The organism is Atlantibacter sp., from assembly GCF_032062175.1.
GTDB lineage: Bacteria > Pseudomonadota > Gammaproteobacteria > Enterobacterales > Enterobacteriaceae > Atlantibacter.
Window position 1 is genome coordinate 72,117 of record NZ_DAMBQK010000013.1, and the last position, 44,260, is coordinate 116,376.

At 55.8% G+C, this 44,260-nt stretch carries 38 protein-coding genes, 1 tRNA gene and 1 riboswitch; of the genes, 21 read left to right on the plus strand and 18 right to left on the minus strand.

Going from position 1 to position 44,260, the window contains the following annotated elements:
- Positions 1–37 precede the first annotated feature (37 nt).
- The 4 genes from RT120_RS13155 to RT120_RS13170 all read right to left on the minus strand — a co-directional run bounded on the left by RT120_RS13155 (position 38) and on the right by RT120_RS13170 (position 4,253).
- Positions 38–114, minus strand: a tRNA-Pro gene (locus tag RT120_RS13155).
- 89 nt (positions 115–203) lie between these two features.
- A complete protein-coding gene (gene eptB / locus RT120_RS13160) occupies positions 204–1,880 on the minus strand; it encodes a kdo(2)-lipid A phosphoethanolamine 7''-transferase (protein WP_312983134.1) in 1,677 nt (558 codons plus the stop codon).
- Positions 1,881–2,168: 288 nt separating this feature from the next.
- On the minus strand, positions 2,169–3,368 hold the full coding sequence (locus tag RT120_RS13165; protein ID WP_312983135.1) for an MFS transporter: 1,200 nt from the start codon (positions 3,366–3,368) through the stop codon (positions 2,169–2,171).
- A gap of 174 nt (positions 3,369–3,542) precedes the next feature.
- Positions 3,543–4,253: an autotransporter domain-containing protein gene (locus RT120_RS13170; protein ID WP_312983195.1), complete on the minus strand. Its 711-nt coding sequence runs from the start codon at positions 4,251–4,253 to the stop codon at positions 3,543–3,545.
- A 181-nt stretch (positions 4,254–4,434) separates the two neighbouring features.
- Here RT120_RS13170 and tag point away from each other — a divergent pair, with 181 nt between their 5' ends.
- Both tag and RT120_RS13180 read left to right on the plus strand, forming a co-directional pair.
- A complete protein-coding gene (gene tag, locus RT120_RS13175) occupies positions 4,435–4,998 on the plus strand; it encodes a DNA-3-methyladenine glycosylase I (RefSeq protein WP_312983136.1) in 564 nt (187 codons plus the stop codon).
- Entirely contained in the window at positions 4,995–5,441 is a 447-nt protein-coding gene (locus RT120_RS13180) for an N-acetyltransferase (protein ID WP_312983137.1), read from the plus strand. Before tag ends, RT120_RS13180 begins: the two co-directional genes overlap by 4 nt.
- On the opposite strand, the gene RT120_RS13185 is transcribed toward RT120_RS13180, so the two are convergent.
- On the minus strand, positions 5,404–7,737 hold the full coding sequence (locus RT120_RS13185) for a molybdopterin guanine dinucleotide-containing S/N-oxide reductase (protein ID WP_312983138.1): 2,334 nt from the start codon (positions 7,735–7,737) through the stop codon (positions 5,404–5,406). The genes RT120_RS13180 and RT120_RS13185 overlap by 38 nt on opposite strands.
- Before the next feature lie 166 nt (positions 7,738–7,903).
- On the opposite strand from RT120_RS13185, the gene RT120_RS13190 reads away from it, so the two are divergent.
- The 6 genes from RT120_RS13190 (at position 7,904) to ghrB (ending at position 13,888) form a co-directional block, all read left to right on the plus strand.
- Positions 7,904–8,566 carry an OmpA family lipoprotein gene (locus tag RT120_RS13190; RefSeq protein ID WP_312983139.1) on the plus strand — a complete coding sequence of 221 codons (663 nt, stop codon included), beginning with the start codon at positions 7,904–7,906 and terminating at the stop codon, positions 8,564–8,566.
- 113 nt (positions 8,567–8,679) lie between these two features.
- Positions 8,680–9,699: a LacI family DNA-binding transcriptional regulator gene (locus RT120_RS13195; RefSeq protein WP_312983141.1), complete on the plus strand. Its 1,020-nt coding sequence runs from the start codon at positions 8,680–8,682 to the stop codon at positions 9,697–9,699.
- Between the two features lie 108 nt (positions 9,700–9,807).
- Positions 9,808–10,557: a sugar phosphate isomerase/epimerase gene (locus RT120_RS13200; protein WP_312983143.1), complete on the plus strand. Its 750-nt coding sequence runs from the start codon at positions 9,808–9,810 to the stop codon at positions 10,555–10,557.
- Positions 10,558–10,560: 3 nt separating this feature from the next.
- Entirely contained in the window at positions 10,561–11,520 is a 960-nt protein-coding gene (locus RT120_RS13205) for a sugar kinase (protein ID WP_312983145.1), read from the plus strand.
- A gap of 43 nt (positions 11,521–11,563) precedes the next feature.
- Positions 11,564–12,844, plus strand: coding sequence for an MFS transporter (locus RT120_RS13210; protein WP_312983147.1), 1,281 nt, complete (start codon positions 11,564–11,566; stop codon positions 12,842–12,844).
- A gap of 66 nt (positions 12,845–12,910) precedes the next feature.
- Positions 12,911–13,888 carry a glyoxylate/hydroxypyruvate reductase GhrB gene (gene ghrB / locus RT120_RS13215; protein WP_312983149.1) on the plus strand — a complete coding sequence of 326 codons (978 nt, stop codon included), beginning with the start codon at positions 12,911–12,913 and terminating at the stop codon, positions 13,886–13,888.
- 7 nt (positions 13,889–13,895) lie between these two features.
- Here the strand turns inward: ghrB and RT120_RS13220 are convergent, their stop codons facing one another.
- Positions 13,896–15,092 (minus strand): MFS transporter, encoded by a 1,197-nt coding sequence (locus RT120_RS13220; RefSeq protein ID WP_312983151.1) that lies wholly within the window; start codon positions 15,090–15,092, stop codon positions 13,896–13,898.
- A 78-nt stretch (positions 15,093–15,170) separates the two neighbouring features.
- On the opposite strand from RT120_RS13220, the gene RT120_RS13225 reads away from it, so the two are divergent.
- Positions 15,171–15,893, plus strand: coding sequence for a MurR/RpiR family transcriptional regulator (locus RT120_RS13225; RefSeq protein WP_312983153.1), 723 nt, complete (start codon positions 15,171–15,173; stop codon positions 15,891–15,893).
- 13 nt (positions 15,894–15,906) lie between these two features.
- Here RT120_RS13225 and RT120_RS13230 read toward each other — a convergent pair whose 3' ends face one another.
- The 3 genes from RT120_RS13230 to RT120_RS13240 all read right to left on the minus strand — a co-directional run bounded on the left by RT120_RS13230 (position 15,907) and on the right by RT120_RS13240 (position 19,760).
- Positions 15,907–17,277 carry a glycoside hydrolase gene (locus tag RT120_RS13230; protein WP_312983155.1) on the minus strand — a complete coding sequence of 457 codons (1,371 nt, stop codon included), beginning with the start codon at positions 17,275–17,277 and terminating at the stop codon, positions 15,907–15,909.
- Positions 17,274–18,854 (minus strand): PTS transporter subunit EIIC, encoded by a 1,581-nt coding sequence (locus tag RT120_RS13235; RefSeq protein WP_312983157.1) that lies wholly within the window; start codon positions 18,852–18,854, stop codon positions 17,274–17,276. The genes RT120_RS13230 and RT120_RS13235 overlap by 4 nt, the downstream gene beginning before the upstream one ends.
- Before the next feature lie 195 nt (positions 18,855–19,049).
- Positions 19,050–19,760 (minus strand): DUF3053 domain-containing protein, encoded by a 711-nt coding sequence (locus RT120_RS13240; protein ID WP_312983159.1) that lies wholly within the window; start codon positions 19,758–19,760, stop codon positions 19,050–19,052.
- A gap of 312 nt (positions 19,761–20,072) precedes the next feature.
- Positions 20,073–20,167: riboswitch (guanidine-I (ykkC/yxkD leader) on the plus strand.
- A 54-nt stretch (positions 20,168–20,221) separates the two neighbouring features.
- Between RT120_RS13240 and RT120_RS13245 the strand changes: the two genes are divergently transcribed.
- The 7 genes from RT120_RS13245 to RT120_RS13275 all read left to right on the plus strand — a co-directional run bounded on the left by RT120_RS13245 (position 20,222) and on the right by RT120_RS13275 (position 28,484).
- Positions 20,222–21,277: a putative urea ABC transporter substrate-binding protein gene (locus RT120_RS13245; protein WP_312983161.1), complete on the plus strand. Its 1,056-nt coding sequence runs from the start codon at positions 20,222–20,224 to the stop codon at positions 21,275–21,277.
- 15 nt (positions 21,278–21,292) lie between these two features.
- Positions 21,293–22,105, plus strand: coding sequence for an ABC transporter permease subunit (locus tag RT120_RS13250; protein WP_312983163.1), 813 nt, complete (start codon positions 21,293–21,295; stop codon positions 22,103–22,105).
- Positions 22,106–22,114: 9 nt separating this feature from the next.
- Positions 22,115–22,915 carry an ABC transporter ATP-binding protein gene (locus tag RT120_RS13255; protein ID WP_312983165.1) on the plus strand — a complete coding sequence of 267 codons (801 nt, stop codon included), beginning with the start codon at positions 22,115–22,117 and terminating at the stop codon, positions 22,913–22,915.
- A 9-nt stretch (positions 22,916–22,924) separates the two neighbouring features.
- Complete coding sequence (locus RT120_RS13260; protein WP_312983167.1) at positions 22,925–23,644, plus strand: urea amidolyase associated protein UAAP1; 720 nt, start codon at positions 22,925–22,927, stop codon at positions 23,642–23,644.
- Complete coding sequence (locus RT120_RS13265) at positions 23,638–24,273, plus strand: urea amidolyase associated protein UAAP2 (RefSeq protein WP_312983169.1); 636 nt, start codon at positions 23,638–23,640, stop codon at positions 24,271–24,273. Before RT120_RS13260 ends, RT120_RS13265 begins: the two co-directional genes overlap by 7 nt.
- A 74-nt stretch (positions 24,274–24,347) precedes the next feature.
- Positions 24,348–27,920 (plus strand): urea carboxylase, encoded by a 3,573-nt coding sequence (gene uca / locus RT120_RS13270; RefSeq protein WP_312983171.1) that lies wholly within the window; start codon positions 24,348–24,350, stop codon positions 27,918–27,920.
- Between the two features lie 273 nt (positions 27,921–28,193).
- Entirely contained in the window at positions 28,194–28,484 is a 291-nt protein-coding gene (locus tag RT120_RS13275) for an HTH-type transcriptional regulator (RefSeq protein ID WP_312983173.1), read from the plus strand.
- Between the two features lie 149 nt (positions 28,485–28,633).
- Here RT120_RS13275 and RT120_RS13280 read toward each other — a convergent pair whose 3' ends face one another.
- The 5 genes from RT120_RS13280 to RT120_RS13300 all read right to left on the minus strand — a co-directional run bounded on the left by RT120_RS13280 (position 28,634) and on the right by RT120_RS13300 (position 33,023).
- On the minus strand, positions 28,634–28,792 hold the full coding sequence (locus RT120_RS13280; protein ID WP_312983175.1) for a Hok/Gef family protein: 159 nt from the start codon (positions 28,790–28,792) through the stop codon (positions 28,634–28,636).
- 324 nt (positions 28,793–29,116) lie between these two features.
- Positions 29,117–29,275 (minus strand): Hok/Gef family protein, encoded by a 159-nt coding sequence (locus RT120_RS13285; RefSeq protein ID WP_312983176.1) that lies wholly within the window; start codon positions 29,273–29,275, stop codon positions 29,117–29,119.
- A 287-nt stretch (positions 29,276–29,562) separates the two neighbouring features.
- Positions 29,563–31,632 carry a glycine--tRNA ligase subunit beta gene (gene glyS, locus RT120_RS13290; RefSeq protein ID WP_312983178.1) on the minus strand — a complete coding sequence of 690 codons (2,070 nt, stop codon included), beginning with the start codon at positions 31,630–31,632 and terminating at the stop codon, positions 29,563–29,565.
- 9 nt (positions 31,633–31,641) lie between these two features.
- A complete protein-coding gene (gene glyQ, locus RT120_RS13295; protein WP_125292786.1) occupies positions 31,642–32,553 on the minus strand; it encodes a glycine--tRNA ligase subunit alpha in 912 nt (303 codons plus the stop codon).
- A 161-nt stretch (positions 32,554–32,714) separates the two neighbouring features.
- Positions 32,715–33,023, minus strand: a complete 309-nt coding sequence (locus RT120_RS13300) for a YsaB family lipoprotein (RefSeq protein ID WP_312983180.1) — start codon at positions 33,021–33,023, stop codon at positions 32,715–32,717.
- Between the two features lie 175 nt (positions 33,024–33,198).
- Here RT120_RS13300 and RT120_RS13305 point away from each other — a divergent pair, with 175 nt between their 5' ends.
- On the plus strand, positions 33,199–34,194 hold the full coding sequence (locus RT120_RS13305; protein WP_312983182.1) for an acyltransferase: 996 nt from the start codon (positions 33,199–33,201) through the stop codon (positions 34,192–34,194).
- Here the strand turns inward: RT120_RS13305 and RT120_RS13310 are convergent.
- The 4 genes from RT120_RS13310 to xylA all read right to left on the minus strand — a co-directional run bounded on the left by RT120_RS13310 (position 34,187) and on the right by xylA (position 38,571).
- The gene (locus RT120_RS13310) at positions 34,187–35,104 is read right to left on the minus strand and encodes a GlxA family transcriptional regulator (protein ID WP_312983184.1); all 918 of its coding nucleotides are present in this window, start codon (positions 35,102–35,104) and stop codon (positions 34,187–34,189) included. The two genes, RT120_RS13305 and RT120_RS13310, sit on opposite strands and share 8 nt — an antisense overlap.
- The gene (locus tag RT120_RS13315) at positions 35,101–35,643 is read right to left on the minus strand and encodes an isochorismatase family protein (protein WP_312983186.1); all 543 of its coding nucleotides are present in this window, start codon (positions 35,641–35,643) and stop codon (positions 35,101–35,103) included. The genes RT120_RS13310 and RT120_RS13315 overlap by 4 nt, the downstream gene beginning before the upstream one ends.
- Positions 35,644–35,750: 107 nt before the next feature.
- Positions 35,751–37,205 (minus strand): xylulokinase, encoded by a 1,455-nt coding sequence (xylB, locus tag RT120_RS13320; protein ID WP_312983187.1) that lies wholly within the window; start codon positions 37,203–37,205, stop codon positions 35,751–35,753.
- 43 nt (positions 37,206–37,248) lie between these two features.
- Positions 37,249–38,571: a xylose isomerase gene (gene xylA / locus RT120_RS13325; RefSeq protein WP_312983188.1), complete on the minus strand. Its 1,323-nt coding sequence runs from the start codon at positions 38,569–38,571 to the stop codon at positions 37,249–37,251.
- 572 nt (positions 38,572–39,143) lie between these two features.
- Here xylA and xylF point away from each other — a divergent pair.
- The 4 genes from xylF (at position 39,144) to xylR (ending at position 44,180) form a co-directional block, all read left to right on the plus strand.
- The gene (gene xylF, locus RT120_RS13330; protein ID WP_312983190.1) at positions 39,144–40,136 is read left to right on the plus strand and encodes a D-xylose ABC transporter substrate-binding protein; all 993 of its coding nucleotides are present in this window, start codon (positions 39,144–39,146) and stop codon (positions 40,134–40,136) included.
- A 68-nt stretch (positions 40,137–40,204) separates the two neighbouring features.
- Positions 40,205–41,746 (plus strand): xylose ABC transporter ATP-binding protein, encoded by a 1,542-nt coding sequence (locus RT120_RS13335; RefSeq protein ID WP_312983191.1) that lies wholly within the window; start codon positions 40,205–40,207, stop codon positions 41,744–41,746.
- Complete coding sequence (gene xylH / locus RT120_RS13340) at positions 41,724–42,905, plus strand: xylose ABC transporter permease XylH (protein ID WP_312983193.1); 1,182 nt, start codon at positions 41,724–41,726, stop codon at positions 42,903–42,905. The genes RT120_RS13335 and xylH overlap by 23 nt, the downstream gene beginning before the upstream one ends.
- 96 nt (positions 42,906–43,001) lie before the next feature.
- Positions 43,002–44,180 (plus strand): D-xylose utilization transcriptional activator XylR, encoded by a 1,179-nt coding sequence (gene xylR, locus RT120_RS13345; RefSeq protein WP_312983194.1) that lies wholly within the window; start codon positions 43,002–43,004, stop codon positions 44,178–44,180.
- Positions 44,181–44,260 lie beyond the last annotated feature (80 nt).

Genomic DNA, 44,260 nt, shown 5'->3' on the forward strand with positions numbered 1-44,260 from the left:
CAAAAAACCCAACCTTGCGGTTGGGTTTTTCTAAATTTGGTCGGTGATAGAGGATTCGAACCTCCGACCCCTTCGTCCCGAACGAAGTGCGCTACCAGGCTGCGCCAATCACCGAATTGCGGGGCGCATCTTACTGCCGCGCACCCCAACCGTCAATCCCTTAATCAAAAAAAGCCATCCGATCGGCTGAAAAGCCAGCAACCTTACTTCCCTTCCGGGACGTGGCACCAGTTGTTGTTCTCATTAATGCCGCCATCAGGCGAGGTGTAGCCCAGGCAACCCATGATGGTGTCGTACAGCTCGACGTGGCGGCGCGGCACTTTCATGTCCGCCTGCTGCTTGAGGTGCTGGAATGAACGCTGATGTGCCGGGCTCTCCAGATATTTGTCAGACATCCACACCATCATCGGCACGCGGAACTGCTCCGGCGGCGCGATGTTGCGCGGCGTGCCGTGCAAATGCTCTTTCTCGTTGATGGATTCGCCGTGATCCGCCGCGTAAAACACAATCGCTTTCTTATCGCGCAACTGGTCGATCACTTTATCGATAAAGCTGTCGACGTAGAGCACCGTGTTATCAAACGCGTTGACCAGCTGCTGCTTGCTGCAAGCTTTGTCGATGCCCATGCATTCCGGCTGGAACTTCGCGTAATCGCGGGTATAGCGCTGAACGTAGTTATAATGCGACCCTTTGGTATGCAGGATAATCATATGCTTGCCGTTCGGGTGCCCAGCCAGAGAGTTTTGCATCTCGTTGACCAGCAGCATGTCGTCCACCTGCTTGCCGCGGTTACGCGGCTCCGCGCCAATCTGTTCACGGTAGGCGATGTTGTCCGCCATGGTGTTGCTGTAGAACCACAGCTCGCTCTGCATCGCCAGCACGTCGGCGCTAAAGCCCAGCTGTTTCAGCACGGCAAACACGTTCTGCTCTTTCAGGGTCCGCTGCGGATTGTCTTCCGCGCCGCCCTCACGCACAAACATACAGCGCAGCGAGAGCTTGGTGGCGGTGTCGCAGGAGTAACCCCGGAAAGCAACCAGATTCTTCTCTTTGGCGAGTTTCGGCGTGGTGTCGCGTTGGTAACCCAACATGCCCATATGATCCCAGCGCGTGGTTTCACCGATGATAAACACCATGTAAGTGTCATCAATATCCGCAGGGGCCTGATAGCTGTACTTCTTGGCCGGGTTGATCAGCGATTTGTTGTCGTTGGATTCATCCACCTGCGCCCAGGCATACAGCCCCAGCGCCGACAGCCAGTTAGACGGCAGATAGGAGTTCGCCACAACGCCGCCATAGCTCGGCATATCCACGCCAGAGCTGCGTTCAACGTTCTTCTGCTGCATATCCAGCAGGCGAATCGGTGCCCACACCAACAGGCCCGCCATAATCACCACCGCCGCACTGCGTAAACGAACGCCGCGCGTGGTGAGCTGTTTCCACAGCGTGTCGTCACAGCGGTTAAACCAAATCAGCCACAGCGGGACCGCGCTCACCAGCGCCATCCAGACGAAGAACCCCCAGCCGACCACCTCTTTGGACAAATCAATATCCGTGGTCATCACCGAGGCGATAATCCCGTAGCCAATCACCACATTCAGGAAGGTCATGTAGTAGCTGGCGCCGGACGAGAATAAAACAATCAATGTGGTCAGGACTTTCCATGCGCGCCGCCCTGACAGCGAAAGAATGCGCAACAGAAAAAAGGTGACTAATACCGTGCCGACCAGCTCCACGACGGCTGAAATTCCTTTTATGGCGGTAAAGTTTTGGGCGTATCCGTCAAAGCGACGGACAAAAACCGCGCAGTTTAAAAACAGGCCGATGTAAACCGCGATCAGAAAACTCAGTTTCTGATGCGTCATCGAATTCAGGTATTTCATGCAAAGCCCCTGGAACAGGTACAAAATTCTCTGACCCGTAACCGGGCGTCGAGTTCTAATAGCCAACAAAGCACCAGCAAAACGGGAAGATTCCTGGTGAGAGCGCGGCTAGTAGACCATAACGTTCAGTAAAAGTTGTGCGGAGTTAGCATTCAGGGACTGAATTTACAAATTAATGCTACTGAATTCTCATCTCCTGCCAAAAGCGTCTCCTTGTGGACAAGGGCCAGGCGAGGACGTAAAAAAGCCGCGCTTAAGTTCAGCGCGGCCTTGATAACCTTATGTAAATCAGGCGTGGGCGTGTTTAAGCATCTGACGCTGCGGCTGACGAATGGTCGTGGACAACGCCAGCGAGACAATCAGCAGCGCGAAGATCACGCAGAAGGTGACGTAGAAGCCGCCGAACAGCGAGGCGATGGCGGAACCGCAGATACTGCCGATACCGAACCCCAGATAAATCACACCGTAGTTTTTCGCCAGGTTGTTCAGACCGAAGAACTCGCTAACCAGCGACGGGTACACTGTGATGGTACCGCCAAAGTTAAAGGCCACACAGGCGATAGCGGCGAAGAAGGTCATTTCATTCAACGGCGCAAACAGCAGCGCGGCCATGCCGACCAGGGAAATCACCTGGCCGATGGTGATAACGCGGATCCGCGACATTTTGTCAGACAGAATGCCCAGCACCAGGCGGCCGCTAAGGTTGGCGATGGAAATCACCGTCACGGCGTTGGCGGCAGAGGCCACATCCAGATTCACCAGGTTTTGGGCGATATCTTTCGCCACACCAATCACATACAGACCGCTCATGCAGGCGGTCAGGAACATGGTCGCCAGCATCCAGTATTGCGGTTTACGCATGGATTCCGCGAGAGTGAAGTCATTGTTGGTGACGCCGTTCACCGACTGCACCGGTTGGTTCGGGGCATCGGTCATCAGCATCGCGCCGAATACCACCATCACCAGAGCGATTGCGCCCCAAATCATAAAGGTGTGTTCCAGGCCGACGCTGGCCAGCAGGTGGCTGTCGATAAATTTAAAACCGAGGCTGCCAAGACCGTAGGCACCGATAGACAGCGCGGAGATCAGTCCCTTACGCTCCGGGAACCACTTCACGCAGTTAGAGAGCGTCAGCAAATAGCCCGCGCCATCCGCCAGGCCGACCAGCACCCCGGCGCTCAGCCACAGCATCATCAGATTGTGGGAATGGGCGGTAAGGAAAAAACCCAGACCGAGCAGTAAGCCGGAGGCGATCGTCACGCGCCGCACGCCGAAACGCTCCTGCAATTTCCCGGCGACGGAAGACGAGAGCGCCAGGCCGAGGCTCAGCAGGCCGAAGGAAAACGCCACCTGGCTGATGGGCACATCCAGCTTTTCGGAGAGCGCGCTGTTAAACAAACTCCAGGTATAGACAGAACCCAGCGCAAACTGGGTCACGATAGTGCCGAAGAGGGTAAGCCAACGGGTACGGTTTTGTAGGGCGTTCATGGCAGTTATCTCATCCAGAAAGGGAAAGTTATCTGCCTGTAAGCCTAACGAAAGCCCTTCAAACCAGGGGGTGAAACGCCATGAAGTGCCGTGAGAACGGAATGAGCTGCCGCGAAGCGGGAATGAAATGCCTTGTATTCCATTCCCGCTTCGCTTTTGGAAAGCGGTGTTTACTCAGAACCGCGCATTAACGCCGAGGTTATAGGACGTCATATCCCCCGCCATAATCCCTTCGGACTGGGAGAACGACGCATAGGCCGCGAGATTTTTATTCAACGGCATATCGGCACCCACCGTGACGTCCATCCAGTTGCCATATTGATTTGCGGCAGGCACGGCATGCATACCCGACTGGGATTTCCAGACGTTTTCGCCGTACTGCTGGTTGTAACTCACCTGCGCCCACGGTCGCACATAGCCGAATGACGAATCAACGCGCCAGCCCAGGGAACTCACGCTGGCATGCCAGAGCCGGTCTGCGCCGCCTGAACGCGTCACGCTGTCGCCATATTCATTGAACATCGATGCGGTGCTGCCGTCCCAGTGCCATGAGGCAACCGGGCCGGTGGTCACGTTTTTATAAACCGGGATCGCCAGCCCTACTCCCAGCGTCGACGGCTGGGTGGTATAGCTATTCTGTGCTGAGGTTATCAGATTAAAACCCGACGAATAGGCCATATCCAGCGGCGCATTAAGGCGTTCCGCCAGAATATCGTTGTAATCGGGTTGGTGATCGCTGTCCCAGGTATAGCGCTCAAACGTATTACTTTCAGGGTCATCAACGCTATATTCTTGCTGCCAGGCGAAAGCACCTTGTGAATAAATACAACACGCAAAAATCGCCACACTGCTTAACGAGCGGCGGCCACTACCTATAGTTGTCATCATTATGCGACTCCAGAAAGAGCCAAAATCCGGCGTTTTTTATTTTTTTGCCTGAGTGAAGGCTGGTTACCCGAATAATTTGCGCAACTGTGGCTTGAATTACGAAGGGTATAGCCCTGAATTAACTATTGTCTTTTTCACTCAGACGTCAAGTAGGGTGATAACAAAAGAGGGATATTTTATGCAGCGTTGTGGATGGGTGACTCAGGACCCCCTGTATCTTGCGTATCACGATACCGAGTGGGGCATTGCGCAAACCGACAGCCAGAAACTGTTTGAGATGATCTGCCTGGAAGGACAACAGGCCGGGCTCTCGTGGATTACGGTGCTGAAGAAGCGCGAAAACTATCGTCGCTGCTTTCACCAGTTTGACCCTGCCGCCATCGCGCAGATGCAGGCCGCAGATGTCGACAGGTTGCTTCTGGACGCGGGGATAATTCGCCATCGCGGCAAAATTGAAGCCATTATTAACAACGCCAAAGCTTTTCTGGCGATGGAGGCCAACGGCGAACCCTTTTCTGCGTTCGTCTGGTCGTTTGTTGACCATATCCCACAGGTGACTCGCGCGGCCGCCATGAGCGAGATCCCCACCACCACGCCCGCCTCGGACGCGCTCTCCAAAGCGCTCAAAAAGCGCGGCTTTAAGTTTGTCGGTTCCACCATCTGCTACTCGTTTATGCAGGCCTGCGGGCTGGTGAATGACCATGTCACCGGCTGCATCTGCCACCCGGAGAATCAGACATGATCCGTGAATGCCAGCCTGCCGATCTGCCTGCGCTGCTGGATGTCTGGCTGGCGAGCACCACGGCGGCGCACCCGTTTATCGATCCGCTCTACTGGCAGCAAAGTTTGCCGTTGGTGCGCGACAGCTACCTACCCGACGCGCATACCTGGGTTTATCTTGAAGATGGGCAGTTGCTGGGGTTTATCAGCGTCATGAACGCGTCGTTTGTCGGCGCGCTGTTTGTCGCGCAGCACGCGGCGGGGCGCGGTATCGGCAGCGCGCTATTGAATGAAGCCAAGCGGCACTATGCCGCGTTAAGCCTTGAGGTGTACCAGAAAAACACCGTGGCGGTGAATTTTTACCACCGCCACGGTTTTGGTATTGAAGACAGCGCCTGGCAGGAAGAAACCCAACATCCGACCTGGATTATGCACTGGCAGGCGGATCAAACGCCGTCACGGTAAGCGCAGGCCCCTGATATTTCTCCACCCACGCCAGGGCTGTGTTTCCCGCGCAGCCGTTAGCCAGTTGGGAGGTGGGAATATCTTTGGTCAGCACGTTAACCGCGCCGTGCTTACACAAGCCGCCCGCCTGCTTATCCAGATCCGGCCACGCCCCTTCATGCAGGCAGATCACGCCAGGCTTAATCCCGTCGTCCACTACCGCGCCCGCCAGCACCTGCCCACGACCGTTCCACACCCGCACCACATCGCCATCTGCGATGCCACGTGAGCGCGCGTCGTCCGGGTGCAGCGTCAACGGCTCGCGACCGGCCACTGCATACTGCTCACGCAACCGCGCGTAGTTAAGCTGGCTGTGCAACCGGTGCGCGGGATGCGCAGAGAGAAGCTGCAACTGGCCCGGTTCGGCGTTGCCGTGCCATTCGTCCGGTGCCAGCCAGCTCGGATGCCCCGGACAGTCGGCGTAGCCGTAATCGGCAATGCGCTGAGAGAAGATCTCAATTTTACCGCTCGGGGTTTTTAACGGATTGGCCTGCGGATCGGCGCGAAACGCTGCAAAGCGAATGAATTCGGCGTTTTGCGGGCTTTCCGGCATTTCGATCAGTTGGTTCGCTTCCCAGAATGCCTCAAACGGCGGCAGCGTCACCTGCTGGGCCGCGCCGCGCTGCTGCGCCATGGCATAAAATTCGGCCAGCCATTGCAGCTCGCTTTTGCCTTCGCTGAACCGCACGCCGCCGCCCAGTTCCCAGCGCTCGCTCAGCTCGGCGAACACGTCGAAATCATTGCGGGCCTCATACTGCGGGGCCACCACCTGCTTCATCGGCACCAGATGCTGGTTGCTGTAATCGCCGGTCATGGTGAGATCGTTGCGTTCAAACGAGGTGGTGATGGGCAGCACGATATCGGCGTGTTTCGCCGCCGCTGTCCAGAAGCATTCGGAAATCACCACCAGCTCCGGCGTCTGCCAGGCTTTAATCAGGCGGTTGGTGTCCTGATGGTGGGTGAAGTTGCCGCCGCCCGCCCACCAGATCATGCGGATATCCGGGAAGCGCCGCGCTTCGCCGTTATGCTGATAAACCTCGCCGGGGCGCTCCAGCGCTTCCACAATGCGCGCCACCGGGATTTTCTCTACCGCGTCGGTGCCATTTTTCACCGACCCCTGCATCGAGCCGAGCACCGCTGCGCGGCGCGTCGGGTTGCCGCCGTTGGCGAAGTGATAAGAGAGGCCAAACCCGCCGCCCGGCGTGCCGATTTGCCCGAGCATTGCGGCCAGCGTTACCAGCATCCAGTGCTTCTGCTCACCGTATTGCTGGCGCTGCATTCCCCACCCCGACATCAGCATGGTGCGGCTCTGGCTGAACAACTGTGCCAGCTCGCGCAGCGTCTGCGCCGGTACGCCGCAAATCGGCGCGGCCCAGTCGGCGGTTTTCGCGACGCCGTCCTGCTCGCCCGCCAGGTAGGCCGCGAAGCGGTCAAACCCTTCGGTACAGCTATTCAGGAACGGCGCGTCGTGCCAGCCGTTTTCCAGCAGCGTATGGGCAATGCCCAGCATCATCGCCACGTCGGTGCCCATATGCGGGGCAATCCACTCCATACGGTCGCCAAAGAACTGCACGGTTTCTGAGCGCATCGGGTCAATGCAAATCAGCCGTTTGCCGCTGTTTTTCAGCGCTTCAAAATAGCCGATACCCTGTTCATCGCTGGCGTTCCAGGCGATTTTCAGCGTGTTGAGCGGGTTGGCGCTCCACATCACCACCACGTCGCTGTGTTCGAGGATCAGCGGCCAACTGGTTTGCTGCTGGTACACCTCATTACCACCCACCACGTAGGGCATGATCACCTGCGCGGCACCGGTAGAGTAATCCCCGAGATGGCCGGTATAGCCCCCCGCCAGGCTCATGTAGCGCTGCAACAGGGTCGCGGCTTTGTGCAACACGCCGTTAGAGCGCCAGCCGTAGGAGCCGGCGAAAATCGCCGACGGGCCCCAGGTTTCGCGGATGCGGTGATGCTGCGCGTCAATCAGCGCCAGCGCCTGGTCCCAGCTGATGCGCACATAGTCGTCATCGCCGCGCACGCCTTCAGGGCTTTGCGGGTTCGCCAGAAAGCCTTTACGCGCCATCGGATAGCGCACGCGAGTTTTGCTGTGCACCTGATCCGGCACAGCGGTTTGCAGCGAGTTGTGATGCGGCGTGTTAAGCGCGCTGCCGGAAGAAAGCACGGTTTGCCCGTCGGTTTCTACCCGCATCGGCCCCCAGTGGGCGGCGGTTAATATGGTTGTGGTTTGCGATGTAGTGGCCAAAGCAGCTCCTGGCGGTGTTTGCAGGTCAAAATCGGGGTTCTGACGACCCCATCGTTACTTTCGCTGACAAAATCAGACGACTTCCCAAAATTTTCTAACGATACACAGGTCATAATCAACCGCTACGCCCGGTTGTGGCAACGAAATAAATCATTGGGATTTGATAATGAAAAAACGCGTAATGGTTCTTGCGGCTGTGATCAGCGGCGCACTGGCAGTTTCTGGCTGTACCACTAATCCTTATACCGGCGAGCGTGAAGCCGGTAGCTCCGGCATCGGCGCGGGGATCGGCACGTTAGTCGGCGCAGGCGTCGGCGCACTCTCTTCCTCGAAAAAAGATCGCGGCAAAGGCGCGCTGATTGGCGCAGCGGCCGGTGCGGCCCTGGGCGGCGGCGTCGGGTATTACATGGACGTGCAGGAAGCTAAACTGCGCGACAAAATGCAGGGAACTGGCGTCAGCGTGACGCGAAATGGCGATAACATCGTGCTGAACATGCCGAATAACGTCACCTTCGACAGCAACCAGGCTAACCTGAAACCGGCGGGCGCAAACACCCTGACCGGCGTGGCAATGGTGCTGAAAGAGTACCCGAAAACCACCGTTAACGTACTCGGCTACACCGACAGCACTGGCGGCAGCGACCTGAATATGCGTCTGTCACAGCAGCGTGCGGATTCAGTCGCCAGCGCGTTAATCACCCAGGGCGTGGCGGCAAACCGCATCCAGACCCGCGGTATGGGCCCGGCGAACCCGATTGCCAGCAACGATACCGCAGAAGGGAAAGCGCAAAACCGCCGCGTAGAAATCACCCTGACTCCGATTCAGTAAACCGCTGCGCTGGCTGGCCCGGCGCAAAAAGTGTGATACTGTTGCCTCCCCCTTGCCTCCCTTCACGGGAGGCAAACAGGGATTGTCTGTAGCACAACGGCACAGGGGCAGCGATGACACGATCCACGGCGCGCGCAACCATCAGCGATGTAGCCAAAGCGGCGAAAACCGGTAAAACCAGCGTCTCACGTTACTTAAACGGCGAAAAGCACCTGCTTTCCGACGACTTGCTGGCGCGTATCGAACAGGCTATCGCCACTCTCGATTATCATCCCAGCCAGATGGCGCGAGGGCTTAAGCGTGGCCGCACCCGGCTTATCGGGCTGATTATCGCCGATATCACTAACCCCTATTCAGTGAATGTGCTCAGCGGCATTGAAGCCGCCTGCCGCGAAAAAGGCTTTACGCCGCTGGTCTGTAACACCAATAACGAAGTGGATCAGGAGCTGCACTACCTGGATTTGCTGCGCAGTTATCAGGTGGAAGGCATTGTGGTGAACGCTGTAGGGATGCGCGAAGAAGGGTTAAACCGTCTGCAACAATCCTCGCTGCCGATGGTGCTGATTGACCGTAAAATCCCGGATTTCGCCTGCGACGTGGTGGGATTAGACAACACCCAGGCCGCTACCACCGCAACCGAACACCTTATCGACCAGGGTTTTGAGGCGCTGCTGTTCCTGAGCGAACCGCTCGGCACCGTGAATACCCGCCGCGAGCGTTTACAGGCGTTTGAGCATACCGCCCAGCGCTACCCCGGCATTGTGGCGCAAAACGCTGAAATTCCGCTGCACGAAGCGGAAAAGCTCGATAACACGCTGCGCCAGTTTCACCAGACCTGGCGCGGGATGCGCAAAGCGGTGATTTCTGCCAACGGCGCACTGACGCTCCAGGTGGCCCGCTCCCTTAAGCGTATCGGCCTGCACTGGGGCAGCGATATCGGGCTGCTCGGTTTCGATGAGCTGGAATGGGCCGAACTGGCGGGCGTCGGCATTACCACCCTGAAACAGCCGACCTGGCAGATCGGTTACGCCGCGCTGGAGCAGGTGGTGCGCCGCATTGAAGGCACCAGCGACACCGTGCGCGAACAGGTTTTCTCCGGCGAGCTTATCGTTCGCGGCTCCACGTCTCGTTAATTTGCTTCGTGATGGCGATCATAAATTCGTCATGCCCGCCTTTTCTTTGGAACCGGTTCCATCTAGCGTATTCCTTATCGATGAAAAAAACGTCGCTGAGGAATAACCATGAAAAACGCGATTATTGTTGTCACCGCGGCCTACGGGAATTCACGCGTGACTGCCCTGGGCGGCCAGCAGGCGCTATTGCCGATTATTGCCGCTGCGGGTGCAGACGGCGTGGAAATCCGGCGGGAATTACTGTCTGAACCGGAACTGAATGCGCTCCCGACGCTTGCCGCCGCTATCGCGTCTCACCACCTCAAAGCCTGCTATTCCGCGCCCCAGGCGCTGTTTAATGACGATGGCACGCTTAATCCTAACCTCCCCGCCCTGCTGGAAGAGGCGCAGATCCTGAATTCATGCTGGCTGAAACTGTCGCTGGGCAATTTCCAGGCGAATCAGGCTGCCGAACCGTTGCGCGAGCTGCTGGCGGATTCGCCGGTCGCGCTGGTGGTGGAAAACGATCAAACCGTGTACGGCAAGCTCGCGCCGATGCTGCGCTTCCAGGCCGCCGTGTCGGTGATGAACCTGCCGGTCACGCTGACCTTTGATATGGCCAACTGGCTGTGGGTCGGCGAATCACCGGAAGCGGCTGCCAGCAAACTGGCCCCGCTGGTCAGCTATGTCCATGTCAAAGCCGCTGAATCCCGCCATGCCCGCTTCCATGCGGTGGCGCTGGATGATGCCGAGCCGCGTTGGCTGGCGCTGCTGGGCCAGCTACCGGGCGATGCGCCGCGTGGGATTGAATTCCCGCTGGAAGGCGACGATCTCACGGCGGTCACCCGTCATTACGTTAATTTGTTACGCGAGGTTTAAGCGATGTCTGACTCTCTGGATATCATCACCGTTGGCGAAGCCATGGCGATGTTTGTCGCCACCGAAACCGGCCCGCTGGAAAACGTCGAACACTTCATTAAGCGCGTCGCAGGCGCGGAGCTTAACGTAGCGACGGGCCTGGCCCGCCTCGGTTTCAACGTTGGCTGGGTCAGCCGCGTCGGCAACGATTCTCATGGCCGCTACGTTCTTGAATGCCTGAAACGTGAGGGCATCGATACCCGCGCCGTAACGATTGACGACCGCTATCCAACGGGTTTTCAACTGAAATCTAAAGCCGAAAATGGAACCGATCCCATTGTGGAATATTTTCGCAAGGGCTCCGCTGCCAGCCATCTATCGGTAGAAGACGCTGGCTATATCGGCTTTAACTCAGCGCGCCATTTGCACCTGAGCGGCGTGGCGGCCGCCTTGTCCGAAACGTCACTGGCGTTGCTAAACCATGCGGCTTCGCTGTTCCGCAACCAGGGCAAAACGATTTCTTTCGACCCCAACCTGCGCCCGGTGCTGTGGAAAAGCGAAGCGCAAATGGTGGAACAGCTCAACAAGCTGGCGTTCCAGGCCAACTGGGTACTGCCGGGCATCAAAGAAGGCGAAATTCTTACCGGCTATCGCCAGCCCGACGCGATTGCCGACTTTTATCTCGACCACGGCGTACAGTGCGTGGCGATCAAAACCGGCGCGGATGGCGCCTGGTTCAAAACGGCTCAGGGTGAGCAAGGGAGCGTGGACGCCTGCCGCGTTGAGCAGGTGGTGGACACCGTTGGCGCGGGAGACGGCTTTGCCGTCGGCGTGATCAGCGGCTTGCTGGATGGACTCTCGATTCGCGACGCGGTACGCCGGGGTAACACCATCGGCGCAATGGCGATTCAGGTGCAGGGGGACAGCGAAGGCTTACCTGGCCGCGCCGAACTGGCCGAACGCGAACCGACGCTGTGTGCATAAATCATTTATCGGCCTTTTACCCTACGACTACAGAGAGATGCTTATGAAAAGCCCAACGAATGCGCCAAAGCGCTGGCTGTATATCATGCCCATCATATTTATCACCTACAGCCTGGCCTATCTTGATCGCGCCAACTTCAGCTTTGCGTCTGCGGCTGGCATTAACGAGGATCTCGGCATCACCAAAGGCGTGTCATCGCTGCTGGGTGCGCTGTTTTTCCTCGGCTATTTCTTCTTCCAGATCCCCGGCGCGATGTACGCCCAACGCCGCAGCGTGCGCAAACTGATTTTCATCTGCCTGATCTTATGGGGCGGCTGCGCGTCGTTGACCGGGATGGTCAGCAATATTCCGATGCTGGCGGCAATCCGCTTTATCCTCGGGGTGGTGGAAGCGGCGGTGATGCCGGCGATGCTGATTTACATCAGTAATTGGTTCACCAAATCGGAACGCTCACGTGCCAATACCTTCCTGATCCTCGGTAACCCGGTGACGGTGCTGTGGATGTCAGTGGTCTCCGGCTACCTGATTCAGGCGTTCGGCTGGCGTGAAATGTTCATCATCGAAGGGGTCCCGGCAATTATCTGGGCCTTCTGCTGGTGGGTGCTGGTGAAAGACAAACCGAACCAGGTGAACTGGTTGGCGGAGAGCGAAAAAGCCGCCTTGCAGGCGCAGCTGGAAGAAGAACAAAAAGGCATTAAACCGGTACGCAATTACAGCGAAGCCTTCCGCTCGCGCAACGTAGTGTTGCTGTGTATGCAGTATTTCGCCTGGAGCATCGGCGTTTACGGCTTCGTACTGTGGCTGCCGTCGATTATCCGCAACGGCAGTGAAAACATGGGCATGGTGGAGGTGGGCTGGCTCTCTTCCGTACCGTATTTGGCCGCCACTATCGCGATGATCCTGGTTTCCTGGGCGTCAGACAAAATGCAGAACCGTAAACTGTTCGTCTGGCCGCTGCTGCTAATTGGCGCGTTCGCCTTTATCGGCTCCTGGGCGGTTGGCGCAAACAACTTCTGGCTTTCCTACACCCTGCTGGTGATCGCCGGGGCCGCGATGTACGCACCGTATGGCCCGTTCTTCGCGATTATCCCGGAAATGCTGCCGAAAAACGTGGCGGGCGGCGCAATGGCGCTGATCAACAGTATGGGCGCGCTGGGGTCGTTCGTCGGCTCGTGGTTTGTGGGCTATCTCAACGGCGCAACCGGCAGCCCATCCGCTTCCTACATTTTTATGGGTGTGGCGCTTTTCGCCTCGGTGTGGCTTACTCTGATTGTTAAGCCTGCTAATCATCAAAAACTTCCGGCAGGCGCACGCCATGCTTAAAGGCAACGGGCGGTGACAGGCCGCCCGTTTTGCCATCACATCCGACACGTTCCACGGAGAGAGTGAATGAAGCCGTCTGTAATTCTCTATAAGTCCTTACCCGATGACCTGCTAACCCGCCTGCAAAGCCACTTTGAGGTGACTGAACTCGACAGCATCAATGCGGAAAGCCAGGCGAAGCATGCTGAACTGTTCGCTAACGCGGTGGGCCTGCTGGGCTCCAGCCAGAACGTCGATGCCGCCCTGCTGGAAAAGATGCCGCAACTGCGCGCCGCCTCAACCATTTCGGTGGGCTACGACAACTTTGACGTCGACGCGTTAACCGCCCGCAAAGTGGCGCTGATGCACACCCCGACCGTTCTGACTGAAACCGTGGCTGATACCATGATGACGCTGGTATTAGCGACCGCGCGCCGCGCGGTGGAAGTGGCGGAGCGCGTTAAGAAAGGCGAATGGCAGAAAAGCATCGGACCAGACTGGTTTGGCATTGATGTGCACCATAAAACTATGGGCATTATCGGCATGGGCCGCATTGGCCTGGCGCTGGCGCAGCGCGCGCACTTCGGGTTTTCTATGCCGATTCTGTACAACGCGCGCCGTCATCACAGCGAAGCCGAAGAGCGTTTTAACGCCCGCTACTGCGATATCGACACCCTGCTGGCGGAGTCTGATTTCGTTTGCCTGGTGCTGCCGTTGACCGATGAAACGCATCATCTGATCGGCGAGAAGCAGTTCAAAGCCATGAAATCTTCCGCCGTGTTTATCAACGCCGGTCGTGGCCCGGTGGTGGATGAACAAGCCCTGATCGCGGCGCTGAAAGCCGGCGAGATCCACGCCGCAGGCCTGGACGTGTTCGAACAGGAACCGCTGCCTGTGGAGTCCGAGTTGCTGACGCTGCCGAACGTGGTGGCGCTACCGCATATCGGTTCCGCCACCCATGAAACCCGCTATAACATGGCGGCCTGCGCAGTGGATAACCTGATCGACGCGTTAAATGGCAAGGTCGAAAAGAACTGCGTTAACCCGCAGGTGCTTAACGGCTAATCGTGTTTTAGCCGCTTTCCACTTCGGTTGAGAGCGGCTGAACGCGCGGCGACGGGCACAGAAAACTGGCCCACAGCGTCAACAGCCCGTACAGCGCCACCGGCAGTAAAAAGCTATACCGCAGCGTCACCCCGTCAATCAACACGCCCTGCAACCACGGCAGCACCGCGCCGCCTATTCCTGCCATAATCGCCAGCGCCGACGCCAGCCCGGCCTGATCCCTTGCGTCTTTCAACAACTGGCTAAAAATCACCGGGTAGAGAATGGCGTTCGCTAAGCCGGTTATCAGCAACAAATAGCCGCCGTGGGCGTTATTGAGGATCACTGCCGCCAGCACCAGCAGCATGGCGCTACAGGTCATGCACAGTGTCGCCATCCGCACGCTGATACGATGTGCCAGGCCGCTAAACACGAAGCGTCCGACCAACGCCCCGCCCCAGTAAATCGCCATCAACGACATCGCCTGGTCGATGCGCTTACCGCCGGTTTGTACCCACCAATTGGCGGTACTGGTCGCCAGCGACACCTCAACGCCCACGTAAATGAACAATGCCAGGATATGAAAAACCATCCGCTTGCGCTGAAACAGCGCGCGGAAACTCGGCGTCGCCACGCGCACCGTGACATCGGGCAAGCGGCTGGCTTTGCCCAGCACGATAATCAGTCCCGCAAACAGCGCCAGCGCCGCCCAAAGCCAGCGCAGCGGCTCCTGATGCAGCGTGCTGTTAAGCGGGAAGTTCGCCAGCAGGACGGCGACGGCTAACGGCGCAAGCGTGGTGCCGAGCGAATTGAGCGCCGAGGCCAGCGACAGTTGGCTGACCTGGCGTTCCGGCCCGCTGACCGCCGCCAGATAGGGGTTAGTCACCACCTGTAACGCCGCGACGCCTGATGCCATCACAAATACCGCGCACTGGCTCAGGCGAAACTGATAAATCGCCAGGCCGAACGCCAGTAATACCGCCCCCGCCGCCGTTAACAGTAACGCGCTATACAGCATGCGCCGATAGCCCATCCGGGATAACAGCCATCCGCAGGGTAAACAGGTCAAAAACGGCGCCAGGTAAAACAGCGTGTTCATGCTGATGGCCTGTTGCCAGGTTAACTGGAAATAATCTAAAAAATAGAGCGGTAAGGTACTATTGATTGCGGTTATGGTTCCCCATAAAAAGAAAACCAGAATTAACACCCCTGTCGTCTTCGCCATGTGAGGTTATTTCCTTTAAGCGTTATGCCTCGCCGCCCCGTATTGTGATAAAGTTTTGAGGATTATCGGGAGCGCCTAATGGACATCCAAAATTTATTTCGTGATATTAAATTCACCCGCACCGAATTACTGGTACTGAATTACATTCAGGAAAACCCTGAGTTATGCCTGAAAGAAGGGGTGCGCAGCGTGGCAGAAAAATGTTACAGCAACCCCTCAACCTTAGTCCGGCTGGCTAAAAAGCTAAAATTTAGCGGCTGGCTGGAAATGGTTTATTTCATCAAATTCAATATTACAATGCCGCGCCGGGATGTTACCAATGATGTCGACTTTATGAACATCCAGCCCGCCGAGTCGCTTGATATGCTGCTTCAGGGCCTGAAACACGAAAAAATCCTTATCCACGGCAGCGGATTTTCTCAGCTTATCGCCCAGTATATTTATAATAAGTTTCTGGTTACCGGCGTGAATGCCAGCCTGGCGCTGTGGCCCGATTATGAGATCCTCGAACAAAAGACCGCGGCTAAATTCGACTCCATCTGGATAATATCCAAATCCGGGCGCAGCAGCTCGGCATTAAACTGGCTCAAAGCGCTGGAAAATAAAAATATCAATATCGTCTGTTTTACCGGGGATTATCAAAGCCCGCTGGCAACCCAGGCAGATACCGCGTTTATTATCCACGACCCGCAAAAGTACGATGATGATATTTACTGGTCCAATCCGTTTTTCGGTTACTGTATTTTAGGTTTTGAACATTTGTTGAAGCTGTGGTTTAACCGGCAAAATAAAGGGGCTTAACGCCCCTTTATTATCAGGCCTTGTTCGGTTCATCGATGTAGGCATGAACCAGTTTTTCCGCCAGACTCCAGGAGCCGATCAGCGGATGCGCCATTAGCGCCCGCACCGCCAGGCTGCGATCGCCGGTAAGGATCGCTTCCACACCCAGCCGCTCGTACTCCTTCACGCAGGCAATCATATTCTTCTGCGCCTGCGGCACATGGGCTGGCGTGACCGGTTTTAACCCGTCTTTGCTCAGGTCGCAGCTAATTTCAATCACATCATCCGGGCGCAGGAAGTCGAGAGTGCCGTTATTCGGGATCGACACCACGATGCGTTTGGTATCCTGGCTGTTGACCGCTTCGAGGATGTCCAGCGCCACGCCTGCATAGCCGCCGGTATCCGGTTCTTCAATGAACTGTTGCAGCGTAAGCGGTTCCCTGGTGTGGAATTTTTCCTGCTGCGACTCATTTTGCATGTAGCTGTTTTCACGGCGTAAATAGTGGCGCATCCACACGCTAAAGGCGCGTTGCGGTTCGGCTTTGACATTAATACCGGACAACTCTTCACGCATTTCCCTGTTGATGCGGGCGATCTGTTCACCACGCGTCTCGCCAGACGCCTGAATCGCCGCCAGCGCTTCTTCTTTGTAGTAGTAGTAATAGAGATATTCGTTCAGCAACTGGTTGTCGCACAGACGCACCAGCTCCGGCGAGAAATATTGCATCGCGGTACGGGCATACAACTCCGGCATGTTGACCAGTTTTTCAGTCACCGATTCGCCGTTTACCGTGATGTTGGTGAACCATGAGAAATGGTTCAGGCCGTAGCATTCCACGCGCAGATCGCGCTCTTCACAGCCCAGCAGCGCCGGTAGCTCGCGGATCAGTTCCGAGGGCGCATCGCAAATCCCGTAAACGCGGCGCTTAAAACCGGACTTCACAATCGCTTCCGTCACCAGCCCTGACGGGTTGGTAAAGTTAAACAGGATCGCGTCATTGGCCGCGTGCTCTTCAATCAGATGGCAGTAGTCCAGGATTGCAGGCACCGAACGCAGCGCCATAGCAAAGCCGCCTGCGCCGGTAGTTTCCTGGCCTAAAGTATTAAAGTTCAATGCGATACGCTCATCGCGAATGCGGCTTTCATCGCCGCCGACCCGCAGCGTGGTGATGATGTAATTAGCGTCTTTCAGCGCCACCAGCGGGTCATGCGTCAGTTTGAAATCAATATCCGGGCGAATGGTGGTAAACACATAGCGCGCCAGTTCGCCGAACAACGCCAGATTCTCTTCAGAGCTGTCCAGGAAAACGACTTCTTTAAGATTGATGCGATGAGCATTGAACGCCAGGGATTTGGCTAAAAATGCCGAACGAACGCCGCCGCCACCTAATACTGCTAGTTTCATACGTTACTCCCGGTTGGTGTTTGCGCGAGCCAGACGTCCACTCGTGAGCGGATCTGCCCTACTCTCACGCCATAAATTACCTGTACTTCATTATTATTTCGCACGACGCCGTTGGCCCCGGTTGATTTAAGGGTTGCGTCATTGACCTGCGTTATATCTTTTACTTCCACGCGTAAACGCGTGAAGCAGTTATCTACGGAGAGAATATTTTCCCGGCCACCCAGACCTTTAATAATCTCATCGGTCATATCTTTATTTTTTTGTTTATTCTTCGCCTGGTAATCCTGCTTGCTGTACAGCTTCACTTCGTCGTCATCTTCACGGCCCGGAGTTTTCAGATTCAGTTTCACCACCAGGGTGCGGAATATGACGTAATAGGCGGCGAATTGCCCGATGCCGATCACGATATATAAAGGCCAGCGGGTTAATGCCACCGGTAGCGGCAGGTTATAAATCACAAATTCAATTAACCCGGACGCACCCCACGGACGGACGCTAAACAGATCGCAGATCGCCTGGGATGCCGCCGTTAATGTGGCGTGGATCACCCACAGCAGCGGAGAGACAAACAAGAAGGTGAATTCAATCGGCTCGGTAATGCCGGTTAAAATTGAGGTAATAATCGCCGGCAATAAAATCGCCTTCGCCATCATCTTTTTCGCCGGACTGGCGGTGTGATAGAACGCCAGCGCCGCGCCGGAGAGACCGAAGATTGTGGTCATTCCCTGCTGGGAAAAGCGCAGCGCGTCGTTCATCATCGGCGTTAAATCCGGGTGGCGCATATAGGCCAGGAAAATCGCCTGAGTGCCGGAGACCGTCTGCCCGTCCACCGTGAGGGTGCCGCCAATCTGGGTTAACTGGAATGGCGACCAGACAAAGTGATGCAGCCCGGTCGGGATCAGGAATTTCTCGAAGAAACCATAGACGAACACGCCCGCCACACCGGCGTTTTTCATAAAGCCGGTCAGCGCGGTAATGCCGTGGGTCATTACCGGCCAGATGGTGGTGAAGGCGATAGCGTAAAGCAGTACCACGGGGGTCATGGCAATCAGGGTTAATTTCGCCCCGCCGTACATAGAGAGCGCGCCGGGTAATTCAATCTGTGACACTTTATTGTGAACCCACGCGATGGTGCAGCCCAGAATAATGCCGAGGAATACCCCCATATCCACCACCACAAAACCCAGCAACCGCGTTTGCCCGGTGCCGTAATATTCGCCGTTGATGGTGTCCGCGACCCGATGGGTTAATTCCAGCCACGAATGGTTAGCGCCCAAAAACATAATAAAACACATCACCGCCACCAGGGCGACTTCGGTTTTTTTATCTTTCGCGAGGCCGTAACTGATCCCCACGCAAAATAATAAACCTAAATTTCCAAACAGCGGCCAGAAGGTATCGCCTAATAGCTGGCCGATATTATGAATAACACTATTATCAGGAATTAGAGAGGGATTGGTTAATACCGAACTGAGTGCGAGAATTAAACCGATTACCGGTAAAAATAATACTGCCCCGATCATCGCTCTGGAAAACTTTTGCATATTTTCCACGGTGCGTTGCCGAATTTCAGACATGGGATGTCCTTACGCTTTTGTTAGGGTAGAGGTGCGTTTTTTTATTGCTTTCAGTAGAAGAGTTATAACAAGCGTGGCGTGAGAATGAAACCTGTACCGGTTAAATAGGTACAAACCGACAGGAAATGCACACCAGTTTCGAAATCGGGGCAAAAAAAAGCTTCCTCACACGGGATGTGCGAGGAAGCAGAATGATTATTGCAGCGAGTTAACCACGGCGGAATAGGCCTGATTAAACGCCTGATGCTGCGCAGCCAGCGGCCCAATCAACTGATTGTATTGGCTTGCCTGCTGCGAGGTCGGGAACTGGATCCCGTTCGCTACAAAGCTCACCTGAGTACCCTGCTGGCCGATGAAATCGCCCACCTGCACCAGTTGCTGGGTAAAGGTCTGCGCCGCCGGGATCAGTGGTTGCAGCGCATTGGCCGGGTTAGTCACGACTTTTTCGTATGCTTTGTCATAAACCGGTTTTAAATCATCCGCTTGTTTAAGCGAAGATTTAGAGCTGTCGGCCTGCATTTTTGCGTTCTGCAACTGCTGGCTCAGCACGCCCAGCGAGCCGTTAGCCTGGCGCAGCGGGTTGCTTTGGGTCATGTAATCCTGCGGAACGCGGATGGCGTTGACGCTATCGACCACCGGACGAATACCGGCATCCATAGCCTGATTAACCTGTTGGGAATAACCATAAATAATGGCGTAATCCGAGACAAACGGCCCGAATTGCTTTTTCTGATCCGCCGTCAGCGTCGGCAAACGTTCGCCGCTGCGCATCACCGTATTTTGCAGAAAATCGATAAACGCTTTGCGTTGATCGCCCTCTTTATCGAAGCAACCGCTCAGGCTGACCACCATCAGTAACGCCGCCAAAGGCGCAAACCAGCGAGAGCAGGACTTACCTGTCGCCATCTTTAAACTCCTTCACCCAAAAATACGCACACGACAACCCGTATGCCTTCAACGTTGACAAGGATAGTGCAGTCACGCCCCGCATGATACCCCCATAACACAAACTCTTTGCCCGCTGCTTCATGGCGGTGCGCTGTTGGGTGTCGTGTTGCACCGTGATGACGCAGCAGTTTTTATGCCACCGTGAGCGCGAAATCACGCAGCCTATTGTACCGCAACAGTTTTTTAACGATTTACCGAAACTGGCATTCATCTTGCTCTGCTGACTATGCAGGGGGGACAGGCGGTACGCCGCCGTCGCCAGACAATCTGGAAATGGATCGCTAGGGTTCCGGTCGCAAGACGCTGGTCCGAGAGCGATCGACCGCCCTCTGGCGGTTACACGGCGGGACAAAAGCCCGGGAGGATACGCGACTGGTTCGCGCCCTCCTGCTTATTCCGTCAACGTCAGAGGAACCATCATGCTTAAAGCCCGCCATAAAGGAATTCTGCTCGCCGCGCTGGTCCTGTTTAGCGCCACCGCCGCTGCGGCAAAACCCGCCTTCAAACTCTGCTGGTCGATTTATGCCGGATGGATGCCCTGGGACTACGCCCAACAGGGCGGCATCATCAAAAAATGGGCCGACAAATACAACATTGATATCCAGTTTGTGCAGGTCAACGACTATATCGAATCCGTGAACCAGTACACCACAGGCGGATTCGACGGCTGCACCATGACCAATATGGATGCGCTGACCCTGCCCGCCAGCGGCGGCGTGGACTCCACCGCGCTGATTATCGGCGACTACTCCAACGGCAACGACGGCATCCTGGCCAAATCCGCCGATAGCGTCGCGGCGCTGAAAGGCCAGCCGGTCAATCTGGTGGAGCTTTCCGTTTCTCACTATCTGCTGGCGCGGGCGCTGGAAACCGCGGGCCTGAGCGAAAAAGATATCAAGGTGGTCAATACGGCGGATGCGGATCTGGTGTCTGCCTTCACCACGCCGGACGTTAAAACCATCGTCACCTGGAACCCCTTGCTGGCTGAAGCGCAAAAACAGCCGGGCGCGAAAACCCTGTTCACCTCGGCGCAAATCCCCGGCGAAATCCTCGACCTGCTGGTGGTTAACACCGCCACGCTGAAAAAACACCCGGAGCTGGGCAAAGCGCTGACCGGCGCGTGGTTTGAAACCCTGAAAACCCTACAGGGCGACGGCGAAACCGCCAAAGCGGCGCGTACTCAAATGGGCGAAGCGGCGGGCACCACGCTGGAAGGTTTCGATGCACAACTGGCCGCCACCCACCTGTTCACCACGCCGCAGCTGGCGCTGGCTTTCACCAGCAGCCCGCAATTGAAAACAACTATGCAGAAAGTCGCGGAGTTCTCGTTTTCCCACGGCCTACTGGGCGAAGCCGCGCCGTCCGCCGACGTGGTGGGCATTGAAACGCCTGCGGGCGTCTGGGGCGACAGCCAGAACGTCAAATTACGTTTTAGCGACCAGTTTGTCCGCCTCGCGGCCAATAACCAACTGTAATCACGGAGGCGTCCCATGCGCAAAATCATCAACCTTCAACCGCAGCCGATGAGCCGGGTGCTGCTGGGCGCCCTTCCGCTACTGGCGATGCTGTTTGTCTATCTAATCGCCTCCGACGCGCGACTGGCCGCCAACAGCGCCGATAAACTGCTGCCCGGTTTTGACGCCATGTTCAGCGCCATTGACCGGATGGCGTTTACCCCCAGCCCGCGCAGTGGGGAATATCTGCTGTGGACCGATACTGCCGCTAGCCTGCTGCGTCTGCTGAGCGGCGCGGTGCTCAGCGCGGCTATCGCCCTGACCTTCGGCCTGTTTTGCGGCGCATTGCCTGCGGTACGCGCCTTTTTGTCCCCGCTGATCACCACCCTGGCGCTGATCCCACCGCTGGCCATTCTGCCGATTTTGTTTATCTGCTTTGGCCTGGGGGAAGTGTCGAAAGTGGTGCTGATCGTGATTGGCATTACGCCGTTTATCATCCGCGATTTGCAGCTTCAGGCGATGGCCATTCCTCACGAACAGTTGATCAAAGCTCAGACGCTGGGCGGGCACAGCGGGCAAATCCTGTGGCGGGTGTTTCTGCCGCAGCTATTGCCGCGCCTGATTGATGCCGTACGCCTGTCGCTGTGCTCGGCGTGGCTGTTTTTGATTGCTGCGGAAGCCATTGCCGCCACTGAAGGGCTGGGTTATCGCATCTTCCTGATGCGCCGCTACATGGCGATGGACGTGATTTTGCCCTACGTCGCCTGGATAACCCTGCTCGCCTTCGCCCTCGATTTGCTGCTGCGGGTCGTGAACCGCCGTTGTTTCCCCTGGTACTACGCCCGTTAAGGAGCCGCTATGCCTTTATTAGAACTGAAAAACGTCGGGAAAGAGTACGACAAGCAGGTGGTACTGGAGCGGCTGAACGTCAGCGTTGAAGAGGGAGAATTTGTCACCATCGTCGGCGCGTCCGGCTGCGGTAAAACTACCTTCCTGAAAATGCTGCTCGGCACCGAATCCCCGTCCAAAGGGACCTTTTTGCTCGACGGCCAGCCGCTGGCCCAGGAGCCCGACGCCCAGCGCGGCATCGTGTTCCAACGCTACTCGGTATTCCCGCATCTGACCGTGATTGAAAACGTGATGCTGGCGGAAGAGTTTAGCCAGGCGCGATGGTTAGGCCGCGTCTGGGGCCGCAAACGCGCCGCTATCCGCGAACAGGCGCGCGTGATGCTGAAGCAGGTCGGGCTGCTGGGCGCGCAGGATAAATACCCGCATCAGCTCTCCGGCGGGATGCAGCAGCGCCTGGCGCTAGCGCAGGCGCTGATGAAACAGCCGCGCATTTTGCTGCTCGACGAGCCGTTCGGCGCGCTGGACCCTGGCATCCGCGCAGAGATGCACGTGCTGATTAGCTCGCTGTGGGAACGCCACAAGCTGACCATTTTTATGATCACTCACGATTTGAAAGAGGGATTTTCGCTGGGTTCGCGGCTGTGGGTATTCGACAAAGTGCGCCACGACCCGCAGGCACCAGAAGCGTACGGCGCGAGCATCACTTACGACATTCCACTGGATCGTAAACCCGCAGGCAGCGTGACGCCGCTGTTCCCTGACGCCCAGTATCCCCTCACCGAACAGCCCGCCGCGCTGTTTGGCCATTAACAAGGAGCCATGATGAACGCTTATCAAACCGAATTACCAGCGGGCAGCCACTGGTCGCTGATGATGCGCCAGGGCACCGCCCTGACCCTGACCGACCTGGCGGGCGGGGTAAACGCAGGCGTGCTGTTTTATAACCCGGAAAACTTGCTGGAGCGCTATAACGCGCCCGATACCCTGAAATGCCAGCACACCTTTCGGCTGACGGCGGGCCACTGTCTTTACTCGGATATGGGACGGATTTTTTGCGGTATCGAACAGGACAGCTTCGGCTGGCATGAGTCGGTCTGCGGCACCGCCAACGCTGCGCTGACTGAAAAACAATTCGGCGCGCGTGATTACCAGCAGGCGCGTAACGATCGCCACCAGAATGGCTACGACAGTTTTCTGGTGGAACTGGCGAAATACGGCCTCGGCAAACGCGATATGGCAGCCTGCCTGAACCTGTTCGCCCACGTCGCCGCTAACGATGACGGCAAGCTGGAACTGGTGCGCCAGGGCGCAGCGGGCGCGAGCGTCACTCTGCGTTTCGCGATGGATACGCTGGTCGTCTTACACACTTGCCCACATCCGTTAAGCCACGCGATGGCGTATCCGCGCCCGCCACTGGGCATCCGCCTCGACGGCGAACGTAAGCCCCTTCCCGCTCACTGCCTCGAACGTGCCGAAAACCAGCGCGGGCTGCGCAACAACCATCTTTATCATCTGAGTGAAGGAGCCTGCTCATGCTGACCGAAAGCGCGCGCAACCCGGCGGACGCGGCGTACCACGCCACCGTCAAGGCCGGGGATTACTGGCTGTATAACATCACTGAAGGGCAAACCCTGCGCATTACCGATCTGGAAGGCAATCAGGCGGCGGATACGTTGTTTTTCAATGCCGATGACATCGCGGAACGCTACAGCATGTCGGACACGATACGCGGCCAGGGCAACGTGTTTTTGACCACCGGCACGGTACTGCGCTCCAGCGACGACCGCCCAATGCTGGAGATCGTCGCCGATACCTGTGGCCGCCACGATACCCTGGGCGGCGCCTGCGCCACCGAAAGCAACACCGTGCGCTACGACCTGGAAAAGCGCCATATGCACGCCTGCCGCGACTCGTGGATGCTGGCGATTGCCGAACACCCGGCGTTCGGCCTGACGCGCCGCGATATCACCCACAACATCAATTTCTTTATGAATGTACCGGTGACTCAGGATGGCGGGCTGTGTTTTGCCGATGGCATCTCCGCACCGGGGAAATACGTCGAAATGGTCGCCAAAATGAACGTTCTGGTATTGATCTCCAACTGCCCACAGCTCAACAACCCCTGCAACGGGTATAACCCGACGCCCATCGCCGTCACGGTGTGGTGATCCGGCGCTGCGGGACGGCCCGCAACTCAGCGCTATCAATAACGCAGGACGACCTGCCCGCCGGAGAGCCGGTTATGTTAACTCGAATTCTTATCGCCAACCGTGGCGCGATTGCGGTGCGCATCATCCGCACCCTGAAGCAAATGGGCATCACCGCCATTGCCGTGTATGCCGAAGCGGATAAACACGCCGAGCACGTTCGCCAGGCGGATGTTGCCGTGTCGCTGGGTGACGGCAACGTCCGGGAAACCTATCTCAATCAGGACAAATTGTTCGCCATCATGCACGAAAACGGCGCACAGGCGGTGCATCCGGGTTACGGATTTTTAAGCGAAAACGCCAGCTTTGTTGAGCGCTGCGAGCGTGAAGGCGTGGTGTTTCTCGGCCCGACGACCGAACAAATGGCGGCCTTTGGCCTGAAGCACCGGGCCCGTGAGCTGGCGGAGCAAAACCAGGTGCCGCTATTACCCGGCAGCAGCCTGCTGACCACGCCGGAAGCCGCGCAGGAAGCGGCAGAGAAAATCGGTTATCCGGTGATGCTGAAAAGTACGGCGGGCGGTGGCGGCATAGGGATGCAGCGCTGCAACGATGCGGCGGCGCTCAACGAGGCTTTTACCCGCGTCAAACGTCTGGCAGGCAACAATTTCGCCGACGATGGCGTTTTTTTAGAGAAATTTATCGCCCGGGCGCGGCATATCGAAGTTCAGGTCTTCGGCGACGGCAGCGGCAACGTTATCGCGCTGGGCGAACGCGACTGCTCGGCCCAGCGGCGTAATCAGAAAGTCATTGAAGAAACCCCAGCGCCGCGCCTCTCTGACGTCAACCGTCGTGCACTGCACGACACCGCGATCCGCCTGTGCCAGGCGGTAAATTATCGCAGCGCCGGCACCGTGGAATACGTCTACGACGATGTGTCTGAGCAGTTCTGGTTTCTGGAAGTGAATACCCGCTTGCAGGTGGAGCACGGCGTCACCGAGATGGTCTACGGCGTGGATATTGTCCGTTGGATGGTCGAGTTAGGCGCACAAACGCTGCCTGCGCTGGCTTCTTTAGCGACTACGCCGCAGGGCCACGCTATTCAGGTGCGTCTGTATGCCGAGGATCCGGCGAAAAATTTCCAGCCGGTGGCCGGATTGCTCAGCGAAGTGATTTTCCCGGAACGGGTGGAATCGGCGCAACTGCGCATCGATAGCTGGATTTCCGGCGGCTGCGAGGTCTCGGCGATTTACGATCCGATGCTGGCGAAAGTCATCGTCCATGCCGATAGCCGTACACAGGCGTTAGCAGCGCTGCAAAGCGCGCTGGATCACACCCGGCTTTACGGCATCGAAACCAACCTGAAGTGGCTGCGCCATTTGCTGACCCTGCCACAGGTTCAGCAAGGCAAGGTGATTACCGCCACCTTAGGCGAAGTCTGCTGGCAACCCGCCACCCTGGATGTGCTGAGCGGCGGCACGATGACCACGATTCAGGATTTACCGGGGCGCGTGGGCTACTGGGACGTTGGTGTTCCGCCCTCCGGCCCGTTCGACAGCCTGGCGTTTGAGCGGGGCAATCAGTTGTTGCAGAACCCACGCGACGCCGCCGGACTGGAAATCACCCTGCGCGGGCCGATGCTGCGCGTTAACCAGGATTGCTCTATCGCGCTGACCGGCGCGGATATTGACGCCACGCTTGACGATGCGCCCATCGCCATGCGCCAGGTGATTAGCGTTCTGGCAGGCCAGACCCTCAAACTCGGCGCGGTACAGGGCGCAGGCTGTCGCAGCTATCTGCTGATTGCCGGTGGGCTGGATTGCCCGCATTATCTGGGCAGCCGCAGTACCTTTACGCTGGGGAAATTCGGCGGCCATGCCGGACGGGCGCTGCGCGCGGGCGATGTTATTCACCTCGCCGCACCGGAAATCCGCCCTGACGCCACGCTGCCCGCCGATGCCTGGCCGATTATCTCCAGCCACTGGCAGTTGCGAGTAATTTACGGCCCGCATGGTGCGCCGGAATTCTTTACCGACAAGGATATAGCAGAATTTTTTGCGGCCCGCTGGCAGGTGCATTACAACTCCAGCCGCACCGGCATCCGTCTGATAGGCCCAAAACCCACCTGGGCGCGCCCGGACGGCGGCGAGGCGGGAATGCATCCATCCAACATCCACGATAACGCCTACGCCTTCGGCACGGTGGATTTTACCGGCGATATGCCGGTTATCCTGGGTCCGGATGGCCCGTCGCTGGGCGGTTTTGTCTGCCCGGCCACGGTCATTCATCAGGATTTGTGGAAGCTGGGCCAGTTAAAAGCGGGGGATACGATTTCGTTCGCGCCGGTCACGCTGGAAGAGGCTGACAGCACCCAGCAAACCGCCAGCGCATCGGGTGACGTTGCGCTCGATGCCCTGCCATCGCCAATTTTATGGCGCGATGATGCCCGTAACGGTATGCCTGCGATAACCGTTCGGGCGGCAGGCGACCGTTTTCTGCTGGTGGAATATGGCGAGCAGCGCCTGGATATCGCCCTACGCTTTCGGGTGCATGCGCTGATGCAACAGATCGACGCGATGGCGATCGCCGGAAGACTGGAGATGACGCCGGGGATCCGCTCCTTACAGATCCATTTCGATCCGATGCAATGCCCGCGCGATACATTGATCGCACTTATCAGGGATGCCGATCTCCAGTTGCGGGATCTGCGTAACGCCAGCGTGCCGTCGCGCACCGTCTGGCTGCCGCTCAGCTGGGACGACGCCGCCTGCCGCGAGGCGATTACTCGCTACACCCAATCGGTACGTCCCGGTGCGCCGTGGTGCCCGAGTAATATCGAATTTATCCGCCGAATCAACGGGCTGGATAGCGTCGAGCAGGTTAAAGAGATTGTGTTTGACGCCTCGTACCTGGTGATGGGTTTAGGTGATGTGTATCTTGGCGCGCCAGTCGCCACGCCCATCGATCCGCGCCATCGACTGGTGACCACCAAATACAACCCGGCGCGAACCTGGACGGCGGAAAACTCGGTAGGCATCGGGGGTGCCTATTTATGCGTCTATGGAATGGAAGGGCCCGGCGGCTATCAGTTTGTGGGGCGTACCCTTCAGATGTGGAATCGCGACCGTAGAACGGACGCCTTTACCCAGCCGTGGCTGCTGCGCTTTTTCGACCAGATCCGCTTTTATCCGGTCAGCCATGAGGAATTAATAACACTGCGCGAGCGCTTCCCGTGGGGCGACCATCCCTTGCGTATCGAACAGGGCGAGTTCAGCCTGAGCGACTGGCGACAGATGCTGGAGCAGGACGCAGCAGATATTGCCGCTTTCCAGGATAAGCGCCAGAAAGCCTTTGATGAGGAACTGGCCCGCTGGCGTGCTGATGGCCAGTTCACTTTTGAAAGTGAACTGGAATCGCAGAATGACAGCGATGAGGCTATTCCTGAAAGCTGTTGCGGCGTCGAAAGCCTGGTAGCAGGCAGCGTGTGGCAATGGCTGGTGAAACCGGGAGAACAGGTTGCGGAAGGTCAATTGATCGGAATTCTCGAATCCATGAAAATGGAGATCCCGATTACCGCGCCGGTTGCCGGAACGATCCGCACTTTCCAGCGCCAGCAGGGAAATCAGGTGCAGGCGGGGCAATTATTAATGGTGATTGAACGCGCTGCGTAAGCGCCGAGCCTGTCGGTGATCCTCCCGGCAGGCTTGATCGAGACCCCGGAGAGGATATACCCATTATTTCTACCTAAAGATATAAATTTTCTTAAACTTAATTGCTGTTATTTATGAGCAGGTTACCCTGGAAACTGCCGCAATTTACCGCTTAAAAAAATCTAATCGCGCGATTAATCACCAACGCAACCATCCCTGATTGTATTTAGGGACTATTCTTAATGTGCTTCTTAGCGTTCACGATCCCGCAGTGTGATTTATGAGGAGTTCTCAATGGAATATAAAGATCCAATGGTTGAGTTGCTCAGCAGCCTTGAGCAGATTGTTTTTAAAGATGATTCACAAAAAGTGACCCTGACCCATAAACCGTCTGCTTTTTCCGAGTTTGAGCAACTGCGAAAGAGTACCGGTTTGAAAATTGATGACCTGGCCCGGGTGATGGGCGTGAGTGTTGCCATGGTGCATGAATGGGAATCAAAACGCGTAAAACCCTCCAGCACCGAACTGAAGCTGATGCGCCTGATTCAGGCGAACCCGATGCTCAGTAAGCAGTTGATGGAATAATTTTATTGCTCTGTATCCTTTAGGTTTTCCTGGTCGTGACAACCCCCGTATAAGACGGGGGTTGTGTGTTTTAAGGGTAAGCGCGGGTGCCTTCAGGCCCCATCTTTCCAGTTGACTGAAATGCGGGAGATCACTCCCCCGCATCGCAATTACCTCCCTGCTTCGTAAGCAAGGACCGCCCGTAATTCGCTGTTTTGTTCTTTAAGCGTGAATTCACATAAACGATCTTTCACCATCCAGATAAAACAAAGCAGCGTTACGCATGCGACTAATACACAAAGAAATGTGTATTTATACTTTACAGGCATAATTGCCTCCTTCGGTTGAAGGGGCTACAATCCAACTGTCTAGGTGGGATTGCGGCCCCGTTAATTAAATGGATTTAATGACGGGGCTTTCGTCTACCTAACCATTGCGTCATGCTCCAGCTAAATAGCCTTGAGCACCCGAGCGTTATAGTAATGATTTTTATATCGCAGATAATTAACGGAACCGTTAATAACGCCGGTGTTTTAGATAAATAAAATAGTTTTCAGATAATAGCTGAAAGGATGTTCAGGAATAAGTTTGGGTGCCTTCAGGCCCAACCCACCAGTTGACTGAAATGCGGGAGATTTCTCCCCCGCATTGCTTTACCTCCCTGCTTCGCAGGCAAGCACTGCCCGTAATTCACTGTTTTGCTGTTTAATGCTGAATTCACAAAGGCGATCCTGCACTATCCAGATAAAACAGAGAAGGGTTACACATATGACTAATACACTTAAAAATGTGTATTTATGCTTTACAGGCATAATTGCCTCCTTCGTTGGAAGGGGCTACAATCATACTGTTTGGTTGTGATTGTGGCCCCGTTAATTAAATGGATTTAATTACGGGGCTTTTGTCTACCTAACCATTGCGTCATGCTCCGGCTAAATAGCCTTGAGCACCCGATAGTGATAATACTGATGTTTCTCTTGCGTATAATTAGCAGAACCATTAACAGAACGGCTATTTTTAATAAATGCACTTCTTTTAAGATAACGTCAAAAATAAAAACCCGCCATCAATAGCGGGTTTTTATTTATTACAGCAACCGTTACTGCAGCAGTGAAATATCCGCTACCTGCAGGAACAACTCGCGCAGCTTAGACAACAGCGTCAGGCGGTTAACGCGCAGTTCCTGATCCTCTGCCATCACCATTACTTTATCGAAGAACGCATCGACCGGCGCGCGCAGGGCGGCCAGTTCAACCAGCGCCTGCTGGTATTCGCCCTTCGCAAAGGCAGGTTCCAGCTTGTCGCGCAGGATAACTAACTGACGCGCCAGTTCGAGTTCTTCCGGCTCTTTTAAGACTGAAGCGCGCACATGGTCATGCAGCGTTTCGGTGGATTTAGCCAGAATATTCGATACGCGCTTGTTGGCTGCCGCCAGCGCTGAAGCCGCTTCCAGGGTACGGAAATGTGATACCGCCTTCATGCGGGCATCGAAATCCGCCGGTTTGGTCGGGCGACGTGCCAACACCGCCTGGATGGTATCCACGCTGTGGCCTTCTTCCTGATACCAGGCGCGGAAACGGCCCAGCATAAAGTCGATGACATCATCTACCACGTTAGCGTTGGACAGCTTGCTGCCATACAAACGCACCGCTTCTTCGGTCAGGGTTTGCAGATCGAGCGGCAGGTTTTTCTCAACAATAATGCGCAGCACACCGAGCGCGGCACGGCGCAGCGCAAACGGGTCTTTATCGCCTTTCGGATGCTGGCCAATGCCGAAAATACCCGCCAGGGTATCCATCTTGTCGGCAATCGCCACCGCACAGGCCACCGGGTTAGACGGCAGGTCGTCGCCCGCGAAACGCGGCTGGTACTGCTCGTTCAGCGCCACGGCAACGTCTTCCGCTTCGCCGTCATGACGGGCATAGTGCATCCCCATCACGCCCTGGGTGTCGGTAAACTCGAACACCATGTTGGTCATCAGGTCGCATTTTGACAGCAAGCCCGCACGCGTTGCATGATTCACATCCGCGCCGATCTGCCCGGCAATCCAACCGGCAAGCGCCTGGATACGGTCGGTTTTATCGCGCAGCGTGCCCAACTGCTGCTGGAATAACACGGTTTCCAGACGCGGCAGATGGTCTTCAAGACGTTTTTTACGATCGGTATTAAAGAAGAACTCCGCATCCGCCAGACGCGGGCGCACCACCTTCTCGTTACCGGAAATGATCTGCTGCGGATCTTTGGATTCGATATTCGCCACAAAGATGAAGTTAGGCAGCAGTTTCCCGTTATTGTCGTACACCGGGAAGTACTTCTGGTCGCCTTTCATGGTGTAAACCAGCGCTTCTGCCGGTACCGCCAGAAATTTCTCTTCAAATTTGGCGGTCAGCACCACCGGCCATTCCACCAGCGAGGTGACTTCTTCCAGCAGGCTTTCGCTCAGATCGGCATTGCCGCCAATTTTGCGCGCCGCATCTTCCGCGTCGGCCTTGATTCTGGCTTTGCGCTGTTCGTAATCAGCGATGACTTTACCGCGCTCCAGCAGGATTTCCGGGTACTGGTCAGCGCGTTCAATGGTGAATTCTGGCTCACCCATAAAGCGGTGGCCACGGATCACGCGATCGGACTGAATACCCAGGATATTTGCCGGGATCAGTTTGTCATCAAGCAGCAGCGTAACGGTATGCACCGGACGCACAAAATGAACGTCTGAAGCGCCCCAACGCATCAGTTTTGGAATCGGCAATTTTGCCAGCGCGACGCTGATCATGCCGGGCAGCAGCGCTTCAACGCTTTCGCCTTTGACATGGGCGCGGTACAGCAGCCATTCGCCTTTATCCGTGGTTAAACGCTCGGCCTGATCGACGGTAATACCGCAGCCGCGCGCCCAACCCTCCGCCGCTTTGCTCGGTTTGCCTTCGGCATCAAAGGCCTGGGCGATGGCCGGGCCACGTTTTTCAACTTCGCGATCCGGCTGAGACTCCGCCAGGTTAGCAATTTTCAATGCCAGACGACGCGGCGCAGCGAACCACTTAACGTCGCCGTGGGCGATATTAGCCGCATCGAGTTCAGCAGTAACATTCGCAGCGAAGGATTCCGCCAGGCTGCGCAGGGCTTTTGGTGGCAGCTCTTCAGTGCCGATCTCCACCAGAAAAGTTTTTTCAGACATGGCAGCCTCTTATTTGTTTCTGTTACACATCGGGAAGCCCAGCGCTTCACGGGAAGCGTAGTAGGCTTCCGCCACAGCTTTGGTCAGCGTGCGAATGCGCAGAATATAGCGCTGACGCTCGGTTACCGAGATGGCCTTACGGGCATCCAGCAGGTTGAAGCTGTGTGCGGCTTTCAGAATACGTTCATAGGCTGGCAGCGGCAGCGGGTTTTCCAGCGCCAGAAGCTGCTGGGCCTCTTTCTCATACTGCTCGAAGCAGGTGAAGAGGAAATCCACGTCCGCGTATTCGAAGTTATAGGTCGATTGTTCCACTTCGTTTTGATGGAACACGTCGCCGTAGGTGGTTTTACCCAGCGGACCGTCGCTCCACACCAGGTCATAGACACTGTCCACGCCCTGGATATACATGGCGAGACGCTCAAGACCGTAAGTGATTTCACCGGTCACCGGCTTACATTCCAGACCGCCAACCTGCTGGAAGTAGGTAAACTGAGTGACTTCCATACCGTTCAGCCACACTTCCCAGCCGAGGCCCCAGGCACCCAGCGTTGGGTTTTCCCAGTTATCTTCCACGAAGCGAATATCATGAATCGTTGGGTCCATACCCAGCTCTTTCAGCGATCCCAGGTACAGTTCCTGAATATTGTCCGGCGAGGGTTTGATGATCACCTGGAACTGATAGTAATGCTGTAAGCGGTTCGGGTTTTCGCCGTAACGACCATCGGTCGGGCGGCGGGAAGGCTGCACGTAAGCGGCCGCGATGGGCTCAGGCCCAAGCGCACGCAGACAGGTCATTGGATGTGAGGTGCCGGCACCGACTTCCATATCCAGCGGTTGAACGATGGTGCAGCCCTGGCGGGCCCAGTAATCCTGTAAGGTCAGGATCAAGCCCTGAAAGGTCTTGGTATCAAACTTTTGCATGTTGATTTCGCACGCGATACGAGTGGGTTTAAGTGGAAGCGACCAGTATATACTCAAAAGGCTCAGCGTTGCATCACAGGGGCAACGGAACGGGGCGTCAAATCGGGCTTCAGGATGGATTTGCGGCGATTTACCAGGATTATTAACCGCCTTTCGGGGATTTAACGCATCGACAGATGTAAAAACTGCCCATTCATATCGAATGCGCAGGTAAACCCTTCCTGGCGTGCGGTACTGCCCTGCATTTCGTAACTTCCCTGAAAAGCGTCGAAATCCGTAATGCGGATATTCTGGCTGGAAAGGTTATAGCGATGAGCAGCGTTTTCCCGGCACTGGTTTTCCATCGCCAGCGAGTGCATCGGCGTAACCTTTGCTTTTTGGGCGTGCTGCGGCTGCGTTTCCTGGCTGGCGCAACCGGCGAGGAGGATGACGGCGGCAAGCATAGAAAAGCGTATGGGTGTCGTAGTCATTATACTTTGCTACCAGTGAGTAAGGGTTTATCCGCGCATTCAGGTCAGAATGCATTGTGGCTGGCCCACGCGGCACGTCGCAAGCCGCAGGAAACAAACTCGGACTGATCCGAGGTACAGTGAATAATTATTAGACCGACACTAGCGGAATAGCAAAGTGTGAGCCGGGGAGAAAATGCAGCAAAAGATAAACTGGATAGATAATTTGCGCGGCATCGCCTGTTTGATGGTGATTATGATCCACACCACGACCTGGTACATTACTAACGCCGACGTTGTGACGCCTTTTAGCTGGAATTTTTCCAACGTTCTGAATTCCGCCTCACGCGTCAGCGTTCCGCTGTTTTTTATGATTTCAGGCTACCTGTTTTTTGGTGAGCGCAGCGCCGAACGACGCCACTTTTTACGCATCGGGTTGTGTCTGCTGTTTTATAGCACCGTGGCGTTTCTCTATATCGCGCTGTTTACCTCAATCAGCCCGCGTTTATCGTTAATCAATCTGTTTCAAAAACCGGTGTTTTATCACCTGTGGTTCTTCTTCGCGATTATCGTTATTTACCTGCTGTCACCGTTGATTGCAGTGAAAAAAGTCGGGCTGCCGGTAATTTTTGGGCTGCTGTTGGTGGCAGGCGTGATCGCCAACCCGAATACAGTGCCGCAGAGTTTTCACGGCGTAAAATGGCTACCGGTAAACTTGTATATCAACGGCGATACGTTTTATTACGTGCTGTATGGATTATTAGGCCGCGCCATCGGCATGCTGGAAACGCAGGATCGCCGCTATACCGTTATTGCCGCACTGCTGTTTATCGCCTGCGTCACGTTAATCAGCCTGGGAACACATTCGGAACTGGCGCGTGAAGGTAACTTTAGCGACACCTTTTATCTCTACTGTGGGCCGCTGGTTTTCATCGCCGCATTGAGTCTGTTTGTGGTGGTGAAAAATACCCTTAATGCCCGTCCATTGCCCGGACTGGCATTAATATCTCGCTACTCGCTCGGCATTTACGGCTTCCATGCTCTTTTTATTCATGCGCTGCGCACGCGTCATATTGAAATCACACACTGGCCGGTGCTGGATATCATCTGGATCTTTAGCGCCACGCTGGTGGGTTCGCTGATACTTTCTATGCTGTTGCAGCGGATTGATACGCGCAGGTTGGTCAGCTAGCGCGCTGCCGGGCGCGATACAGCTGGCGCGGCGATGAAAATCCTGCCGCATGGGAAGCCTGTTCAACGCCCTGCCCTTGCAGCAGGCGTTGTTCAGCCTGCGCCAGGCGAAGCTGCTCCAGATAATCGCGCACGCTAATGCCCAGATGCTGCTGGAATAAGCGCGACAGGTGGCGCGGGCTGACAAACACCCGCGCGGCGATATCCGGCAGCCGCCATTCAGATTCCGGTGAGCCCGACAGCAAATCCTGGGCTTTATGTACCGCCGGATGCATATGATTACGGTAGCGCAGCCAGGGCGATAGCTGCGGGTCCTCACCCGAACGGCGAAACCACACCACCATTTCACGGGCCACGTCTAACGCCAGTTGCGGGCCATGCAGTCGGTTAATCAGATGCAGGGATAAATCAATGCCGGACGTGATGCCCGCGCTGGTCCAGATACCGCGATCTTCGACAAAAATCCGCCCTTCACGCACGATAGCGCTCGGTTCGGCAGACTTAAGCCGCGAGATCACATCGTGATGAGTAGTGCATTCCACGCCATGCAGCAGGCCGGAACGTGCCGCCAACAGCGAACCGGAGCAGACGCAAACCAGCTGTAAATCTTCACGCTGAATGGCGGCGAGCTGGCGGCCCAGCCAGCGGCGCGCCTCCACCGCCTGCGGCGTATCGAAATAGCGCGCAGAGTCGCTGACGCCGGAAAGCACCAGCAGGCTCCCTTTCGGCAAACTGTCAGGAAGCGGGCCTATGCCGCCCATGGTCAACCCGACCGAGGTGCTGACTTCTGGTTGTGGCCCAATGTAGTGCAGGTTGAACGCATCACGTGCCAGGCCCAGCGTTTCCGCAGGCCCGATCATGTCCAGCGCCAGCGTACCGGGCAACACCAAAAACCAGACATCTGTTTTCATCTCAGTGACTCCAGGCATTCAGAGACCGTTTGCACCGTGGCGAAGCGGCCTTCCAGCACCATTTCAGTACGATGGCGCAGGGTTTGGCTATCCAGAGTAATGTCTTTATAGCGCATCGCAAAGGTCAGCATTGCCTCAGAAACAAAACTTACCCGATACCCCAGGTCAGACGCCACGCGTGCTGTGGTTTCGCAGCACTGCTCGGTACGAATCCCACAAATAATCAGATGGTTGATTCCCCGGACGCGTAACCAGTGGTCCAGCCCGGTGTCGGTAAACGCGTTATGAACATGCTTATGAAAAGTGACATCTGCCTGATGCGTCAGAAAAGGCATCGGCTTCACATAGCCGGACTCCAGCGAAAACGGCCCCTGGTCGGCAACATGGAATATGTCCACCATCGGAATATCCAGCTTTTGGCAACCGGCAATCAGTTGTGAAATCGCCAACTGGAAATCCGGGAAGTCGATATCTTCCCAGTAATCGCGATGAAAAAAAGAAACCTGGGTATCGATGTTAATCAATGCGGAATGTGACATTTCAGGACGCCTCGCTCAGTGGGTGTAACCCCATTCTGGCAAGGCGTCTGAAAGCGGGTAATACCAAAAACGGACAAAGAAAGGTAAAACCAGGACGACTCGCGTCGTTACTTCATCAACGGCGCTAGCTGCTGATAAATCTGCCGGAATGTCTCACGTCTTTCGCTATAGCGTTTGACGTTAGCATCGTCAGGTTGATGCTGCTGCTCCAGATGCAACGGCGGCAGTAAATCCTGCAGCGGACGCCCAGGCGAAAGCGCAATCTGCGCCAGCCGCGCCGCGCCCAACGCCGGGCCGACATCGCCGCCGGTGCGGTAATCGAGCGTTTGCCCGCTGATATCCGCCAGCATTTGCCGCCAGTATTCGCTGCGCGCCCCGCCGCCGATCAGCGTGATGCTCTTTGGCTGCAATCCGCAGCTGTGTACGACGTCCATCCCATCAGCCAGCGCATAGCCCACCCCTTCAAGCACGGCCTGCGCCAGTTCCGCCGGGCCGTGCTGATGGGTCATGCCAAAAAACACGCCTTTGGCGTTCGGGTTGTTATGGGGCGTCCGCTCGCCGGAAAGATAGGGAAGAAACCACACCGGGCCCGCATCGACGTTAGCCTGTTTTGCTGCGTCAATTAACGCCGGGACACTGCCCAAACCGGTAAGTTTCGCCGCCCAGTCCAGGCAGGAAGCGGCGCTCAGCATGACGGACATCAGATGCCAGCGTTTGGGTAATGCATGGCAAAAACTGTGAACGGCGCTTTCCGGTTTCGATAAAAAGCCATCGCTAACCGCAAAGTAAACACCTGACGTTCCTAAAGAAAGCATTGCCTGCCCGGCATCGGCGATGCCCACGCCAACCGCGCCTGCGGCATTATCACCGCCGCCTGCAACGACCGGCACAACAGGCATATTCCAGCGGCTGGCGATATCCGCCGTTAACGTTCCCGTGACTTCACTGCCTTCAAACAGTGCAGGCATGTGCTGACGCGTTAACCCGCACGCCTCAAGCATCACCTCACTCCAGTCGCGCTTGCCAACGTCCAGCCACATCGTTCCCGCCGCATCAGACATATCGCCGGCAAACTCGCCGGTCATCCGTAAACGCAAATAATCTTTAGGTAATAAAACCTTATCGACCTGTTCAAACACCGCAGGCTCATGGCGCTGCACCCATAGCAGCTTGGGCGCGGTAAAGCCCGGCATCATCAGGTTACCGGTAATGGACCGGGAATCAGCGACCCGGGACTCAAGCAGTTGGCACTCTTCGCCGCAGCGGCCATCGTTCCACAAAATGGCCGGGCGCAGCACCCGCTGCTGTTTATCCAGCAGCGTTGCGCCATGCATCTGCCCAGCAATGCCCAGCGCTTTTACGTCATGCAGACTGTGCTGTGCGCCCAGCGCCTGCATCGCCTTGTCAGTTGCTTGCCACCATGACTCGGGATCCTGCTCTGACCACAGCGGATGAGGGCGCGATACCGTCAGCGGTTCAGAATGCGTCGCCAGCAGTTCGCCCTCCTCGCCCAGCAAAATGACCTTCACGCCCGAGGTACCCAAATCAATCCCGATATACATGGCGGCAACTCCTTAATCAGCGCCACCGTTGTGGCGCAGGGTTTTAACGATCGAACAGATAATGGTTAACCAGATTTTCTAACAGCTCCTGATGCCCACTCTGATGGCGCGGTGCCAGATTCTGCTGCTCAGCGTACTTCGCTAATTGCTCCAGCGAGAGCTGTCCTTTCAGGATTTGCTGGCCCAGTTCACCATTCCAGCCGGCATAGCGTTTGGCAACGCGGCTATCCAGTTCGCCGTCTTCGATCATGCGCGCGGCCACTTTCAGCGCCAGCGCCATGGTATCCATCGCGCCAATATGACCATAGAACAGATCGTATTTATCAGTACTTTGACGGCGCACTTTGGCATCAAAGTTCAGCCCGCCGGTGGTGAACCCGCCTGCTTTGATGATTTCATACATCACCAGGGCGTTCTCTTCCACGCTGATCGGGAACTGGTCGGTATCCCAGCCCAGCTGCGGGTCGCCACGGTTGGCGTCAACGGAACCGAATATGCCCAGCGCAATCGCCGTGGCAATTTCATGGTGGAAAGAGTGTCCGGCCAGCGTGGCGTGGTTAGCTTCGATATTGACCTTAATTTCTTTTTCCAGGCCAAACTGTTTCAAGAAGCCGTAGACCGTCGCCACATCGTAATCGTACTGATGTTTCGTCGGCTCCTGCGGTTTTGGCTCAATTAACAGCGTACCCTGGAAGCCGATTTTGTGTTTATGCTCGACCACCATTTGCATGAAACGGCCAATCTGCTCGCGCTCCTGACGTAAGTCGGTATTAAGCAGAGTTTCGTACCCTTCGCGACCACCCCATAGCACGTAGTTTTCGCCGCCCAGACGGTGCGTGGCGTTCATGGCCGTGACTACCTGCGTGGCCGCCCATGAAAACACTTCCGGGTCCGGGCTGGTTGCCGCGCCTGCGCCGTAGCGCGGATTGGTGAAGCAGTTGGCGGTGCCCCACAGCAATTTCACGCCTGACTGCTGCTGTTTCTGCTCAAGCACATCGACCATATGGCTGAAATTATTCAGATACTCTTTAAGCGATGCCCCTTCCGGCGAGACGTCAACATCGTGGAAGCAGTAATACGGCACATTCAGCTTATGGAAAAACTCAAACGCCACCTCCGCTTTACGGGTCGCCAGCGCCAGCGCATCGCCCGGCTGCTGCCAGGGACGGTCAAAGGAGCCGACGCCAAACATATCCGCGCCATTCCAGCAGAACGTGTGCCAGTAGCACGCGGCGAACCGCAGATGATCTTCCATGCGTTTACCCAGCACTTTTTGGTCCGGGTTGTAATGACGAAACGCCAGAGGGTTCGACGTCTCTGGTCCTTCATATTTCACACGTTCAAGCTGGTCGAAATAACTTTGCATAATTAACTCCGTAATCAGAGAGCGGGTTCGAGCACTGTGTAAAATAATCCTGGATATTAGCCGCCCGTTACTCAATTACGTTATTTCACACTTCCATTAAGATAATGCACAAACGCGCCACCGGTCACAAAATCTATATTTACAGAAATGGCAAAACTGCGAGGAATTATCCAGAACCAGGCAATCCGTATTATTTGTTAAATTTAAAATTCGATCGCGGTCATAAAACAGAAAACAAACAAAAAAACGTAATGCCGGGACGAAAATCTGTAATTGAAGGTTTATCGCTTCCAGGTCAAAACTCTAAACGTTTACTGAAAAGAACGTCTCTTTACTCTGAGTTGTAATACGCCACTATCACTCTATACCCTAGATAATTCGAGTTGCAGGACAAAGCCTAAAGGGCTTTGAACAGCGATTGCGCTGGCCCCGAAGGGGCAAAGCCGAAGGCTGAGTCACGCGGCAAGGGAGCGAATCCCAGGAACGTACATAAGTACATGACTGGGATGAGTGAGCGCAGACAACGCACCTGCTACTTGAAGTATGACGGGTATATAACAGGTACTAACACTATGAAGATAAAGAACCTTACCCTCACCCTGTGCGCTTCGTTGCTGTTGACCAGCATGAGCGGCATCGCCAAAGAAGTGAAGATCGGCATGGCAATTGACGACCTTCGTCTGGAACGCTGGCAAAAAGACCGCGATATTTTCGTCAATAAAGCGGAGGCGCTGGGCGCAAAAGTCTTTGTACAATCGGCAAATGGTAACGAAGAAACCCAGATGTCGCAGATTGAAAACATGATAAACCGCGGCGTCGATGTATTAGTCATAATTCCTTACAACGGCCAGGTATTAAGCAACGTGGTGGCCGAAGCCAAACGCGAAGGAATTAAAGTACTAGCGTATGACCGAATGATTAATAACGCCGATATCGATTTCTATATTTCTTTTGATAACGAAAAAGTGGGTGAATTACAGGCTAAAACGCTGGTTGATAAAGTGCCGCAGGGTAATTACTTCCTGATGGGCGGTTCACCAGTGGACAATAACGCCAAACTGTTCCGCGCCGGGCAGATGAAAGTGCTGAAACCCTTTATCGATGACGGCAAAATTCATATCGTCGGCGATCAGTGGGTAGACGGCTGGCTGCCTGAAAACGCCCTGAAAATCATGGAAAACGCCTTAACGGCCAACAACAACAAAATCGATGCCGTTGTCGCTTCTAATGATGCCACCGCAGGCGGCGCAATCCAGGCGCTGAGCGCCCAGGGGCTGGCCGGTAAAGTCGCCATTTCCGGGCAGGATGCAGACCTCGCTGGCGTGAAACGCATTATCGCCGGTACTCAGACCATGACGGTGTATAAGCCGATCACCGAACTCGCCAATACCGCAGCGCAAATTGCCGTGGAATTGGGTAATGGGCAAACGCCGAAATCTGACGCGAAACTGAATAACGGGCTTAAAGATGTGCCAGCCCGCCTGCTGAATCCTATCGAAGTGGATAAAACCAATATCGAAACCACTGTCATCAAAGACGGCTTCCACAAGCAAAGCGATTTGTAATCTCTGGGCGCCCGCAGTCATTTGCGGGCGCTATCGGCCTGAATTCAACCGTGAACAACGGGGTTGGCATGCCTTACTTACTTGAGATGAAAAACATCACCAAAGCTTTTGGTGTTGTCAAAGCGGTGGATAACGTCAGCCTGAACGTCAACGCAGGCGACGTGCTTTCTCTGTGCGGAGAAAACGGCTCCGGGAAATCCACGTTAATGAAAGTGTTATGCGGCATTTATCCGCATGGCAGTTTTGACGGCGAGATCTGGTTCGCCGGGGAAAAGCTCGAAGCGAGCCATATTCGCGATACCGAGCGCAAAGGCATCGCGATTATTCACCAGGAGCTGGCGCTGGTTAAACACCTCACCATCCTGGAAAACATTTTTCTGGGCACAGAGATCACCCGCCACGGCGTGATGGATTATGACGCGATGACGCTGCGCTGCCAGAAGCTACTGGCGCAGGTGAACCTGAACCTTTCGCCCGATACCCGCGTGGGTGATTTGGGCCTTGGCCACCAGCAACTGGTAGAAATCGCTAAAGCGCTGAATAAACAGGTGCGGTTACTGATCCTCGATGAGCCGACGGCGTCGCTGACCGAGCAGGAAACCACGGTATTGCTGAATATCATTCGCGATCTGCAAAACCACGGTATCGCCTGTATTTATATTTCTCACAAGCTGAACGAAGTGAAAGCCATCTCCAACACCATCTGCGTGATCCGCGACGGCCAGCATATCGGCACCCGCGATGCAGAGCAGATGAGCGAAAGCGACATTATCACCATGATGGTGGGCCGCGAGTTAACCTCGCTTTACCCCAACGAACCGCATCAGGTACATGACGAGATTTTGCGCGTCGAGCACCTCACCGCCTGGCATCCGGTCAATCGCCACATTAAGCGCGTGAACGATATTTCGTTCAGTCTGCGGCGCGGGGAAATCCTCGGTATTGCCGGCCTGGTCGGCGCTGGACGAACCGAGGCGGTGCAATGCTTATTCGGCGTCTGGCCTGGGCGTTGGGAAGGCCAGATTATTATCGACGGCGCGCCGGTTTCGATTAAAAACTGCCAGCAGGCCATTGCCCACGGCATCGCGATGGTGCCGGAAGATCGCAAAAAAGACGGCATCGTGCCGGTAATGGCGGTAGGGAAAAATATCACTTTAGCGTCGTTAAGCGATTTTACCGGCCCAGTGAGTACCCTGGATGATGCGGCGGAACAGCAGTGCATTTTGCAGTCCATCGCCCGGTTGAAAGTGAAAACCTCGTCCCCGGAACTGGCGATTGGCCGGTTAAGTGGCGGGAACCAGCAAAAAGCCATTCTGGCGCGCTGTCTGCTGCTTAACCCACGCATTCTGATCCTCGATGAACCGACCAGAGGCATCGATATCGGGGCCAAATATGAAATCTACAAGCTGATTAACCAGCTGGTGCAACAAGGCATCGCCGTCATCGTTATTTCTTCAGAATTACCGGAGGTTCTCGGCCTGAGCGACCGGGTACTGGTGATGCATGAAGGACGTCTGAAAGCCAATCTGATCAACCAAAACCTGACCCAGGAGCAGGTAATGGAAGCGGCCCTGAGGAGCGAACCCCATGTCGAAAAGCAACCTGTCTGAAATAAAACTCGCTGCTCCGCTGGCGAAAACACCCGGTGGCCTGAAAGCACTTAACTTACAAGTGTTTGTCATGATCGCCGCCATCATTGTGATTATGCTGTTTTTTACCTTTATGACCGAAGGCGCGTATCTCAGCGCGCGTAACGTCTCCAACCTGCTGCGTCAGACCGCCATTACCGGCATCCTGGCGGTAGGCATGGTGTTCGTGATTATTTCGGCGGAAATTGACCTGTCTGTTGGCTCAATGATGGGGCTGCTGGGCGGCGCGGCGGCGATATTCGACGTCTGGCTGGGTTGGCCGCTGCCGCTGACGGTGGTGGTCACGCTGGCGCTTGGGCTGTTGCTGGGTACCTGGAACGGCTGGTGGGTCGCCTATCGCAAAGTGCCGTCATTTATCGTCACCCTTGCGGGAATGCTGGCGTTTCGCGGCATCTTAATCGGTATTACCAACGGGACGACCGTTTCGCCGACCAGTAATGCCATGTCGCAAATCGGCCAAAGTTATTTGTCTAACGGCATTGGTTTTGTCGTCGGTACGCTTGGACTGATGGCGTTTATGGCGTGGCAATGGCGTGGTCGGGTACGCCGCCAGACCTTAGGATTACCCGTTAATGCCGCCAGCGGTACGGTAGGCAAACAGGCGCTCATCGCGGTGATCGTCCTGGGCGCAATCTGGTTGCTGAACGACTATCGCGGCGTGCCGACGCCGGTGTTAATCCTCGCGCTTTTGCTGCTGGGCGGAATGTTTATGGCGACGCGTACCGCCTTTGGACGCCGGATTTACGCTATCGGCGGCAATATCGAAGCGGCGCGCTTATCCGGTATTAACGTCGAGCGCACTAAGCTGGCGGTGTTTGCGATAAATGGCCTGATGGTGGCCATAGCCGGGTTGATATTAAGCTCGCGGCTCGGCGCAGGGTCCCCTTCCGCCGGGAACATTGCCGAGCTGGACGCGATTGCCGCCTGTGTCATTGGCGGGACCAGTCTCGCGGGCGGGATTGGCAGCGTTGCCGGGGCGGTAATGGGTGCCTTTATCATGGCCTCGCTGGATAACGGCATGAGCATGATGGACGTGCCGACCTTCTGGCAGTACATCGTAAAAGGCGCAATTCTGTTGCTGGCTGTCTGGATGGACTCCGCCACCAAGCGACGCGGCTAATAAACTGCGTAACCGATCGCAATGCCGGAGCGTAAAAACTCCGGCATCTTGTCATTTATGCTATTCAGGAAAGGGAAGAACTGCCAGGGCTACGTCATGTTTGAAAAACGTCACCGTATTACTTTGCTGTTTAACGCTAATAAAGCCTATGACCGGCAAGTTGTTGAGGGGGTAGGAGAATATCTTCAGGCGACCCAATCGAGCTGGGATATTTTTATTGAAGAGGATTTCCGGGCGCGTATCGATAACATTAAAGAGTGGTTAGGTGACGGCGTCATCGCGGATTTTGACGATAAGGAAATTGAGCTACTGTTGGCGGATGTGAATGTGCCAATCGTCGGCGTGGGCGGCTCCTATCATCGCGCGGAGCATTATCCTCCGGTTCATTACATCGCCACCGATAACTATGCCCTGGTTGAACAGGCCTTTCTGCATTTGAAAGAAAAAGGCGTACATCGCTTTGCCTTCTACGGATTACCTGCGTCCAGCGGTAAACGCTGGGCGGCGGAACGCGAACACGCGTTCTGCCAGCTCGTGGCCCAGGAAAAATACCGTGGCGTGGTGTATCAGGGCCTGGAAACCGCGCCGGATAACTGGCAACACGCCCAAAATCGCCTGGCAGACTGGCTGCAAACCCTGCCGCCGCAAACCGGCATTATTGCGGTAACCGATGCGCGCGCCCGCCACGTCTTGCAGGTCTGTGAGCATTTGCATATTCCGGTGCCGGAAAAGATTTGCGTGATTGGTATCGATAACGAAGAACTGACGCGCTACCTTTCACGGGTCGCGCTGTCGTCGGTGGCGCAAGGCACACGCCAGATGGGTTATCAGGCGGCAAAACTGCTTCACCGCCTGCTAGCTAATGAAACCCTGCCGCTGCAACGCCTGCTGGTGCCGCCGGTCAAGGTGGTTGAACGCCAGTCCACGGATTACCGCTCTCTGCACGATCCAGCCGTGATTCAGGCGATGCATTACATCCGTAATCACGCCTGTAAGGGCATTAAAGTTGAACAGGTGCTGGATGCTATTGGCATGTCGCGATCTAATCTTGAAAAACGGTTTAAAGAAGAAGTTGGCGAAACCATTCACGCCGTGCTGCACGCCGAGAAGCTTCATAAAGCGCGCAGTCTGCTGATTTCCACCTCGCTCTCCATCAACGAGATTTCACAAATCTGCGGCTATCCATCGCTGCAATATTTCTATTCGGTTTTCAAAAAAGAGTACGATGCCACGCCGAAAGATTATCGTGAACGCCATAGCGAGTTTTCCCGTTAGGCAATAAAAAACCCGGCCTGATTAGCCTAATGCTTGTCAGTTAAGCTTTGAAGGTGGCCGCAGCGCGTAGCGCTGTGGCC

Bases quoted from the DNA above. Each gene is read 5' to 3' on its own strand.
- RT120_RS13260 (WP_312983167.1), top strand. From the start codon at position 22,925: ATGATGAACGCTTATCAAACCGAATTACCAGCGGGCAGCCACTGGTCG.
- tag (WP_312983136.1), top strand. From the start codon at position 4,435: ATGCAGCGTTGTGGATGGGTGACTCAGGACCCCCTGTATCTTGCGTAT.
- RT120_RS13205 (WP_312983145.1), top strand. From the start codon at position 10,561: ATGTCTGACTCTCTGGATATCATCACCGTTGGCGAAGCCATGGCGATG.
- RT120_RS13225 (WP_312983153.1), top strand. From the start codon at position 15,171: ATGGACATCCAAAATTTATTTCGTGATATTAAATTCACCCGCACCGAA.
- RT120_RS13235 (WP_312983157.1), bottom strand. From the start codon at position 18,854: ATGTCTGAAATTCGGCAACGCACCGTGGAAAATATGCAAAAGTTTTCC.
- RT120_RS13265 (WP_312983169.1), top strand. From the start codon at position 23,638: ATGCTGACCGAAAGCGCGCGCAACCCGGCGGACGCGGCGTACCACGCC.
- RT120_RS13315 (WP_312983186.1), bottom strand. From the start codon at position 35,643: ATGTCACATTCCGCATTGATTAACATCGATACCCAGGTTTCTTTTTTT.
- RT120_RS13170 (WP_312983195.1), bottom strand. From the start codon at position 4,253: ATGACAACTATAGGTAGTGGCCGCCGCTCGTTAAGCAGTGTGGCGATT.
- RT120_RS13280 (WP_312983175.1), bottom strand. From the start codon at position 28,792: ATGCCTGTAAAGTATAAATACACATTTCTTTGTGTATTAGTCGCATGC.
- RT120_RS13255 (WP_312983165.1), top strand. From the start codon at position 22,115: ATGCCTTTATTAGAACTGAAAAACGTCGGGAAAGAGTACGACAAGCAG.
- glyQ (WP_125292786.1), bottom strand. From the start codon at position 32,553: ATGCAAAAGTTTGATACCAAGACCTTTCAGGGCTTGATCCTGACCTTA.
- glyS (WP_312983178.1), bottom strand. From the start codon at position 31,632: ATGTCTGAAAAAACTTTTCTGGTGGAGATCGGCACTGAAGAGCTGCCA.
- xylH (WP_312983193.1), top strand. From the start codon at position 41,724: ATGTCGAAAAGCAACCTGTCTGAAATAAAACTCGCTGCTCCGCTGGCG.
- RT120_RS13310 (WP_312983184.1), bottom strand. From the start codon at position 35,104: ATGAAAACAGATGTCTGGTTTTTGGTGTTGCCCGGTACGCTGGCGCTG.
- RT120_RS13300 (WP_312983180.1), bottom strand. From the start codon at position 33,023: ATGACTACGACACCCATACGCTTTTCTATGCTTGCCGCCGTCATCCTC.
- uca (WP_312983171.1), top strand. From the start codon at position 24,348: ATGTTAACTCGAATTCTTATCGCCAACCGTGGCGCGATTGCGGTGCGC.
- RT120_RS13240 (WP_312983159.1), bottom strand. From the start codon at position 19,760: ATGGCGACAGGTAAGTCCTGCTCTCGCTGGTTTGCGCCTTTGGCGGCG.
- eptB (WP_312983134.1), bottom strand. From the start codon at position 1,880: ATGAAATACCTGAATTCGATGACGCATCAGAAACTGAGTTTTCTGATC.
- xylA (WP_312983188.1), bottom strand. From the start codon at position 38,571: ATGCAAAGTTATTTCGACCAGCTTGAACGTGTGAAATATGAAGGACCA.
- RT120_RS13165 (WP_312983135.1), bottom strand. From the start codon at position 3,368: ATGAACGCCCTACAAAACCGTACCCGTTGGCTTACCCTCTTCGGCACT.
- RT120_RS13335 (WP_312983191.1), top strand. From the start codon at position 40,205: ATGCCTTACTTACTTGAGATGAAAAACATCACCAAAGCTTTTGGTGTT.
- xylF (WP_312983190.1), top strand. From the start codon at position 39,144: ATGAAGATAAAGAACCTTACCCTCACCCTGTGCGCTTCGTTGCTGTTG.
- xylB (WP_312983187.1), bottom strand. From the start codon at position 37,205: ATGTATATCGGGATTGATTTGGGTACCTCGGGCGTGAAGGTCATTTTG.
- RT120_RS13190 (WP_312983139.1), top strand. From the start codon at position 7,904: ATGAAAAAACGCGTAATGGTTCTTGCGGCTGTGATCAGCGGCGCACTG.
- xylR (WP_312983194.1), top strand. From the start codon at position 43,002: ATGTTTGAAAAACGTCACCGTATTACTTTGCTGTTTAACGCTAATAAA.
- RT120_RS13200 (WP_312983143.1), top strand. From the start codon at position 9,808: ATGAAAAACGCGATTATTGTTGTCACCGCGGCCTACGGGAATTCACGC.
- RT120_RS13220 (WP_312983151.1), bottom strand. From the start codon at position 15,092: ATGGCGAAGACGACAGGGGTGTTAATTCTGGTTTTCTTTTTATGGGGA.
- RT120_RS13245 (WP_312983161.1), top strand. From the start codon at position 20,222: ATGCTTAAAGCCCGCCATAAAGGAATTCTGCTCGCCGCGCTGGTCCTG.
- RT120_RS13180 (WP_312983137.1), top strand. From the start codon at position 4,995: ATGATCCGTGAATGCCAGCCTGCCGATCTGCCTGCGCTGCTGGATGTC.
- RT120_RS13305 (WP_312983182.1), top strand. From the start codon at position 33,199: ATGCAGCAAAAGATAAACTGGATAGATAATTTGCGCGGCATCGCCTGT.
- RT120_RS13230 (WP_312983155.1), bottom strand. From the start codon at position 17,277: ATGAAACTAGCAGTATTAGGTGGCGGCGGCGTTCGTTCGGCATTTTTA.
- RT120_RS13195 (WP_312983141.1), top strand. From the start codon at position 8,680: ATGACACGATCCACGGCGCGCGCAACCATCAGCGATGTAGCCAAAGCG.
- ghrB (WP_312983149.1), top strand. From the start codon at position 12,911: ATGAAGCCGTCTGTAATTCTCTATAAGTCCTTACCCGATGACCTGCTA.
- RT120_RS13285 (WP_312983176.1), bottom strand. From the start codon at position 29,275: ATGCCTGTAAAGCATAAATACACATTTTTAAGTGTATTAGTCATATGT.
- RT120_RS13250 (WP_312983163.1), top strand. From the start codon at position 21,293: ATGCGCAAAATCATCAACCTTCAACCGCAGCCGATGAGCCGGGTGCTG.
- RT120_RS13210 (WP_312983147.1), top strand. From the start codon at position 11,564: ATGAAAAGCCCAACGAATGCGCCAAAGCGCTGGCTGTATATCATGCCC.
- RT120_RS13275 (WP_312983173.1), top strand. From the start codon at position 28,194: ATGGAATATAAAGATCCAATGGTTGAGTTGCTCAGCAGCCTTGAGCAG.